The sequence below is a fragment of the Cytobacillus oceanisediminis genome (genome assembly GCF_004366035.1).
In the GTDB taxonomy this organism is placed as follows: Bacteria; Bacillota; Bacilli; order Bacillales; family Cytobacillaceae; genus Cytobacillus; species Cytobacillus oceanisediminis_C.
On the sequence record NZ_SOEE01000004.1, the window covers coordinates 297852 to 355522 of the forward strand.

Here is a 57671-nt window from a genome sequence, read left to right on the forward strand (position 1 = left end):
TATTAAAATAGTTAATGAGATCTTCAGATCAGCGCATACGCTAAAAGGCATGTCAGCTACCATGGGGTATGAAGATCTCGCAAATTTAACCCATCAAATGGAAAATGTCCTTGATGCAATCAGAAATCAGAAAATTAAAGTGAATGCTGAAATTCTGGATGTCGTTTTTCTGGCTGTTGATGATCTGGAAGCAATGGTTCAGTCAATTGCAGAAGGCGGTGACGGCAAAAGGGATGTTTCCGAAGCTGTAGAAAAATTAATGCTGATCGAAAAAGGGGAAAGTCCGGCGCAGTCTGCAGCGAGAGCCGAAACGGCAGCAGCAATTGCAGAACCGCAAGGACTGATCAAGAGTACATATGATGATTTTGAATTGACAGTTATTCAGCAATCGAAGGAGCAGGGCTTTGAATCCTATGAAATATCAATAGCATTGCGGGCAGATTGTCTGCTGAAAGCCGCCAGAGTATACATGGTTTTTGAAGTTCTTGAGAAGAGCGGGGAAGTGATCAAAGCCACACCTTCAGTTGAGCAGCTTGAAGAAGAGCAATTTGATCAGGAATTTTCCGTAACAATTATTACTAAAGATACACCTGAAGATATCCGTCAAAAACTTTTGAAGGTATCGGAAGTGGAAAGGATTGAAGTGCTGCCGCTATCTATGGGGAACTACAGCTCTCAGGAGGCTGTTAAAGAGGCAGAAGCTGTACTGCCTGCCGCAGAAGTGGCCGAAGAGGCTGCTTCAGATATGCCAAAAGAAGAAAAAAAAGCCCCGGCAGCAAAGCAAGTCAGCAATAAAACGATTAGGGTAAATATCGAGAGATTAGATATCCTTATGAATTTGTTTGAAGAACTGGTGATTGATAGGGGACGGCTTGAACAAATATCTAAGGAATTAAACAATCAGGAACTGCATGAAACGGTTGAGCATATGTCAAGGATCTCAGGGGACCTTCAGAATATTATTCTGAATATGCGCATGGTCCCAATAGAAACGGTATTTAATCGTTTCCCAAGAATGGTCAGACAATTGGCAAGAGATTTAAATAAAAAGATCAATCTCCAAATAGTTGGGGCAGAAACCGAACTTGACCGGACTGTTATTGATGAAATTGGCGATCCGCTTGTTCATTTAATCCGAAATGCACTGGACCATGGGGTCGAAACACCGGAAGTCCGCAAAGAAAATGGAAAGAGCGAAGAAGGAAATGTCGTATTAAAGGCATATCACAGCGGCAATCATGTGTTCATTGAAATAGAAGACGATGGTGCAGGCATAAACAAAGATAAGGTTATAAAGAAAGCACTGAAAAACGGCATTATTACAGAGCAAACAGCTTCCACTCTAACGGACAAACAGGCTTATGAACTGATTTTTGCTTCAGGCTTCTCGACTGCTGATAAAATCTCAGATGTTTCCGGACGGGGTGTGGGGCTTGATGTTGTAAAGAATACAATCGAGTCATTGGGAGGATCAGTATCAATAGATTCAAAAGTGGGGCAGGGTTCGATTTTCTCCATACAGCTGCCATTAACTTTATCCATTATTTCAGTCATGCTCGTTGAGATTGAGAAAGAAAAATACGCAATCCCTCTATCGTCTATTATTGAAACTGCTATTATCAGAAAGGAAGACATCTTAAGTGCGCACAATCAAAAGGTGATTGATTTCAGAGGAAAAGTGGTTCCGCTCCTTTCTTTGAAGGAAATTTTTGAGGTGCCATCTGAGAATCTTGAAGAAGAATTCATTTCCGTTGTCATCGTCAGAAAAGGGGAAAAGATGGCAGGGCTTGTTGTAGATTCCTTTATTGGACAGCAGGAAGTGGTTTTAAAATCCCTTGGAAACTACTTAACCAGCGTGTTTGCCATTTCCGGTGCAACAATTTTAGGCGATGGACAGGTCGCACTGATAGTCGACTGTAATGCATTGATTAAATAATTTAATTTTGACGTTTACAAAGGAGTGAACAGGATGACTGAGACGGCAGCCGCAGATTTAAAATTGATTGTATTTCAGCTGAAAGAGAAAGAATATGCAATTCCGGTTAATCAGGTGCGTTCAATAGAAAAGGTTGAGCATATAACCCGGGTCCCACGAACAGCAGGTTTTGTAAAAGGAGTCATCAATTTACGGGGGGTTGTGACGCCAATCATTAGTCTCAGAAGCAGATTTAATCTGGAAGAGGCTGAATATAATGAGCATTCACGAGTAATTATCGCGGTATTGGATGATATGGAAGTTGGGCTGATTGTAGATTCTGCAAATGATGTCATTGATGTGGACCTTGAATCTATTGAACCCCCTCCAGAGGTAATCGGTTCTGAAGAGGCCGATTTTATCAAAGGGGTAACGAAAATCGATAAGCGATTATTTATCCTGATAGATTTGGAAAGAGTCCTGAATCCTGAAGAATTGACAGTCCAGGATGGACAAGGGATAGCAGGATGAATTTTTTAGACAAGAATATCAGCAGCATGAAATTGGATATTCTTAGAGAAATCGGGAATATTGGAGCAGGGCATGCGGCGACTGCGTTATCAACGCTTCTCAATAAAAAAATTGATATGTCTGTACCAGATGTAAAAATTGTTTCATTTGATGAAATGATTGATATGGCTGGAGGAGCAGAAAATGTAGTGGCCGGGGTGTTTCTGAGGATAGAAGGAGACGCCCCAGGCAGCATGTTTTTTGTCCTGCCTCTTGAACAGGCTGAAATCTTCATTCGAGAACTGCCTGGAAACATACCTTTCCGTGCAGATGAATTGCCATATGATGAACTTGCCCTATCTGCACTGCAGGAGCTTGGAAACATTCTCTCAGGTTCTTATTTATCTTCTTTATCGGATTTTACCAAACTATCACTTTTTCCCTCTGTGCCGATGCTAAGCATTGATATGGTGGGAGCAATAATTGGCACGGGGCTGCTGGAAATCTCACAGGTGAGCGATTACGCCATCGTAATTGATACAGCTTTAAATGAAGAAGTTCAAAATACGGATGCTGTAAATGGCCACTTTTTTTTGCTTCCTGACCCTGAATCATTTCAAATCATTTTTAAGGCCTTGGGAGTCCCGGATCATGAATAATCTTCTTCAAGTTGTAAAAGTAGGCATTGCAGATATGAATATTGTTAAAACCCCCAGCTTAATCAGGACATCAGGACTTGGTTCCTGTGTAGGTGTGGTTCTTTATGACCTTAGCGCAGAAATTGCCGGGCTTGCACATATTATGCTGCCTGATTCCTCTCTTGCCAAAGGTGCAGGCTTTAATTCAGCTAAGTATGCTGATACTGCAATCAGGGACTTAGTGAGCCTTCTGGCGAAAAGCGGGGCTAGATCTTCAGGATTAAAAGCGAAAATTGCCGGCGGAGCCCAAATGTTTAAGTACTCCTCCGGAAGTGATTTAATGAGGATTGGTCCTAGGAACGTAGAGGCAGTAAAACAGGAACTTTCATTCTTGAAAATTGCCATTTTAGGTGAAGATGTTGGGGGCCACAGCGGCAGAACAATCGAATTCAACCCTCAATCAGGCGAATTGATGATTCGGACTGTAAACAAAGATCAAGTGATTATTTAAACTCCTGTTTTAAAGTATGTGCAGTTTTTAGAGAATCAGCTTTTTTATTCCGGTTTTAAAAATCTGTAAGTAAAATCCGTAAATTACAAGATTATCACCGCCAGCCATAAAGCTGATTTTTCTCCGGCTTATTTATAAATCTCTCCAATAACTTCTTCGAAGAACACGTCCCCTCTTGATTAGTTAAAAGTGAGCGGTGAAGACTGTAGTTAATATTTTTATAGGAAACATTTTGATATACTAACAATAGTAAATAGAAATGGAAACGTTTGAGGAGGATAGCCATGACAGACCTGATAACAGAAGAAAGCACATACTGGGCTAAATGGGTCGACTCTCGTGATGCTCAAGCGGGAAATTTTCTTGTGAAAAAATATTTGCCTCTTGTAAGCTATCATGTACAGCGGATATCCGCTACCCTGCCGAAGAATGTTTCAAGAGATGATATTCGAAGCCTGGGGCTAATGGGGTTATATGACGCTCTGGAAAAATTTGATCCTGCAAGAGATTTGAAATTTGATACATATGCTTCTTTTCGCATTCGCGGTGCAATTTTGGATGGATTAAGGAAAGAAGATTGGCTTCCGCGAAGTACGAGGGATAAAGCGAAAAAAATAGAAGCTGCCATTGAGAAGCTGGAGCAGCGGCTGATGCGCAATGCAACTGTGCATGAAATTGCTGAAGAAGCAGAGATGCAGGAAGATGAAGTGTATTCTGTTATGAACGAACATTTTTACGCTAACATTCTTTCAATTGATGAACAGCCCGATGCTGAAGAAAAGGATGGCAGTTACTCCATTAAGGATGAAAAAGCAATGATTCCAGAAGAAAAGGTATTAAAGAATGAAATTTTGGAAGAAATGGCTGAAAAAATCTTACAATTAAATGAAAAAGAGCAGCTGGTGCTAAGTTTATTTTATAAAGAAGAATTAACACTGACAGAAATTGGCGAAGTAATGGGCCTATCTACCTCCCGTATTTCTCAAATTCATTCAAAGTCAATTTTTAAGCTTAGGCAGCTGCTGGAAAAAGCAATATAATCTAATGTCATTTCTTTCTGCACAGAAAGGAATCAGCATGGAAAACCAATTTCAAATTTTAGTCGATGGTCAACGTTTAGCTGCATTGATTCAGCCGTCAGATATTAATAAGCTGGATAGAGCCGTCCACCCTGAAGATTTGTACAAACTGCTTGCTGACGAAAAAATCACATTTGGTGTGAGCGAAGAAGTAATCCAGAGAATCTGCAGAGATCCTTTCTCAGTAGAATATCCCATTCTATTAGCAAAAGGAGTTCCTGCAGAAAATGGCAGTGATGCATATCTGTTAAATGAAGTCACTTTTAACCAGCAAACGAGGAGAAAGGGTTTTAATTTTAGAGATGTTCTCCATATTCCGTCTGTTAAACAAGGACAGCTCCTTGCATCTGTTATTCCTTCTACCCCGGGTGCTCCTGGTAAAGATATATTAGGAGAGTCCATACCAGCAAAGAATGGAAAACCTTTAAGAGTCAAAGCAGGAAAGAATGTATTAGTAAATGGCGGCAAATATTATTCGCTATTGGACGGTCAGGTTAGTTTTACACCAGAAAGCATCTCTGTAAATCCGGTGTTTGAAGTGAACGGCGACCTTGACTTAAAAACAGGGAATATAAATTTTGTGGGGAATGTTATGATACGCGGGAATGTTCCTGCCGGTTATGAAATTAAATCTGGAGGAGACATCATTGTTACCGGTCTGGTGGAAGGGTCTTTCCTGCAGGCGGATGGCAATGTCCTTATTTCTGGCGGAATCTCCGGCAGTCATAAGGGTTCGGTTATATCGGGAGGCTCTGTTCAGGCAGCTTATCTAAATCAGGCAAAAGTGAAGGCTGAACAGGACGTAATTATAGCAAAATCAATCCTCCACAGTTATGTTCATGCTGGCGGAGCGATCAGGTCAAGCGGCGCATTGGTCATCGGAGGTAAGCTTCTATCCGGCTCTGATATAGAGATTAAAGAGCTGGGCAATCACCTATTTACTAAAACGGAGCTTTTTGCAGGTATGGTCTCCAATTTGGATAAGGCCGAAAAAGATCTCCTAAACCAATCAGCCAAACTGCAGGAAACAATCAAAAAACTGGATAGTATTGATGAAAGACTGACAGAAATGGCAAGACTTACAGGAAAGCTGTCGGAAGAACAAAGAATCATTATTCTTAAACAAAGGGCCACAAAAGCTCATTTGCAGGTTAAATTGACCAAAATAAATGAAGAGCTTTCCGAACTGGAAAAAGAAAAAGATGAGAAAATGAAAGCTTCGATCGTTATTTATGGGAAAGTCTATCCAAACACTTCTATGCATTTTGGAAAATATTCAAAAGTGATTCGCCAGACAGTCAAATCTTTAAAGTTCCATTTTTCAAAGGGAGAAATAAGAAGTAATCCTTTAGAAGCAGGGAGAGACGATCCTTTATTAAGGAAGTGATCCGGGATGAGTTTAAAATCAATAGAACTGCAGATAGCATTGCCGAGAACGTTTGACGCAGGTAAAATCCAGGAACAGCTTCAGCAGAGGGGACAGACAATCAGCGGGTTTGCTGCCGAGAGTACACGGGAAAATGCTGAGAAGCAGCGGAAGACCGTGATCAAACATGAGCAAAAACAAAATGTCAACCTTGGCAATGATGACAGCGAAAGCCAAAAAGAGGCCGGTGGACATGATCGGAAAGAAAATCAGAAAAAAGAAAGCAATGACAAACAGAACCATCCGTACAAAGGGAAGGTTATTGACTACAGCGGATAGAGGGATATCATGACAGCTTTTCTATTAGCTATTAGCCTGCTGCTGAATATTGTAGCGTTTTTAGCCATTATTTTGCTGTTTCTGCGTCAGAATAAGTTAATGGAAGCAGAGAAAAACCAGGAAAAAGTGCTTGTTGAAATGGAAGACGTCATATCTTCTTACCTTATTCAAATGAAGGAAGAAAACGATGACTTTATTAACAAATTTTCGCAGATAAATGCTAAAAATCAATCATCTGAAAAAGAAAAAAGTATCCGGCTAAATACGGAAAGAAAAAATGCTGAAAATACAGCTGATTCTGATGAGAAATCATTGCGATTTGCCAGAACATCCGTCTACCAGGCATCTAAAGCATACAAAAAGAATTTAAGGGCTTCAGAGGAAGAGATGAATGAACCAGAAGGTTTAGTATCTTTAAAGGAAACTGAATCTCTAACGCAATCAGATAGCAGTCAGAGTGCTAAAGCAGAGAACACCTTATCAATAGAAGATCAAGTGTTTATGATGAAAAAACAGGGACTGAATGTGGAGGATATTGCAAAAAAATTAGGAAAAGGGAAGACAGAAATCGAGTTAATGCTTAAATTTCGTCAAAATCAGCAAGAATAGCTTGATTGTGAAAAACACTTATGCTATATTAACAAATGGTGTTAATACACACGCTTATGGATTTAGCCGGATGGTGCTGTTCAAATGCAGTTGCCGGCTGAAAATGATATGGGCGGAGGAAATAAAAACCATTAGGAGGAAACACAAATGTCAGTAATTTCAATGAAGCAATTGCTTGAAGCTGGTGTACACTTCGGACACCAGACTCGCCGCTGGAACCCTAAGATGAAGAAATATATCTTCACTGAGCGTAACGGCATCTACATCATCGACCTTCAAAAGACTGTTAAGAAGGTAGAAGAAGCTTATAACTTCGTTAAGGAGCTTGCTGGAAACGGCGGTACAATCCTTTTCGTAGGAACTAAGAAACAAGCTCAAGATTCTGTTAAAGAAGAAGCAATCCGTTCTGGTATGTTCTATGTGAACCAGCGCTGGTTGGGCGGAACTTTAACAAACTTTGAAACAATCCAAAAGCGTATTGCGCGTTTAAAGGATATCGAAAGAATGTCTGAAGACGGAACTTTCGAAGTTCTTCCTAAAAAAGAAGTTGTTCAATTGAAGAAAGAGCAAGAGCGCTTAGAGAAGTTCTTAGGCGGAATCAAAGACATGAAGAGCCTTCCAGATGCTCTATTCATTATTGACCCGCGCAAAGAGCGCATTGCTGTTGCAGAAGCACATAAATTAAACATCCCTATCGTTGGTATCGTTGACACTAACTGTGACCCGGATGAAATTGATGTTGTAATTCCTGCAAACGACGATGCTATCCGCGCTGTTAAATTGTTAACAGGCAAAATGGCAGATGCTATCCTTGAAGCTAAACAAGGCGAAGAAGTTACAACTGCTTAATAGAAAAGCGGAGGCGCCTTGGAGCGCTGGAGCTCTACTGCTCTAAGGTGCTTTTTTCTTGATTTAAAAGAAGGTGATAAGAGGGAGCACCCTTTATCACCTTTTTTTAAAGAAAAGGCAATGTTTAGTTTTCTATACAGCTTTAAATGGTAAAGATATTATTACATAACTCATTAAGGAGGATCTCATAATGGCAATTACTGCTCAAATGGTTAAAGAACTTCGTGAAAAAACAGGCGCAGGCATGATGGACTGTAAAAAAGCACTTCAGGAAACTGAAGGTGATATGGAAAAAGCAATCGACTTCCTTCGTGAAAAAGGAATCGCTAAAGCTGCTAAGAAAGGTGACCGTATTGCTGCAGAAGGTCTTACTTCTGTTAAAGTAGACGGAAACGAAGCTGTTATCCTTGAAGTAAACTCTGAAACAGATTTCGTTGCTAAGAACGAAGGGTTCCAAACTCTTGTTAAAGAAATCGCAGAACATTTGCTTTCTGTAAAGCCGGCTTCTGTTGAAGAAGCTGCTGGCCAGACAATGGCAAACGGTGCAACTCTAGAATCTCACATCAACAGTGCGATTGCTAAAATCGGAGAAAAGCTTTCTCTTCGCCGCTTCGAAATCAAAACAAAAACTGACAGCGATGCTTTCGGTGCTTACCTTCACATGGGCGGACGCATTGGTGTGCTAACAGTTCTTGAAGGAACAACTGACGAAGATGCAGCGAAAGATGTTGCAATGCATATTGCTGCCCTAAACCCTAAATATGTATCTCGTGATGAAGTATCACAGGATGAGGTAGAGCGCGAGCGTCAAGTATTGACTCAGCAAGCTCTTAACGAAGGCAAGCCTGAGAATATCGTTGCTAAGATGGTTGAAGGACGCCTTGGCAAATATTTCGAAGATGTGTGCGTAAACGACCAGGCTTTTGTTAAAAACCCTGATCAAAAGGTAGGCAAATTCGTTGAATCTAAAGGCGGAAAAATCCGTGAGTTCGTTCGCTACGAAGTTGGAGAAGGCATTGAAAAGCGTGAAGACAACTTTGCTGAAGAAGTAATGAACCAAGTTAAGAAGTAATTTTTAAATATTAATTAATTCAGCTATGATTCAGGGAACACTTTGTGTTCCCTGTTTTTCAAGAATGAGATAAAATTAAAAAGCAATGGTGAGTTTTTATACTACATATGGAGGTTCTTATGAGCAGCCCTAAATACAAACGCGTGGTCTTGAAATTAAGTGGAGAAGCTTTAGCAGGAGAGCAAGGTTTCGGAATTAATCCTTCAGTGATTAAATCAATTGCTGCACAAGTTAAGGATCTGGCCGCATTAGATGTTGAGGTTGCTGTCGTTGTCGGCGGCGGAAACATCTGGCGCGGAAAGATCGGAGAAGAAATGGGTATGGACAGGGCAAATGCCGACTATATGGGAATGCTTGCTACTGTCATGAACTCATTGGCGCTGCAGGATAGCCTCGAGAATCTCGGTGTGGAGACTAGAGTTCAAACCTCAATAGAGATGAGGCAGGTCGCTGAGCCGTACATCCGCAGAAGAGCCATCCGCCATCTTGAGAAAAAGCGGGTTGTGATCTTTGCTGCAGGAACCGGAAATCCTTACTTCTCTACTGATACAACTGCAGCATTGCGAGCTGCGGAAATTGAAGCAGAAGTAATTCTTATGGCGAAAAACAATGTGGATGGCGTCTATTCAGCTGACCCTCGCATTGATAAAAATGCTAAAAAATATGATGAGCTTTCCTATCTTGATGTTTTGAAAGAAGGATTGGCTGTCATGGATTCTACAGCTTCATCTTTATGCATGGATAACAACATTCCATTAATTGTGTTCTCAATTATGGAAAAAGGCAATATTAACCGCGCCGTAATGGGTGAAACAATCGGAACAATCGTCAGGGGGAAAAAATAATGCCGAAACAAGTTATTGCAGATGCAAAAGAAAGAATGACCAAAGCAATTTCAGCTTACACAAGGGAGCTTGCGAGCATCCGAGCAGGTAAAGCAAATGCTTCATTGCTTGATCGCATTACTGTTGATTACTATGGTGCGCCGACTCCTGTAAATCAGCTAGCCGGGGTGTCTGCTCCAGAAGCGCGCCTTTTAGTCGTTACTCCTTATGACAAATCCATTCTTGGAGAAATTGAAAAAGCCATCCTTAAATCTGATATCGGCTTAAATCCGTCTAATGACGGCAGTGTTATCAGATTGGCTATTCCTCAGCTTACTGAAGAACGCCGCAGAGAGCTCGTGAAGGTTGTCAAAAAAGAATCGGAAGACGCAAAAGTTGCTATCCGCAATGTTCGCCGCGATGCCAATGATGACCTTAAAAAGCTTGAAAAAAATGGAGATATTACAGAAGATGACCTTCGCGGTTTTTCTGATGACATTCAAAAACTTACTGATGATCACATCAGTAAGATTGACGAATTAACAAAAGAAAAAGAGAAAGAAATTCTTGCAGTTTAATGACTCTATACTGAGAACCCTCTATCAATAGGGGGTTCTTTTACTCTTTGGGAGCTGCATAAACAGATTGTGTATTTGCACGCTGACTTCGCTGAAATATGCATAGAAGCCAGTATTCCTATCCTGAATTTAGTTTCTGGTAACATACTTTTTTAGAGATATATTTTTTTATTTTTGGTATGATATTATCATGCGGAAAGAGGCAATATCATAATTTACCATTAGAATAATCTCTAAAAGATACTATGAATGAATATCAGCTATCAATCATCTGGGATAAAGCCCCTGCTGATTGAAGTTTCACTTATCTTTTATCGGAGGATTAACCTATTTTAAAGGAGCAGACTTATGTTTGATAAAATGAAGTTATGGAAGTCCCAAAACAGTTCTTCCGATCTCCGAGAGAGAGTTGAAAAAATAAAAGAATTGCAAATTCCTGAGCATGTGGCCATCATTATGGATGGAAATGGAAGATGGGCAAAAAAAAGAGCTCTTCCAAGAGTTGCCGGCCATCATGAGGGAATGAAGGTTGTCCGAAAAATCACTAGATTTGCAAGCGATATTGGAGTAAAGACCTTAACTCTATATGCATTCTCTACTGAAAATTGGAAAAGGCCAAAAATGGAAGTGGACTTTCTTATGAAACTGCCTGAGGAATTTCTGGGAACTTTCCTGCCAGAGCTGGTAGAAGAGAATGTGCAAGTAAGAATGATTGGTTATTTTGATCACTTGCCTGCTCATACCAGAAATGCAGTTTCCAAAGCGATGGAAGAGACAAAAAATAACACGGGCCTGGTGTTGAACTTTGCACTTAATTATGGAAGCAGAGCCGAAATACTAGAAGCTGTCAAGCATGTCTTAAATGATTGCAAAAGTGGTATAATGGATGAAAATGAATTGAATGAAGAAAAATTCTCATCCTACCTCATGACGGGCGGACTGCAGGATCCTGATCTGCTGATTCGTACAAGTGGTGAAATCAGATTAAGCAATTTTATGCTTTGGCAGCTTGCTTATACAGAATTCTGGTTTACGGATGTATTGTGGCCGGATTTTAATGAAGAGCAAATGCTCGAAGCAATCGAAGTATTCCAAAGCCGCCAAAGGCGTTTTGGGGGAGTACAATAAAGGTGTTGAAAAATTGAATGAAGCAGCGTATTATCACAGCAATTATATTTGGTGCAGTCCTCCTGCCAGTCATTATATATGGAGGCATGCCAATCATCATCCTGGCATACTTGCTGGCATCAATTGCACTTTATGAATTATTGAAAATGAGGAATTTAAGTTTATTCTCGATTCCAGGCATTATTTCTTTACTATTATTGTGGATTTTCCTTTTGCCTAAAGAATTTCAGTCAATCCTGGATGATTTGAATTATACAAAAATTGAGGTAGCTCTTTTTGGGGTACTTCTTTTCCTAACGTATACTGTTGCAGCAAAAAATAAATTTAATTTTGATGATGTGGCTTTTTCGATTATGTCTACTTTATATGTTGGCATTGGGTTTTACTATTTTATGGAGACCCGCTTCGCAGATCAGGGTCTGACATATCTCTTTTTTGCATTATTTCTTATTTGGGCAACAGATTCAGGTGCCTACTTCATAGGGAAAGCAATGGGGAAGAAAAAGCTTTGGCCTGAAATCAGCCCGAATAAGACTGTGGAAGGGTCAATTGGTGGTGTAGTCTGTGCTCTTGCCGTGGCGGCATTATTTATACTCTTCACAGATATTGATGAGTCCATGCTGGGATTATTAGTGATTACAGCAATCTTGTCAGTGTTCGGGCAAATAGGGGATTTAGTGGAATCAGCATTAAAGCGTCATTATAATGTAAAAGACTCTGGAAATATTCTGCCTGGTCATGGCGGGATTCTGGACCGCTTTGACAGCTTATTATTTGTCCTGCCATTGCTCCACTTTTTTCACTTGCTGTAAGCTGATGGCCAAAGAATAGTGCACATTTGAATAATAGATAACTGTCTAGCTCCAGCGCCTGTCCCCTAGTGGTATTAAACCGATATTAGGGGGTGGGCAAGGCGCTTCCGCTTTTCTTATAGGAGGAGACTATGAAACATATCAGTTTAATGGGTGCAACAGGGTCGATTGGGACACAGACCCTTGATATCATTAAGGAACACCCAGAGGAATTTAAGCTAGCAGCCATGTCTGCAGGCAGAAATATAGACCTTGCCCGGAAAATTATCTCTGACTTCCAGCCAGAACTTGTCTCACTATCAGAAAAAAGTTCTGCAGATATTCTTAAAGCTGAGTTTCCCGGCATAACATTTACATATGGACATGAAGGTTTGATAGAAGTAGCTGTTTATCCAAAATCTGAAATACTGGTTAATGCAGTTTTAGGCAGCGTAGGACTTGATTCCACATTGCAGGCGATTGAGGAAAAGAAGACAATCGCCATCGCAAATAAGGAAACCCTTGTGACTGCCGGCCATCTGGTCATGGAAGCAGCAAAGCGAAACGGTGTGATGCTTCTTCCTGTAGACAGTGAACATTCAGCAATTTTTCAATCTCTGCAGGGGGAAAAAGAGAAAAATATTGAAAGGCTCCTTTTGACAGCTTCTGGAGGAAGCTTCAGAGACCGATCCCGCAAGGAATTAGAAAATGTGACAGTTGAAGAGGCGCTTAATCATCCGAATTGGTCAATGGGAGCTAAAATCACCATCGATTCTGCTACTATGATGAATAAGGGGCTTGAAGTAATTGAAGCACATTGGCTTTTCTCCATGGATTACAGTAAAATTGACGTCCTTCTTCATAAAGAAAGCATTATCCATTCCATGGTAGAATTTCATGACAGCAGTGTAATCGCACAGCTAGGCACCCCGGATATGAGAGTACCTATTCAGTATGCTTTAACTTATCCTGACAGGCTCCCGCTCCGAACAGCAAACCGGCTGAATCTTGCTGAAATTGGCAAGCTCCATTTTGCAGAAATGGACTTTGAACGCTTTCGCTGCCTAAAGTTTGCCTATGAAGCAGGAAAAGCTGGCGGATCAATGCCAGCTGTATTAAATGCAGCAAATGAAGCTGCTGTTGCTGCATTCTTAGATGGAAAGATTACTTTCCTGCAAATAGAAGATTTCATAGAAAGAGCACTGGGCAGCCATGACATTATCTCAAATCCAAGTCTTGATGAGATCCAGGCAACAGATTTGGAGACAAGGAAATATGTTAACTCGCTTCTATAAGCTTGCGTTCAAATGGCAGTAATAAATTCAATACACTCACACAGTACATTTGAACAACCTCTAAAAAAAGGTGGTTAAAACTTGAGTACAGTAATAGCCTTTATTGTTATTTTCGGGGCACTGGTATTTTTCCATGAACTGGGACATTTAATATTTGCAAAAAGAGCAGGAATTCTCTGCCGCGAGTTCGCTATTGGATTTGGCCCTAAAGTGTTTTCCTTTAAAAAAGATGAAACAGTTTATACCATTCGTCTATTGCCAATAGGCGGGTTTGTGCGCATGGCCGGTGAAGATCCCGAGATGGTGGAAATAAAACCTGGCTACCGTATCGGCCTGATTCTTGATGACAACGAGGAAGTAAGCAAAATTATTTTAAACAATAAAGATAAATATCCAGATGCAAGAATAGTTGAAGTTGAAGATGCTGATATTGAGCATGCCCTTGAAATAAAAGGGTATGTTGAGGGTGAAGAGGAAGAGTCAATCCAAATTTTTAAAATCAGCCGTTCAGCTGTGCTGGTTGAGGATGGAACAGAGACGCTCATTGCCCCATATGACCGTCAATTTGCATCAAAGACATTGGGCCAGAGAACAATGGCGATATTCGCAGGCCCTATGATGAATTTTGTTCTTGCCTTTATCGTTTTTGTTCTAATAGCCTTATTGCAGGGGATTCCAACTAATGAACCTGCACTGGGCAAACTCACCCCTGATGGTGCAGCTTATGAAGCTGGGCTTAAGGAAGGCGATTTGGTTCAAAGTGTTGATGGAGCAGAAATTTCAAGCTGGTCAGATGTGGTAGAAATCATTAGACAAAACCCAAGTGAAGAATTGGAGTTTTTGGTGGAAAGAAACGGCCAGGAACATACAATACCGGTTACTCCGAAGGTTCAGGATGTTGAAGGCGAAAAGATTGGAATCATTGGTGTATATAGTCCAATGGAGAAATCACCTTTAAAGGCCATAACCTATGGAGCTAAGGAAACCTATTTCTGGACTAAAGAGATTTTTGTCATGCTAGGCAAGCTTGTCACTGGACAATTTTCAATCGATGCATTATCTGGCCCGGTAGGTATTTATGTTTCAACAGATACGGTAGCCAAGTCAGGCATCTATTACTTAATGAAATGGGCAGGCATCCTAAGCATAAATCTGGGAATTATGAACCTGCTTCCAATTCCGGCTCTTGATGGCGGAAGATTAATGTTCTTTGCTGTTGAAGCTGTAAGAGGGAAGCCGATTGACCGCCATAAAGAGGGGATGGTCCACTTTATTGGATTTGCCCTTTTAATGCTATTAATGCTCGTGGTCACTTGGAATGATATTCAGAGATTTTTCCTGTAAAACTTAGCAGAGCTGCATGAAGAAGAAGGGTCTGGTCTTTAGGAAGCTATTAGCTTTTTCTGAAGACCGGGAGACCCTTCTTTTGTTGAGAAAGCAGATTCAATACATATTTTTAATTGAGGTGCAAATAAATGAAACAGAGCATGACGCTTATTCCTACATTAAAAGAAGTCCCTGCAGATGCCGAAACCAGAAGCCATCAATTATTGCTTAGGGCTGGTTTTATCCGCCAGAATGCAAGCGGAATTTATAGCTATATGCCTTTAGCGAAAAAAGTTCTGCAAAAGGTTGAAGCGATTATCAGAGAAGAAATGGATAATGCAGGGGCTGTCGAGCTTCTGATGCCAGCGCTTCAGCAGGCTGAACTATGGCAGGAATCCGGGCGCTGGTATACATACGGACCTGAACTGATGAGAATGAAGGATCGCCATGAGCGAGAATTCGCTCTGGGTGCCACTCATGAAGAAGTGATTACCAGCCTGGTTCGTGATGCCGTAAAATCATATAAGAAATTACCAATGGCTCTTTATCAGATTCAGACAAAGTTCCGAGATGAGAAGCGACCCCGTTTTGGGCTTCTTCGCGGGCGTGAGTTTATCATGAAGGATGCTTATTCATTTCACTCAAATCAAGAAAGCCTTGATGAAATGTATGATAAACTTTTTACAGCTTATTCTAATGTGTTCAGACGCTGCGGCCTGAATTTCAGAGCTGTCATTGCTGACTCGGGTGCAATGGGCGGTAAAGATACACATGAGTTCATGGTTCTTTCGGAAGTAGGAGAAGATACTATCGCTTACTCAGATGCTTCCGAATACGCTGCCAATATTGAAATGGCCCCAGTCCTTGCGCAATACTCAAAGAGAAATGAGGAACCTCAGGAACTGGAAAAGGCAGCAACAGAAAACCAAAAAACAATTGAAGAAGTTTCAACTTTCCTAAACGTGGCTAAAGAGCAGTGCATAAAGACGCTTCTTTTTAAAGCTGATGAAAAATATGTTCTCGTACTTGTCCGCGGCGACCATGAAGTAAATGACATCAAGCTTAAAAATCTGCTTGAAGCCGCTGCCGTGGAGCTTGCTGATGCCGAAGAAACTAAGAACATTCTCGGCTGTGCTGTTGGTTCATTGGGACCTATTGGGGTGAACGATATTGATATCATTGCAGATCATGCAGTGGAAGCCATTGTGCATGGTGTATGCGGTGCAAATGAAGAAGGAATTCACTATGTCAATGCTAACCCAGAACGTGATTTCAACGTAACCCGATATGCAGATCTTCGTTTCATTCAAGAGGGCGACCCTTCACCAGATGGACAAGGAACGATTCAATTTGCCAAAGGAATTGAAGTTGGACATATTTTTAAGCTGGGCACCCGCTACAGTGAGGCGATGGAAGCGACTTATTTAGATGAAAATGGCAGAACGCAGCCAATGATTATGGGCTGCTATGGCATTGGAGTTTCCCGCACTATGGCTGCCGTTGCTGAACAGTTCAACGATGAGAACGGCTTTATCTGGCCGCGCTCACTGGCTCCATTCGACTTGCATCTCATTCCTATTAACATGAAAGACGAAGCTCAGGCTGCGGTTGCTGAGGAATTATATACTATGTTAAAGAGGGATCGCTATGAAGTATTAATGGATGACCGTCAGGAGCGTCCCGGAGTCAAATTTGCAGATTCCGACCTAATCGGTTTGCCAATCCGCATAACTGTTGGCAAAAAAGCTTCAGAAGGCATCGTGGAAGTGAAAGTTAGGAAAACAGCTGAAATGCATGAAATTCACAAAGATCAGCTAGCAGATAAAATCGCTGAAATGATGTCTGCACTATAAGAATATGGGCAGTGTTCCTTTTGATTTAGACGAAAAAACGGGTTCCAAAATGGAATCCGTTTTTTCAATCAATATCTGATTTGATATGTTATAATTAAGTCCGTCTGTCTAATTTCTTAATTGTGATGGAGTTTGCTCTGTGTTAAAACGGTGAAACTTATTTTAATACTCAGTTGATTGTAGGGGAGGGCACTTGACTCCTGCGGGAAGCAAGGGAAGTGAGAGACCCCGCAGGCGAAGACGAGGAGGCTCTCATCTCTCCCCGCGGAAAGCAAGTGCCCCGTGCTGAAATCAACGGACAGAATTCTTAAGCAAAAACAACTATAAATAATAGAAGTTAACAAATAAACCATGTTTATTAGATGGGAGAGAGAAAGATGAGCGAACCTTCTAGATTTCAGCTCTTGCTCCAGCAGATGCAGCTAACTGAAGATGCCTTTGTGCAGCACTTTCATGATGCCCAAATCGAAAGGGTCATAGTCGAAAGGCAGTCACGGAAATGGCATTTTTATTTTGCTTTTCCAAAGATTGTACCTTGCAGTGTATATAGCCGCTTCACAGATCAGCTGGAAAAGACATTTTCCCATATTGCAGAAATTTCCTACAGCATATCTGTGAAAAATCAGGATTTTACTGAACAGCTTGTTCTTGAATACTGGCACAACTGCATCAAAGAAATGGATGGGATGGCGCCCCCGCTCATTAAGCTTCTGAATGAACAGGTTCCTTCTGTTCAGGGAAACAAACTTGTCATCAAGGTCCGAAATGAATTGGAAGGATTGTCTATCAAGAAGAAGTATGCCGGCATTATTTCGGATGTTTTTCAAGTTTTTGGCTTTCCGGCCTTAACAGTTGATACTGAGGTATCTTCTGAAGGATCCAATGAAGAATATGAAAAATTCATGGAGGCCAAACGCAAAGAAGACCAGGAGCGCGGTCTCCAGGCAGCAATCGAGATGCAGAAGAAAGAAGCAGAAGCTGAATCAGCAGATCCTTCAGTACCTCAGGGGCCGCTTACAATCGGTCTTACCATTAAAGACGATGCAGATTACCGCAAATTGATTGATATAGTTGATGAAGAGCGCCGAATAGCCGTTGAAGGCTATGTGTTTGCTGCTGAAACGAGAGAACTCCGCAGCGGCCGGACACTCTTAACTTTCAAAATTACTGATTATACCAGCTCCATTCTTGTAAAAATGTTCTCGCGGGACAAAGAGGATGCTGCTTTATTTCAGCATGTTCAAAAAGGTATGTGGCTAAAAGTCCGAGGCAGCATACAAAACGATACATTTGTACGTGACCTGGTAATGATCGGGAACGATATCAATGAAATTAAACCTATTCAAAGACAGGATACATCACCTGCTGAAGAAAAAAGGGTTGAACTTCATCTTCATACACCGATGAGCCAAATGGATGCAGTTTCATCTGTCAGTGCACTGGTTTCACAGGCGAAAAAGTGGGGACACAAAGCTATTGCCATTACAGACCATGCTGTTGCTCAATCATTCCCTGAAGCCTATGGTGCCGGGAAAAAGAATGATATAAAGATCTTATACGGAATAGAAGCGAACCTTGTGGATGATGGTGTGCCGATTGCCTATAATGATGCGCATCGCAAGCTTACTGAAGATACCTATGTTGTATTTGACGTTGAGACAACAGGCTTATCAGCTGTATATGATACGATCATTGAGCTTGCCGCGGTTAAAATTCATGATGGTGAAATCATTGATCGGTTTGAATCCTTTGCAAACCCTCATCACCCTTTGTCGGCAACAACGATCAATCTGACAGGAATCACCGATGATCTGGTGGAGAATGCACCAGAAGTGGAAGAGGTTCTGAAGAAGTTCCATGAATGGGCAGGAGATGCTATTTTAGTAGCCCATAATGCTTCTTTCGACATGGGGTTCCTAAATGTAGGCTATAAAAAAATGGGTATAGGCAAAGCCCCTAATCCTGTAATAGATACTCTTGAACTCGCACGCTTTTTATATCCGGACATGAAAAATCATCGTCTGAACACGCTTGCCAAAAAGTTCGACGTTGAACTCACCCAGCATCATCGTGCCATATATGACGCGGAAGCTACGGGTTATCTGCTGCTTAAAATGCTTAAGCATGCAGATGGAAAAGGAATCGAATATCATGATCAGTTCAATGATAATATGGGTCAGGGAAATGCCTATCAGCGTGCAAGGCCAGCGCATTGCACCCTGCTTGCACAAACAGAAGAAGGCTTGAAAAATATCTTTAAACTCGTATCTATTTCACATCTTGAATACTTTTACAGAGTGCCCCGCATTCCGAGGTCAGTCCTGCAAAAGCATCGTGCAGGAATTCTGGTTGGATCGGGATGCGACAAAGGCGAAGTTTTTGAAGGCATGATGCAGAAATCTCCAGATGAAGTGGAAGATACAGCGCAATTCTATGATTATCTTGAAGTTCACCCAAAAGCTGTCTATGCACACCTTTTGGAGCTTGAACTTGTAAGAGATGAAAAAGCGCTGGAAGAGATTATCGGCAATATTGTAAAGCTGGGGGATAAACTCGATCTGCCGGTAGTCGCGACCGGCAATGTACACTACCTGAATCCAAATGATAAAATCTATCGAAAAATCCTTGTTAATTCACAGGGAGGCGCAAATCCTCTGAATCGCCATCAGCTCCCGGATGTTCACTTCAGGACTACTAATGAAATGCTTGACGCTTTTTCATTCCTTGGCAAAGACAAAGCGAAGGAAATTGTGGTAGAGAATACGAACAGAATAGCGGATATGATTGAAGAAATTAAGCCGATTAAAGATGATTTGTATACGCCGAAAATTGAAGGCGCAGATGAAGAAATGCGCAGCATGAGTTACGGCATGGCAAGGAAAATCTATGGTGATCCGCTGCCTGAGATCGTTGAAGCCCGACTTGAAAAAGAACTTAAGAGTATTATCGGGCATGGGTTTGCGGTTATCTATCTGATCTCTCATAAGCTTGTAAAAAGATCACTGGATGATGGCTATCTTGTTGGTTCCCGTGGATCAGTCGGCTCCTCTTTTGTTGCGACGATGACCGAAATAACTGAGGTAAATCCGCTGCCTCCTCATTACGTTTGCCCGGAATGCAAGACATCCGAGTTTTTCAATGACGGTTCAGTTGGCTCCGGTTTTGACCTGCCTGATAAAGACTGTCCGAACTGCGGAGCAAAATATAAGAAAGATGGACATGATATCCCGTTCGAAACGTTCCTTGGTTTCAAGGGAGATAAGGTTCCCGATATTGACTTGAACTTTTCGGGGGAATACCAGCCGAGGGCCCATAACTATACAAAGGTGCTATTCGGGGAGGAATATGTATACCGTGCAGGAACAATCGGTACTGTGGCAGACAAAACAGCTTATGGTTACGTCAAAGCATACCAGCAGGATAATAATCTTCAAATCAGGGGTGCCGAAATTGACAGGCTTGCTTCCGGCTGCACAGGGGTAAAGCGGACAACCGGACAGCACCCTGGCGGTATTATTGTTGTGCCGGATTACATGGATATTTATGATTTTTCGCCTATTCAGTTCCCAGCTGACGACCGGACATCTGAATGGAAAACGACTCATTTTGACTTCCATTCAATTCACGATAATCTATTAAAACTCGATATACTGGGGCACGATGACCCAACCGTCATAAGGATGCTTCAGGATCTTAGCGGTGTTGATCCAAAAACGATTCCGACAGATGACCCTGAAGTAATGAAAATTTTTAGCGGGCCGGAATCGCTTGGTGTGACAGAAGAGCAAATCATGTGTAAAACTGGAACACTTGGCATACCGGAATTTGGTACCCGCTTTGTCCGCCAGATGCTTGAAGATACAAAGCCGACCACTTTCTCAGAACTTGTCCAGATTTCGGGTCTTTCTCATGGTACGGATGTTTGGCTCGGAAATGCCCAGGAATTAATCCATAATAAGATTTGTAACTTAAGTGAAGTAATCGGTTGCCGCGATGATATTATGGTTTATTTAATCTATCAGGGGCTTGAGCCTGCTTTTGCTTTTAAAATTATGGAATCGGTTCGTAAGGGTAAAGGCCTGAGCGATGAAATGGAAGCTGAAATGAGAAAGAATGAAGTGCCGGAATGGTATATTGATTCCTGTAAAAAGATTAAATACATGTTCCCTAAAGCTCATGCGGCTGCCTACGTATTAATGGCAGTCCGGATTGCATATTTTAAAGTGCACCATCCGCTTCTTTACTATGCAGCATACTTCACTGTCCGTGCAGAGGACTTTGACGTTGATGCCATGGTTAAAGGGTCCCATGCGATACGTGCGCTCATCGAGGAAATAAATGCAAAGGGACTTGATGCTTCTACGAAAGAAAAAAATCTATTAACCGTAATGGAGCTGGCTTTGGAAATGAACGAAAGGGGCTTTAATTTCCAAAAGGTGGACTTATACCGCTCTAGCGCAAATGAGTTTATCATTGATGGAAATTCTTTGATCCCGCCGTTTAATTCCATTCCTGGATTGGGTACAAACGCAGCTTTTAATATTGTTAAAGCAAGAGAAGAAGGAGAATTCCTATCCAAAGAAGATTTGCAGCAGCGCGGAAAAGTGTCCAAGACAATTATCGAGTATCTGGATAACCACGGCTGCCTGGAATCCCTTCCGGAACAAAATCAGCTTTCCCTATTCTAAAAAAGAGGGCAGCCAAATGTTCCAATCCCTTCTGCTGACAGCTATTCCATTTGCATAAAAAAATTGGTTATGGTATAGTTTTATTGGAAATACTAAGAATAACTCTCGCAAAAGGAAGAGTGGGGCAACCCACTCTTTCGTGTTGTGTACGGTTTTTTCCTGAAGATTGTTTTCGTAAGTTTTGTTGCTTTTTGTATATTAATTGCTGAGTTGATTGTAGCGGAAGAGCGAAAACTCATGCGGGACAGGTGAGATCCGGCAGGCGTGAAGCGCCTAGGCTGCTCACCGCCCGCCCCGAGGTTCGATGAGCAGCCTGAAGCGGAAATCAGCGGACAATATAGATAGATGAAAAACAACAATATATCCGAAAAGTCTTCCTGTATATCAAAATAAAACTTTTGTAAAACAAGAGCTAAGAATCCAGTAAAAAGGAGGGAAATGAATGAGCAAAGTGACTGAAACGGTGGAACAACTGGTCACCCCTATTGTGGATGAACTTAATTTAGAATTAGTCGACATTGAATATGTAAAAGAAGGGAAAGACTGGTTCCTTCGCGTATTTATTGATAAAGAAACTGGTGTTGATATCGAGGAATGCGGAACTGTCAGTGAAAGGCTAAGTGAAAAGCTTGATGCTGAAGATCCGATTCCTTACAACTATTTCTTGGAAGTTTCATCGCCGGGAGCTGAACGCCCTCTAAAGAAAGACAGTGATTTTGTTAAGGCAGTCGGCAAGAATGTTTTCATAAAAACATACGAGCCGATTGATGGAGAAAAGACGTTCGAAGGTGTGTTAACCCAATTTGATGGGGAGACCGTTACGGTTGAAGTGACGATTAAAACAAGGAAGAAAAGGATCGAAATTCCTTATGAGAAGGTAGCGAATGCCCGTTTAGCCGTTGTTTTCTAATGACTGCTGATTGCGGGCTTGCTTATTAAGAAAAGCGGAAGCGCCTTGCCCACCCTCGACAAGCACAAGTCGGGCCTACCGGAAAGGCGTCCTTTGCCTTTTGGGGGAGGACCGGGTTGTGGCCACTTAGGGGGTAGGCGCTGGAGCTAGACAGTTATTGACGTTTAAAAACCAATACTTACTTGTCTTATTAATATAAGCAATTGCTACTCAGAGTTGATCATTTTATAAGAGAATTAAAGGGGGATATAAATCTCATGAGCAGTGAACTTTTGGATGCTCTGACATTGCTTGAGAAAGAAAAAGGCATTTCTCGCGATGTGATTATCGAAGCAATTGAAGCTGCATTGGTGTCAGCCTACCGCAGAAACTTTAACCAAGCACAGAATGTGCGCATTGATTTAAACCTAGGAAACGGAACGATGAGAGTCTTTGCACGCAAAGAGGTAGTGGATGAAGTATTTGATCCGCGTCTTGAGATCTCAGTTGAAGATGCTCAAAAGATCAACCCGAACTACCAGGTGGAAGACGTCGTCGAAATGGAAGTAACTCCTAAGGACTTTGGGCGAATTGCTGCCCAAACGGCCAAACAGGTTGTTACACAGCGTGTCCGTGAAGCGGAGAGAGGCATCATTTATTCTGAATTTATCGACCGTGAAGAAGATATCATGACGGGAATTGTTCAGCGTACAGATCCTAAGTTCATCTATGTGAGCCTTGGAAAGATTGAAGCGATCCTTCCGGCGAACGAACAAATGCCAAATGAGCGTTATCAGCCCCATGACCGCATTAAAGTCTTTATTACAAAAGTAGAAAAGACGACAAAAGGACCACAAATCTTTGTTAGCAGAACGCATCCTGGCCTGCTGAAAAGATTATTTGAAATTGAAGTTCCAGAAATTTATGATGGAACTGTTGAAATCAAATCTGTTGCGCGTGAAGCAGGAGACCGTTCTAAGATCTCCGTACATTCAGACAATGAAGAAGTAGATCCGGTAGGTTCGTGTGTAGGCCCTAAGGGGACACGTGTACAGGCGGTAGTAAATGAGCTTAAGGGCGAAAAAATTGATATTGTAAAGTGGTCTTCAGATCCGGTAGTTTTCGTTGCCAATGCACTTAGTCCTTCAAAGGTGCTTGACGTAATTGTAAATGAAGATGACAAAGCAACAACAGTTGTAGTCCCGGATTATCAGCTATCGCTGGCAATCGGAAAGCGCGGTCAGAATGCAAGACTTGCAGCCAAGCTTACAGGCTGGAAAATTGACATCAAATCAGAAACAGATGCCCGTGAAGCCGGAATCTTTCCGCGGGATGAAACACTGCTGAACTTTGATAATGATGGTTATGAAAACGAAGACTACGAAAATGCGGCAGACTTCGATCTTCAGGATGATCTTTTAGAGGGAAAAGAATAGGGAAGAGGTGAATGATCGTGAACAATCGTAAAAAAGTTCCTTTGCGAAAATGTGTCGCTACCGGTGAAATGAGGCCGAAAAAAGAACTCGTTCGCATCGTTCGCTCCAAAGAAGGGGAAGTATCTGTAGACCCGACCGGAAAAAAATCAGGGCGCGGGGCTTATCTTTCCAAAGAAAAGGAAGCAGTTTTATTAGCAAAGAAAAAGAATATCTTAGCCAATCATTTAGAAGTTTCCATAGGTGATGCTATCTATGAAGAACTCTTGGAGTTAATAGAGAAGGAGAAACGGCAATCCAAATGAACTCAAATCAATGGATGTCATTGCTTGGCTTAGCCAATCGGGCACGGAAAATTACTTCGGGAGAAGAGCTTGCTGTTAAAGAGATCAGAAATGGCAAAGCAAAGCTTGTTTTGCTGTCTGCAGATGCATCCGCAAATACGGCAAAGAAAGTTACAGATAAATGTAAATCATTCGGGGTTCCTTATAAGCTGATTCAAAACCGGGAAATGCTTGGTAAGGCTATAGGGAAAGAAGCCCGCGTTGTTGTGGCAGTGTTAGATGCCGGATTTGCAAAAAAGCTGTTAACGTTGCTCGATTAATACTAGCGGGGGTGAAAGTATGAGTAAAATGCGTGTATATGAATATGCGAAAAAACATAACATTTCAAGCAAGGATGTTATTACAAAATTAAAAGACATGAATATTGAGGTTTCCAATCATATGACTACAATTGAGCCGGCTGCAGTCCAGAAACTTGACGGCATCTTTATCAAGAATGACAGCCAGTCTCAAAAACAGAGCAAACCTCAAAATCAGCAAAAACCGCAAGGAAATCAAAAACCAGCTTCAAATAATAGTGCTGCGAATTCAACAGCTGTTAAAGGCAAGCCCCAGAATAAATCAGGTGAAAGCAGAAACCAGGGGCAGGGCAGCCAATCCGGCAATAACCGGGGCAATAACAACAATAACAACAATAGAAACAATAATAACAACAATAGAAACAATAACAACAACCGAAACAACAACCGAAACAACAATAAGAATAAAAACAACAAAGGCAAACAGCAGCAGCAGACTCATGTGGCCCCAGCTCCTAAAAAGGTGAAGGAGCTTCCTTCAAAAATAACTTTCAGCGAATCACTGACTGTAGCGGAACTGGCAAAGAAGCTGCACCGCGAACCTTCTGAAATCATTAAAAAGCTATTCATGCTGGGTGTTATGGCAACCATTAACCAGGAACTTGATAAAGATGCCATTGAGCTGATTGCAGGTGAATACGGTGTGGAAGTAGAAGAAGAGATACTGGTTGATACAACTGATCTTGAAGTATACTTCTCAGAAGATGAAAATGCCGAACTAGTGGAACGTCCATCTGTTGTAACCATCATGGGACACGTTGACCATGGTAAAACAACATTGCTTGACTCCATCCGCAACACAAAAGTAACAGCAGGAGAAGCAGGCGGAATCACTCAGCATATCGGGGCATATCAAGTTGAAGAAAACGGTAAGAAGATTACTTTCCTGGATACTCCTGGACACGCTGCGTTCACGACTATGCGTGCCCGCGGTGCGAAAATTACCGATATTACAATTCTCGTTGTTGCAGCAGATGACGGTGTAATGCCGCAAACGGTTGAAGCAATCAACCATGCAAAAGCAGCAGAAGTACCAATCATTGTGGCTGTTAACAAAATGGATAAGGAAGCAGCAAATCCTGACCGTGTTATGCAGGAATTGACTGAACATGGCCTAGTTCCAGAGGCATGGGGCGGAGACACAATCTTTGTTCCAATCTCAGCTATTAAAGGCGATGGAATTGATGAACTGCTTGAAATGATTCTTCTTGTAGGTGAAGTGGAAGAATACAAAGCAAATCCTGACCGCAATGCCGTTGGTACAGTTATCGAAGCACAGCTTGACAAAGGACGCGGTTCAGTTGCGACCCTTCTTGTGCAAAATGGTACATTGAAGGTAGGAGATCCAATCGTTGTCGGTAACTCATTTGGCCGTGTCCGTGCAATGGTTAATGATCTTGGCCGCCGGGTGAAAACTGCCGGACCTTCAACACCTGTTGAAATTACAGGTCTTAACGATGTACCTCAAGCTGGTGATCGCTTTGCTGTTCTTGATGATGAAAAGACAGCCCGCCAGATTGGTGAAGCTCGTGCCCAGCAGGCCTTGCAGGCTCAAAGAAACGAAAAAACACGCGTAAGTCTTGATAACTTGTTTGAACATATGAAACAAGGGGAAATGAAAGACTTAAACATCGTTGTAAAAGCGGATGTTCAAGGTTCAGCGGAAGCATTAACTGCTGCTCTTCATAAAATTGATGTAGAAGGTGTTAATGTTCGTATCCTGCATACAGGTGTCGGTGCCATTAACGAGTCTGACATCACTTTAGCTGCGGCTTTCAATGCTATTGTGATCGGATTCAATGTTCGACCTGACAATAATGCGAAACGGGCGGCAGATGCAGAAAATGTAGACATCCGCTTGCACCGCATTATCTACAAAGTAATCGAGGAAATTGAATTGGCCATGCAGGGTATGCTTGATCCTGAGTTCGAAGAAAAAATCATCGGCCAGGCTGAAGTACGCCAGACATTTAAAGTTTCAAAAATCGGTACCATTGCCGGTTCGTATGTCACAGACGGAAAAATCACTCGTGACAGCGGTGTCCGCTTAATCCGCGATGGAGTTGTTATTTTTGAAGGGGAAGTTGATGCTCTCAAGCGATTCAAAGATGACGCTAAAGAAGTAGCCCAAGGCTATGAATGCGGTATTACCATCAAAAACTTCAATGACGTTAAAGAAGGCGACGTTATCGAAGCATATATTATGGAAGAAGTGGAACGTTAATGATAATTGGGCTTGCAGCCTGTGAATGTATCATTTATGACACACATTCTTTGAAAGAAAAACGGGCTGTTTTGCAGCGGATTCTAACCCGGCTGAAGCAAAGATACAATGTATCTGTATCTGAGGTGGACTATCAGGACCTATGGCAACGGACAAAAATTGCCATTGTGGCCGTTTCGTCCACCCAGGTTTCAACGGAACACGAGCTGCAAAATGCGCTGAAGATGATTGATTCGTTCCCGGAAATAGAACGGACAATTACAGATTTAGAGTGGCTTTAAGAAGAGGTGAAATAGAATGAGCCTTAGAGCAAATCGAGTTGGAGAACAAATGAAAAAAGAACTGGGCGAAATCATCGGCAGGAAAATAAAGGACCCGCGGGTTGGATTTGTAACAGTCACCGATGTTCAAGTTACTGGGGATCTCCAGCAGGCAACCGTATTTATCTCAGTTCTGGGTGATGAGGAACAGAGGGAAAATACTCTTCGCGGCCTGGCTAAAGCAAAAGGCTTTATCCGATCTGAAATTGGCCAGCGAATCCGTCTGAGAAAAACGCCGGAAATTCTTTTCGAATTTGATGAATCAATCGACTACGGTAACCGTATAGAATCATTGCTCCATCAAATTCAGGACGAAGGCCGTTCCAAAGATGAGGATCGCTCCAAAGAAGAAGAATAATGGAATGGATAGACATTTTGTCTATCCATTTTTTTCTAATCACAGAGACAAGGTGGTACATAATATGGAAGGAATTTTGCCGCTTTTTAAACCTAAAGGAATGACATCCCATGATTGTGTCTTTAAGCTGCGGAAGATTTTGCGGATGAAAAAAATCGGCCACACTGGCACACTCGATCCAGACGTAACTGGAGTACTCCCAATCTGCCTCGGGAGGGCAACAAAGGTGGCTGAATACATAACAGATGCAGGAAAGTCGTATGAGGGAGAAGTCACAATAGGCTATTCTACGACAACAGAAGATGCATCAGGAGAAGTCGTGGAAAGAAAAGATGTTACAGCACCTATTGCCAGAAATCAGATAATGGAAGTACTTCAAAGTCTGACCGGGGAAATTACTCAGACACCTCCCATGTTTTCAGCAGTAAAAGTGAATGGGAAACGCCTCTATGAATATGCAAGACAGGGAATAGAAGTGGAACGGCCGTCCAGAAAAGTTACTATTTATTCTATCGAACTGCTCGATGACAGAAAAATGTTTGAGGGTGAGAATATTACCTTCCGTTTCCGTGTAGCCTGCAGCAAAGGAACATATATACGTACGCTCGCTGTCATGATTGGAAGTGAACTGGGATACCCTGCCCATATGTCTGAGCTGGTTAGAATCCAGTCTGCCTCATTGACACTCGATGATTGCCTGACTTTTGAAGAAATAGAAGAAAGAGTGGAGAAGGGGACAATGGTCGAGGTTCTTCGTCCTATGGAAGCCGCGCTCTCTCATTTGCCGAAATTTCAAATAAGTGATAAAGTAGCAGAGAAAGTAAAAAATGGGGCTGTATTAACTATCCCTGATCATTTGCATAACACTGAAGGGCCCATTGCTGTGGAAACAGATGCAGGCCTCGTGCTGGCTATCTATGAGCATCATCCACGCAAACCTGGCATGATGAAGCCAGTAAAGGTGTTAAGAAATGATCAATAAGCACTCGTTAGAAAGCTGTGCATTTTTATAGGTCCAGGCTCTGTAGAAAAAGGTGAATCAATAATATGGAAGTTATTCATATAAATCATCCCCATCGAATGGATAGAACTGAATTTCCTGAAATGGCAATAGCACTTGGATACTTTGATGGTGTTCATCTGGGTCACCAGAAAGTCATCCGTGAAGCAAAATCAATAGCTGAACATAAAGGCTTAAAAAGTGCCGTTATGACATTTGACCCGCATCCATCGGTTATTTTGGGGAAAAGCGTTCAGCATGTGGAGTATATTACGCCTCTTGAGGATAAAATTGCTATCATAGCTGATCTGGGCACAGATTATTTGTTTATCATCAATTTTACAAGAGAGTTTGCAAATCTTCTGCCGCAGGAGTTTGTTGATCAATACCTGATTGGTCTTAATGCAAAGCATGTTGTAGCAGGCTTTGATTATTCCTATGGGCGGATGGGGCGCGGTACAATGGAAACTCTATTGTTTCATTCAAGGGATCAATTTGATTATTCGGTCGTTGCAAAGCTTGCAAAAGATGACGAAAAAATCAGCTCTACGCTAATAAGGAAATACATCCGGGAAGGGAAAACAGCTGAGCTTCCCGACCTTTTAGGAAGATATTATAAAACATCAGGAACCGTTATCCATGGCGATAAGAGAGGCCGTACAATCGGCTTTCCTACTGCGAACGTGGATGTTTCGGATGACTGCATCATTCCTCCGCCAGGTGTATATGCTGTGAGATTCTTAGTAGATGGCAACTGGTATGAAGGTGTATGCAATGTTGGCTACAAACCTACCTTCAATAAGGAAAAAGGGGACAGGCCATCGGTTGAAGTCCATATTTTTGATTTCTCTTCAGATATTTATGGCAGAAAAGTTACGGTTGAATGGCATAAACATCTTAGAAGCGAAAGGAAATTTGCTGGCGTTCAGGAATTAATCGCCCAAATTGCGAAGGATAAACAGCAGACTGAGCAATATTTTGAGAAAAACAGGGTTTAGCCTTGCTTTTTGTCATAAAAAGTTGTATTCTAAGTAACGTACCAAATGAACCTTTGCTTGGCAAGTCGAGTCACCGACGCTTGCTCAGTAACAGGGGATTGAAAATTTAGGAGGTGAACCGGATGGCAATCACTAAAGAACGTAAAAATGAGCTAATCAATGAGTTCAAAACTCATGAAAGCGACACTGGATCTCCAGAAGTTCAAATCGCTGTCCTTACTGAAGAAATCAACAATTTGAACGACCATTTACGTACTCACAAGAAAGACCACCATTCACGTCGCGGTCTTTTGAAAATGGTTGGTAAGCGCCGTAACCTATTAACTTACCTTCGCAACAAAGACGTTGCTCGTTACCGTGAGTTAATCAATAAGCTTGGCTTACGTCGATAATCAACAGAAGCGGGATTTTTTCCCGCTTTTTTATTAGCTTTAAAAACTTGAATTTTGTTCCTAATCATGTACATACATAAGTTATTCTTATTTTAGCAAACGGGAAAATTGTGCATACTATAAGATGCCTAATTTTATTATGATTAAAGAGCATTTCATGCTTTTATATAAAAATGAACTGCTGGCAAAGCAGAGCATATCAGTCTATGCTGCTGTCATGGCAGGATTATCTGCAGATAATGCAGGATAAATTACAATTGAACGGACCAGGCAGAATAGACGCCTGTCCTTAAGTGAAAGCAGAGAGGGGTACAAATATGGGACAAGATAAACATGTCTACAGCCTTGAGTGGGCTGGGCGCAAATTGACCGTTGAGATTGGCCAGCTTGCAAAACAGGCTAACGGTGCGGTTTTAGTGCGCTATGGCGATACTGTAGTATTAAGTACTGCTACAGCATCAAAAGAACCGAAAAATCTGGATTTCTTTCCACTGACAGTTAACTATGAAGAACGTTTATATGCTGTTGGTAAGATTCCGGGCGGGTTTATTAAGAGAGAGGGCCGTCCAAGTGAAAAAGCGATTTTGGCCAGCCGCTTGATTGACAGGCCAATCCGTCCATTATTCGCTGACGGTTTCAGAAATGATGTACAGGTTGTAAGCATGGTGATGAGTGTGGATCAAAACTGCTCATCAGAAATGGCTGCAATGTTTGGCTCATCATTAGCCCTTTCTGTGTCGGATATTCCATTCGGCGGACCGATTGCAGGGGTCAGCGTAGGGCGCATCGATGGAGAATTTATCATTAATCCATCTGTGGATCAGGCCGAGAAGAGCGATATCAGCCTGGTTGTAGCCGGAACAAAAGATGCGATTAACATGGTAGAAGCAGGTGCAGATGAAGTGCCTGAAGAAACAATGCTTGAGGCGATTATGTTTGGCCATGAGGAAATCAAACGCCTTATTGCTTTCCAGGAAGAAATTGCGTCTGAAATCGGCAAAGAGAAAATGGAAGTTGTTTTATACCAGGTTGATCAGGACCTTGAGGCTGAAGTTCGCGGCATTTGTGAGAATGATATGATTCAAGCTATCCAGGTGCAGGAGAAGCATGCCCGAGAAGCTGCCATTAAAGCAGTTAAACAAGAAATTACAGCTAAATATGAAGGTGAAGAAGCAGACGAAGACAAGCTGAAGCAAATCAGGCAGATTCTTGATAAAATTGTTAAAGCTGAAGTACGGCGTCTAATCACAGAAGATAAAGTTCGCCCGGATGGACGCGGATTGGATGTTATCCGCCCGCTATCATCAGAGGTAGGCCTTCTGCCGCGCACACATGGTTCCGGTTTATTTACACGCGGACAAACTCAGGCTCTGAGCATATGTACATTAGGAGCTCTTGGAGATGTACAGATTCTTGATGGACTGGGCATTGAAGAAGAAAAGAGATTCATGCACCACTACAATTTCCCTAACTTCAGTGTAGGTGAAACTGGGCCAATCAGAGGGCCAGGTCGCCGCGAAATCGGACATGGTGCTCTTGGAGAACGCGCTCTGGAGCCGATCATTCCATCTGAAAAGGATTTCCCTTATACAATCCGTCTAGTATCTGAAGTATTGGAATCTAATGGTTCAACATCACAGGCAAGTATTTGTGCAAGTACATTGGCCATGATGGATGCCGGTGTGCCTATTAAAGCGCCAGTTGCCGGTATAGCAATGGGACTTATTAAATCAGGCGAACATTATTCAATCCTGACAGACATTCAGGGTATGGAAGACCACCTGGGTGACATGGACTTCAAAGTGGCGGGTACTTCTAAGGGTGTTACTGCCCTGCAAATGGATATTAAAATTGAAGGCTTGTCTCGTGAGATTCTTGAGGAAGCTTTGCAGCAGGCGAAAAAAGGCCGCATGCAGATTCTTGATTCCATGCTGAGCACTATTGGGCAGCCAAGAAAAGAGCTGTCTGAATATGCTCCTAAGATTCTAATGATGTCAATTAACCCTGATAAAATCCGTGATGTTATTGGGCCAAGCGGAAAGCAGATCAATAAGATCATTGAAGAAACAGGCGTTAAGATAGATATCGAACAAGATGGAACAGTATTCATCTCATCTGTAAATGAAGAGATGAATCAAAAAGCGAAGAAGATTATTGAAGATATCGTACGTGAAGTGGAAGTTGGACAAATGTATCTTGGCAAGGTGAAACGAATTGAAAAATTCGGTGCATTTGTTGAAATCTTCTCCGGTAAAGATGGTTTGGTTCACATTTCTGAACTTGCTGAAGAGCGTGTAGGAAAAGTGGAAGATGTTGTATCCATCGGTGACGAACTTCTAGTAAAAGTTACTGAAATCGATAAGCAAGGCCGCGTAAACCTTTCACGCAAAGCCGTATTGCGTGAACAGCGTGAGCAAAAGGAAAAAGCACAGCAATAATACTAACCTCTAATTAGAAGAGAAGCATTTTGCTGGGCTGAATTTCCTAGAAGCCAGGGGAAACCCTGGCTTTTTACATATATGTATATCCATGGGGGCATTTGCCCTATACCTTTGTAATATGCTTCCGTTCTACCTTGTCCCTTTGAATCATACTATGAATTGAAGGAGGCATGAAGAATGAGAAAGTTTATCCATATCGCCATCATGTTTGTTATGGCACTTGCTTTTATCAATAATCCTTTTACTGATCAGTATGTATCTGGCCTCAAACAGGAGACGGGAGCCGTACCTGTTTCCAAGTCTAAGGATTTACTTTATGAAGAAATTACAGCAAAAAAAGATGAATACAGCATTCCTGCACAGGATGCAAAAATAGACCGTGTTTGGAAAGCTATTCCAGGGCTTAACGGAATTGAAGTAGATGTTGAGGCATCTTATAAAAAGATGAAATCAGAGAAGAAGTTCAATGAAGATAAGCTTGTATTTAAACAAATTGAACCGAAGGTGAAGTTAAAGGATCTCCCTCCGTCACCTGTATATAAAGGCCATCCCGAAAAACCGATGGTTAGTTTCATTATCAATGTGGCATGGGGAAATGAATATTTGTCCGGTATGCTTGCAACTTTAAAGGAACATAATGTTTCAGCAAGTTTTTTTCTTGAAGGAAGATGGGTAAAGAATAATCCGGAACTTGCCAGAATGATTATGGATGCAGGACATGAAGTGGGCAACCACTCTTACACTCATCCGGATATGAAAGTAATCTCTTCTGCTAAAACAAGGGAAGAAATCCAAAAGACAAATGATGTGATTGAAGCCACGATGGATGAAAAGCTGAGCAAGCCCATTACATGGTTTGCTCCACCAAGCGGCAGCTATAGAGATGAAACTGTGAAGATTGCTGCTGAGAAGGACCTAGGCACTGTTATGTGGACTGTTGATACAGTGGATTGGAAAAAGCCATCCCCGGATGTGCTGATAAATAGGGTGTTATCAAAGGTCCATAACGGAGCACTGATTCTGATGCATCCTACTGACTCCACCGAAAAATCACTCGATAGACTTATAACGGGGCTTAAACAAAAGAACCTTCAGATTGGAACAGTATCCGAATTGTTAAGTGAGAAGAGAATCCAGAATCGGGAAAATAATAATCAGGATTTTGGAAAAAATAACAATAATAATATAAACTAATGGACGTATGTCTTTGGGTTTCAGAACAGGAGGAATTTACTTGATCAAGAAATATACATGCCAAAACGGAGTAAGAGTCGTACTAGAAAACATTCCAACCGTCCGTTCTGTTGCGATCGGAGTATGGATCGGAACAGGTTCACGAAACGAGATTCCCGAAAATAATGGAATCTCTCATTTCCTCGAGCACATGTTTTTTAAGGGAACGAAAACAAGATCAGCCCGGGAAATTGCCGAGAGCTTTGATAGCATTGGCGGCCAGGTGAACGCATTCACCTCAAAAGAATATACATGTTATTACGCAAAAGTACTCGATACCCATTCTAACTTTGCTCTTGAAGTGCTTTCTGATATGTTTTTTAACTCCACGTTTGTGGATGAGGAACTGAACAAAGAGAAGAATGTTGTTTACGAAGAAATCAAAATGTATGAAGACACGCCTGATGATATCGTACATGATCTTTTGAGTAAGGCAATCTATGAGAACCACTCTCTTGGCTATCCGATCCTTGGAACAGAGGGAACACTAGCCACGTTCAATGGTGAAACATTAAAGCAGTATATGCATGAAACCTACACACCTGAAAATGTTGTGATTTCCATTGCCGGAAATATCGATGAGTCTTTCATCAAAGAAGCAGAAAAATATTTTGGATCCTATGAAGGCGGAAAAAGAGAACGCTCAGAGCAGAAGCCTGAATTTCATTCAAACCATCTTGCCCGTAAAAAGGATACAGAGCAGGCACATCTTTGCTTGGGGTTCGAGGGGCTGCAGGTAGGGCATGAAGATATGTACAATCTGATTGTTTTAAATAATATTTTGGGTGGAAGCATGAGCAGCCGCTTATTCCAGGATGTCAGGGAACAAAAAGGATTGGCATATTCTGTTTTCTCTTATCATTCTGCCTTCCAGGATAGCGGTATAGTGACGCTATATGGCGGAACAGGCGCTAAACAGCTGGACGTACTGTTTGATACCATTCAGGAAACCCTAGCCACTCTTAAAAAAGAAGGCATTACAGATAAAGAGCTGAATAACAGCAAAGAACAGCTAAAAGGAAGCTTGATGCTTAGCCTTGAAAGCACAAACAGCAGAATGAGCCGTAATGGCAAAAACGAACTGCTGCTGGGTCGCCATCGTTCTATGGATGAAATTGTAGAAGAAATCGATGCAGTTTCCATGCAAGGCGTGAACGACATGGCGAATGCCATTTTCACAGACAATTATTCTGTTGCTTTAATCAGCCCGGAGGGAGAACTTCCGAAAAACCTTTAATAAGTTTGTTGTGTCCCGTTGCTAAACCGGAAATTAACATGAGAGAAACAGCCTGTATATTGCAGGCTGTTTTCTTTTGTCCTGGACTTCTAAAACTTCTCCCAGAACGATAAAAATATAGAGAAAGAGAAAAGAGGAGGGCAGAGGATGAGATTAAGTGAGCTGAGCGGAAAGGAAATCGTAGATGTGAAGCGTGCGGAACGGCTGGGGGTGCTTGGGCAGACAGATCTTGAAATAAATGAAAAAAATGGACAGATCCAGGCATTGCTCATTCCGTCATTAAAGTGGTTCGGCTTCAAGCGCCAAGGAGACGAAATTCGGGTTTCATGGCAGCATATAAGAAAGATAGGCAATGACATGATCATTATTGATATTCCGGAAAATGATGATCAGCAGGAATAATCTTGAATGAAGGGCCTCTTAGGTCCTTTTTGTTTTATGAAAATCTCATCTCCTTAGTGTCTAAAAATTTCTTTCCGCGCTGACCCATTTTCTTTTAAGTGGAAAACTCACCTATTGCCCCGTTCATACATAAGATGTTGAAGTAGTTCAATACAAGAATTCCATTATGGTTATTAGATGAAATTGCCGGCCAAAAAAACGCCACATTTCGTTTAAGATAAATCTGCTTGTGCAATTGCTGTCTCGTGCCGCAGCTGTTGTATAGTGGCGTTGCCGGTGCGAGGATATTTTTTACAGGAGTCATGCGGTCATTGGCTTCAAAAATAAATGCTTTCTTAAAAAGAAAGAAAAAAGAAGGTGAGTGTTGCATGCTGACAGGAACCCAAATTGCAGTCATCGGCGGTGATGCAAGGCAGCTCGAAATCATCCGGAAACTGACTGAGCTTGATGCAAAGCTCTCATTAATCGGATTTGAGCAGCTGGATCATGCGTTCTCTGGTGCGGTAAAAGAAAAAATAGATGAAGTGGATTTTTCCCATATAGACGCGATTATCCTGCCTGTTCCCGGCACGGGCCTGGAGGGGCAGATTGAGACAATTTTCTCCAATGAAAAGGTAACTCTTGAAGAGGAAATTCTCTCGCAGACTCCAGCACACTGTACAGTTTATTCCGGCATAACCAACTCGTATTTAACAGGAGTTACTAAGTCGGCAGACCGCCGTCTTGTTCAATTATTTGAACGGGATGATGTAGCCATTTATAATTCAATTCCAACAGTAGAAGGAACCATCATGATGGCGATCCAGCATACTGATTTCACCATTCATGGATCTAATATAGCCGTAATCGGCCTTGGCAGAGTTGGAATGAGTGTGGCAAGAACCTTTCATGCACTGGGTGCAAATGTAAAAGTGGGCGCGAGAAAAAGTGAACACATAGCCCGGATAACGGAAATGGGTCTTACCCCATTCAACCTGAAAGAGATTGAGGATGCTGTAAAAGATGTTGATATATGCATAAATACTGCTCCCCATTTAGTTGTAACAGCGTCCGTCATTTCGAAAATGCCTACACATACGCTTATCATTGACCTGGCTTCAAAGCCCGGCGGAACCGATTTCCGCTATGCGGAAAAACGGGGAGTGAAAGCGCTGCTCGCACCAGGTCTGCCTGGAATCGTTGCTCCGAAAACAGCCGGGCAGATACTGGCGAATGTTCTTTCTCAATTGATTATGGAAGATTTGCAAAAGAGAAAGGGGAATACAATATGAGTTTGAAAGGAAAAAGAATCGGCTTTGGTTTAACAGGATCACATTGCACCTACGATGCAGTGTTTCCGGAAATTGAAAGGCTCGTTCTTGCAGGGGCTGAAGTGCTTCCGGTCGTAACCTTTACGGTAAAGAGCACTGAGACTAGATTCGGGAAAGGGGAAGACTGGGTTCAAAGAATTGAAGATCTGACTGGCAATAAAGTGATCGATTCAATTGTGAAAGCGGAACCGCTGGGACCTAAGATACCTCTCGATTGTATGGTGATTGCCCCGTTAACTGGAAATACCATGAGCAAATTTGCCAATGCCATGACTGATTCGCCCGTCTTAATGGCAGCAAAGGCAACTTTAAGAAACGGCAAACCAGTTGTGCTCGGAATATCCACAAATGATGCATTGGGTTTAAATGGGATAAACTTAATGAGACTAATGGCTACGAAAAATATTTATTTTATTCCATATGGCCAGGATGATCCTGTGAAGAAGCCAAATTCAATGGTGGCAAGAATGACAGCATTATCTGACACAGTGATTCATGCCATGGAAGGCAAGCAGCTGCAGCCTGTTTTAGTGGAAAGATATAAAGACGAAAATTAACCCCCTTTTTTTTCTAGCAAAAATTTTAGTCCTTTAGTGAACGAATATGTTAGAATAAAGGTTATTAAGATAACCAACCTCCAAGCTATGTTTAAAATTATATTAACCTCTTGGAGTAATGATAATATGCTGATAATATAAATGGAAGCCTGCCATCTTCAAAATCAGGCAGGAAAACGGCTGCCAATTGAATTTGGCTGCCGTTCTATTGAATTTTGGGCATATTGTTTTTTCACTAAAAAACTAATTTTGCTAGAAAAATATAATGGTACTGGAAGGGGAAAAGAAATTTGGAACAGAAAAAAGGATTTCATGTCGCGGTAGTTGGAGCAACTGGTGCAGTTGGCCAGCAAATAATTCAAACACTTGAAAATAGAGATTTTCCAATCTCTGAATTAACACTTTTATCATCAGCCCGTTCTGCAGGCTCGAAGGTAACGTTCAATGGCCAGGAGTATACGGTTCAGGAAGCAAATCCAGAGAGCTTTAAAGATGTGGATATTGCATTATTCAGTGCCGGCGGAAGCGTATCTCAGGAACTTGCTCCTCATGCGGTTGAACATGGTGCCATTGTGGTAGACAACACAAGTGCATTCCGTATGGATCCAAATGTGCCTCTTGTCGTACCTGAAGTCAATGAAGACGACCTTCATTCACATAATGGCATTATCGCCAATCCAAACTGTTCTACGATTCAAATGGTTGTTGCACTAAAGCCGGTTAAAGAAAAATACGGTTTGAAAAAAGTGATTGTTTCTACTTACCAGGCTGTTTCAGGTTCAGGAGCAGCTGCAGTTCAAGAGCTGAATGAACAGACAAAAGCCATTATAAATAATGAAGAATATGAGCCTGCAATCCTTCCTGTTAAGAGCGATAAAAAACACTATCAGATTGCTTTCAATGCGATTCCGCAAATTGATAAGTTTCAGGATAATGGCTACACTTTTGAAGAAATGAAAATGATCAATGAGACAAAGAAAATCATGCACATGCCAGAGCTGCAAGTGGCTGCTACATGCGTGCGCCTCCCAGTGGCAACCGGGCACTCAGAGTCCCTTTATTTTGAAGTAGAAACAGACAGCGTTAATGCAAATGAAATAAAGAGCCTTCTTGAAAATGCACCAGGTGTTGTCCTGCAGGATGATCCGGATAATCAGATTTACCCAATGCCTGCTGATTGTGTCGGTAAAAATGATGTGTTTGTCGGCCGTATCCGCAAAGATTTGGATGAGGATAAGGGCTTCCATATGTGGGTGGTTTCTGATAATCTTCTTAAAGGGGCTGCATGGAATTCTGTGCAGATCGCAGAAAGCTTAATTAAACTAGGCATAGTGAAATAGTTAACGTATTCTCTTCATGTTGAGAGGTTAGAGGTGTTTTAATGAATATCATCGTTCAAAAATATGGAGGCACATCAGTTCGCGATGAAAATAGCCGCGAACATGCGCTTAAACACATAAAAAAAGCGCTGGCTGACGGATATAAGGTTGTTGTCGTTGTTTCAGCGATGGGCCGAAAAGGCGATCCTTATGCAACAGATACACTGCTTTCGCTTGTAGAAGGCAATAACAGCAAGATCAGCAAACGCGAAACGGATCTGCTTTTATCCTGCGGTGAAGTCATTTCAAGTGTCGTTTTTTCAAACATGCTGAATGAACAGGGAATCACAGCAGCAGCTCTGACAGGAGCACAGGCAGGATTTAGAACAAATAATGATCATACAAATGCAAAAATTATCGATATGAAATGCGACAGACTATTGAAAGAGCTTGAGAATCAAGATGTCATCGTCGTCGCAGGTTTTCAGGGTTCTTCTAAAACCGGTGATGTCACTACGATCGGAAGGGGCGGCAGTGATACCTCCGCAGCAGCTCTTGGCGCAGCACTAAATGCCGAGTGGATTGATATCTTTACTGATGTGGAAGGCATCATGACTGCTGATCCGCGCATAGCTGAAAATGCACGCCCATTATCAGTTGTCACTTATACGGAAGTCTGTAATATGGCGTATCAGGGTGCTAAGGTGATTCACCCTCGTGCTGTCGAAATTGCCATGCAGGCTAAGATTCCGATCAGAATCCGTTCAACATACTCCGATAGTCTCGGAACACTTGTCACAACTTTGAATAAGAACAGACGCGGAACAGATATTAAAGAGCGCTCGGTAACAGGAATAGCCCACGTATCCAATGTGACTCAAATAAAGGTTCTTGCGAAGAAAGATCAATATGATCTTCAGTCTGAGGTCTTTAAAGCGATGGCAAACCAGGGGATCAGCGTTGACTTTATCAATATATATCCAAATGGCGTCAACTACACGGTTACGGAAGAAATGACTGATAAAGCGATTAGTATTCTAAAGGGCCTGGGTCACGATCCGCTGGTTGAAAGAGAGTGTGCAAAGGTTTCGGTTGTCGGTGCAGGAATGCAGGGTGTTCCTGGCGTGGCTTCACGAATCGTGACGGCATTGTCCGAGCAGGGAATTCGCATCTTGCAATCTGCAGACAGCCATACAACAATATGGGTTCTGGTGAAGCAGGCAGATTTGATAAAGTCTGTTAATGCATTGCACGATGCTTTTCGCCTGGAAGAAGATTTAGCGGAATATGAGAGAACAGACATTTAATCTTAGAAAAATATCATGTTTAAAAAGGGGAAGAAAACCCTTCAGCGGTTAACGACGGATTTGCATCCTATTCGGCAGATCCGCCCGTATCTTCCCGGTCTTTTAAACATCTGCAAGGAGTGTAAACATGATTCTATTTGGCCGAGTATCAACAGCTATGGTAACGCCATTCGATCATAAGGGACATATTGATTTCCCTAAAACAACACAGCTTATCAATCATCTTATTGAAAATGGTACAGATTCATTGGTTATTGCAGGGACTACCGGCGAGTCGCCAACATTGACAAAAGAGGAAAAGCTGGCATTATTTAAACACGCAGTGAAAGTGGCTGACAAACGTGTGCCTGTGATTGCCGGCACTGGAAGCAATAATACGTACGAATCAATTGAATTAACGAAAAAAGCAGAGCAAATTGGTGTAGATGCCATCATGATCGTTGCACCTTATTACAATAAGCCAAATCAGGAAGGGCTTTATCAGCATTTCAAGGCAATTGCAGAAAACACGAGCCTCCCAGTAATGGTTTATAATATTCCGGGACGCTCTTCAGTCAATATTCTCCCTGAAACAATCATCCGCCTTTCGGAAATTCCAAACATTGCGGCAGCTAAAGAAGCAAGCGGAGATCTGAATGCAATGGCAAAAATCATTGCCAATACGGATGATGACTTTATGCTTTATAGCGGTGATGACGGGCTTACTCTTCCATGCATGGCAATTGGGGGAACTGGAATCGTGTCTGTTGCTTCCCATGTAATTGGCAATGAAATGCAGGAAATGATCACAGCTTACCTGAATGGTGAAAATGAAAAGGCTGCAAAAATCCATCAAAAAATTCTTCCGGTCATGGAAGGCCTTTTTGCTGCTCCGAGCCCAGTGCCTGTAAAAACTGCACTGCAGCTTAGAGGGCTTGATGTCGGATCCGTCCGTCTTCCTATGGTTCCGTTAACAGAACAGGAACGCAGCGCAGTTGCTGCCCTATTTAAATAATTCGAGCTTGCCAACCAGTGTTTTCTGGTTGGTTTTTATTTTTGTTAATTCATCATGGAGCTTGCATGAAGCCCAAAATGAAAAGTCTTGAGTTTAAACGGTCACCATAGAGCTCGCATGGAGCCCAAAATCAAGAGCCTTGAGTGGAAATGGTCGGCATGGAGCTTCAAAGCAGCCTAAACCAGGGCTATCTTCTTCAATGAAACTCTGTAAGCTTATGAGAAGCCAAAATATCTTGCCCGCCCCATTAAGCCCTATGTATAAATTTGGTTGTCATGGTTTTATGACTTCAAGTATAATATGAATAACTGATCTTGATCGGCTGAACATGCATGGGAGGATACGTAAATTGAAAAAGAGACAGAATGAAAGCATCAAGCTAGCAGCACTCGGAGGAGTCGGAGAACTTGGGAAGAATATGTATTTGGCAGAAGTGGATGAGGACATATATGTACTCGATGCCGGATTAATGTTCCCTGAAAATGAAATGCTCGGAATTGACATCGTGATACCTGATATTACATATTTAGTTCAAAATAAGGAAAGAGTGAAAGGGATTTTTCTGACACATGGGCATGAGGATCACATTGGCGGTCTGTCTTATGTGCTGACAAAGGTCAATGTTCCAGTTTATGGAACAAAGCTGACTCTGGCGCTGGCCAAAGCCAAAATGAAGGAACAGGAATACAGAGGCAAAGCAAAGTTTATTGAAATTAATTCAGATGCCAAGGTTGAATTTGATTCGGCAGATGTTACTTTTTTCAGGACAGGCCATAGCATACCGGATAGTGTCGGTGTTGCTATCCATACTTCCGAAGGTGCGATTGTGTATACAGGAGATTTCAAATTCGATCAGGCAGCGACTGCCTTATACAAACCTGAAATCGGCAAAATGGCGCGCTTAGGGGAAGAGGGGGTTCTTTGCCTGCTTTCTGACAGTACAGAAGCAGAAAAGCCTGGATACACCAACTCAGAATCGAAAGTGGCCAGAGAGATGACAGCTGCATTCTATGCTGCTAAGGGGAGAGTCATAGCAGCTTCCTTTGCGTCTGACCTAATCCGTATACAGCATATTTTTGATGCGGCCATGGAAACGGGCAGGAAAGTGGCAGTGGTCGGGAAAAGTCTGCAAAAGGTCTTTGATATTGCCATGCAGCTTGGTTATTTGCAGGTAGGAGAAGATGTGATTATACCTGTCGCTGAAATCGGCAAATACAATGATGACCAAATCGTTGTTCTTACCACAGGTACTCAGGGGGAGCCGATTGAAGCGCTTCAAAAAATGGCGAAGCAGTCTCATAGACAGGTGAATATTAAGAAGGGTGATACCGTTTTACTGGCCGCCTCCCCATTAAGAGGAACAGAGGTATTAATTTTTAAAACAATTGATATGCTGTTTAGAGCGGGTGCTGAAGTCATCCCTGGGAAAGGAACTTTTAATACATCCAGCCATGGCAGCCAGGAAGAACTTAAATTTATGATTAATCTGATGAGCCCGAAATTCTTCATTCCGGTTCATGGGGAATACCGTATGCTGAAAGCGCATGCTAAAATTGCCAGGGACTGCGGATTATCAAGCGGACAAATTTTCATCCCTGATAAAGGCGATGTAGCAGAAATTAAGGATGGTGCAATCGTTCCCGGAGGAAAAATCCCTTCAGGAAATGTGCTGATTGATGGAATAGGTGTCGGCGACGTTGGAAATATCGTATTAAGGGACCGAAGACTGCTTTCGCAGGATGGAATCTTATTAGTGGTTGTCACTCTTAATAAAAAGGAAAAGAAAATATCCGCTGGCCCTGAAATCATTACAAGAGGTTTTGTATATGTCAGGGAATCAGAAAAGCTTCTTGAGGAAGCTGTAAAAATAGTCAGGGAAGCGGTAGAGCAAAACCTTGCCAGAGAAGCCTTTGACTGGTCCGGCATTAAGCAGGATATGCGTGACAGCCTGAATCAGTACCTGTATGAAAAAACAAAACGCAGACCAATGATCCTTCCTATTCTGATGGAGGGATAACAAATAAAACACAGCCCGGCATTTAATGCCTGGCTGTGTTTTTTGCCTTCTCTCTTCAGCAATAATGCGCATGAAATAGAATCCCGCGTTCATACTAACAATATATTGCTTGAAGGGAGAAATAAGGATGGAAAATGATATGAAAAATAACCGCAATGAGGGCGGGGAAGGCCAGGAACAGCCGAAAGAGGATAAACCATCTGCCCTTATGGAGAAGATTCAGCAGCTTGGACAGACGAATGTGCCGCAGCTGTCTCAGGATTCAAAAATTCATTGCCTGACCATTGTTGGGCAAGTAGAAGGACATCTTCAGCTTCCGCCACAAAATAAAACAACAAAATATGAACACTTAATTCCTCAAATTGTAGCGATTGAGCAAAACCCAAAAATAGAAGGTCTTTTGGTTATTTTGAATACAGTAGGCGGTGATGTGGAGGCTGGACTGGCAATATCAGAAATGCTGGCATCTTTATCAAAGCCGACCGTCTCCATTGTCCTTGGAGGAGGCCATTCCATTGGTGTGCCTATCGCTGTGTCATCCGATTATTCATTTATTGCAGAGACTGCTACGATGACAATCCACCCTATCAGACTGACTGGCCTGGTAATCGGTGTGCCGCAAACATTTGAGTATATGGATAAAATGCAGGATCGGGTTATTAATTTTGTAACAAAGCATTCAAATATTTCCGAACAGAAATTTAAAGATCTGATGTTTGATAAAGGCAACCTAACCAGGGATATTGGAACAAACGTGGTTGGCAGGGATGCTGTTGAATATGGCCTGATTGATGAAGTAGGAGGGGTAGGGCCTGCGCTGGCAAAGCTGAATGAACTGATTGGTATGAATAAACCTAAAGAAGAAGTGATTGTTCAATGATCCTTTATACAATGATGCCTCAAGAGCTTATTTACCAAAATGAGCAGGATGATTTTGGCAAACAGAAAATTGTGTCTCATGAAGGAATCCCCCTCTTAGTCGAAATGAGTGCAGGACAGGAATGCCGAATCTTAAGAATCATGAGCAGCGACCCCATCCATTATATGGATGAAAGATATACTCCCGGGTCTATGATCACTTTGACGCAGTTAAGCTGAGAAATACATTCAAAAAACAACTTAAATAAGAATCGATATGATATAATAAAATTAACTTTAGAAGCAGCCAAAAAATGGCTGCTTCTTCTTTCATAGCAGACATGGTGTATTACATAATGGATTTTTGATGATGCTGTTAATAAGAATAATGATAAGGTGATAAAATGGCCAAAAGAAAGAAAAGAAAATCTAAAAAGAACGAAACACTGAAACGGACAATGAAATTTGAACTTATTGCACTGATTATACTGGCACTTGCTGTAATATCAATTGCTAAGCTAGGAGCGGTCGGCAAAGCAACAGTGCTTTTTTTCCGTTTCTTTATGGGCGAATGGTACATGCTCAGCCTGATAGGATTAGTCATATTTTCAGGTTACCTGATGTGGAAGAGATCTCTTCCCTATCTATTCCACACTAAATTAATAGGTATTTATCTCATTATCAGCTCCCTGCTGCTGTTAAGCCATGTCACATTATTTCAGCTTCTCTCAAATGGTGGGAAGTTTGATGATCCAAGTGTGATAGCCAATACGTGGGAACTATTCCGGATGGAAGTCCGGGGAGAAACAAGCACAACCGATTTAGGCGGAGGAATGCTAGGGGCTATTTTTTTCGCACTGTTTTATTATCTTTTTGATGAAGCTGGTTCAAAGATTGTGGCCTTTTTATTAATTATTATCGGTTTCGTTCTCATTACAGGAAAAACGTTTGGAGGTGCAGCCGGAAAAATGATGGCCGCACTGCTGAATTTCTGTAAAAAACAATGGGTTGCTTTTATAGATGATATGAAAGAATGGAAACAAAAAAGCAGAGAAAGACGTGAAGAAAGGCAGTCAAGAAGAGAAGAAGAACAGCAGGCTATTCAGCACGAAGAAGAACCTGAGACTGTTATTACCATCAATAATACTGCTGAACCGGTATCTGAACCGTCACCAGAACCGATTATTTCAAGCTTTGCCGAAAGAGCTTATCAGGAAGATCCTCAGGAAGCGGCTTCTAATCAGGAAGCAGCTGAGAGTGAACCGGAGGATGAGAATGCACCGCCAATTACGTTTACTGAAGTGGAAAACAAAGACTATGAGCTGCCGCCAATCAGACTATTGAAATTGCCAAGGCAAACGGATCAAAGCGGTGAGTATGAGCTTATCCATGCGAATGCTGCTAAGCTCGAAAGAACATTTCAGAGCTTTGGGGTTAAAGCGAGAGTGACACAGGTTCATTTAGGACCCGCTGTTACAAAATATGAGGTGCATCCCGATGTTGGGGTGAAGGTAAGCAAAATCGTTAGTCTGAATGATGATTTGGCATTGGCACTGGCAGCCAAGGATATCAGGATAGAAGCACCAATTCCAGGTAAATCCGCCATTGGCATAGAAGTTCCGAACTCTGAAGTGGCCATGGTTTCTCTTAGGGAAGTTATTGAATCCAAGCAAAATGACAAACCGGACTCGAAGCTTCTAATCGGGCTTGGCCGTGATATTACTGGAGAGGCTGTCCTGGCAGAACTCAATAAAATGCCCCATCTTCTTGTTGCCGGTGCAACAGGGAGCGGAAAGAGTGTGTGTATCAACGGAATCATTACCAGCATTTTGATGAGGGCAAAGCCGCATGAAGTAAAATTAATGATGATCGACCCTAAAATGGTGGAATTGAATGTATATAACGGGGTGCCGCATTTGCTGGCGCCGGTTGTGACAAATCCGAAGAAAGCTGCTCAGGCGCTGCAAAAAGTCGTCAGTGAGATGGAAAGGCGCTATGAGCTTTTCTCCCATACTGGAACAAGAAATATCGAAGGCTACAATGAGTATGTAAAAAGGCATAATGCCGAAGAGGAAGCACAGCAGCCCCTTCTTCCGTACATTGTGGTCATAGTGGACGAGCTTGCAGATTTAATGATGGTAGCGTCCTCAGATGTCGAAGATGCCATCACGCGCCTTGCTCAAATGGCAAGGGCAGCAGGCATCCATTTAATTATCGCAACGCAGCGTCCGTCAGTTGACGTTATCACAGGTGTAATCAAAGCAAATATACCATCAAGGATTGCATTTGCGGTTTCATCCATGACGGATTCCAGAACCATTTTGGATATGGGCGGTGCGGAAAAACTTCTGGGAAGAGGAGATATGCTTTTCCTGCCTGTAGGTGCTTCCAAGCCAGTCCGTGTACAGGGTGCCTTCCTTTCTGATGAAGAAGTAGAAGAGATAGTGGATTTTGTCATCGGTCAGCAGAAGGCACAATATCAGGAAGAAATGATTCCGGAGGATATTCCTGAAGCAGCAGGAGAAGTGGATGATGATCTTTATGAAGAAGCTGTTGAATTGATTCTGGAAATGCAGACTGCTTCTGTTTCCATGCTTCAAAGGAGATTCAGGATCGGCTATACCAGGGCTGCAAGGCTGATTGATGAAATGGAAGCAAGGGGCATTGTCGGTCCATATGAAGGCAGCAAGCCAAGAGCTGTGCTGCAGGGCAAGCCTTCGGAAGAAGCCAGCTCCTAAATTTTATAAGAATGACACATTAAAAAATGGCCAGTCTTCGGACGGCCATTTTTTAATGTATTTGAAAGATATATGCCAAAAAAATGCCGGCAATAAAAAAAGGTATGGGAATATGCCATACTACTAAAAACGCTTACATAAAATGAAGAGGTATGGTACTTTCAACTCATCGCAAAATAGGATTTTTTGTCAGGTGCATTTTCAGCCGAAATCTCTAATGTAATCGTTTTCAAAGTAGTATTATACCAGAAAAAAGAAATTGGTACAGAAGGATTCACAAACATTTTGTTCTTTTCACCTTTTTTCGACAAATTAATAAATTTCTATTTCTTTATTGGGTAAAAAGTGTTATAGTATTTTCGATTAGTAGGAATGATTGAACATCAGAGGTCTGATGTCTTGAGAACTGAAGTTGGAGGAACCCTGCATGTCTATTAAGTCAGATAACCGGCATTTATATTTGCAAGTCATCGATCGATTAAAACAAGACATTGAAGATGGAGTTTATAAAGAAAAAGAAAAACTTCCGTCTGAATTTGATCTTGCCAAACAGCTTGGTGTTAGCAGAGCTACACTGAGGGAGGCATTGCGCATTCTTGAAGAAGAAAACGTAATTATCCGCCGTCATGGTGTAGGCACCTTTGTCAATGCAAAGCCGCTTTTCACATCAGGCATCGAACAGCTTAATAGTGTCACAAATATGATTTTGCAGGCAGGGATGAAGCCGGGAACCGTTTTCTTAAGTTCTGTAACTATGGGACCGACTGAAGATGATATCCGCAGATTCTCATGTTCGTTAGACCAGGAGATTGCCGTGATTGAGCGGGTGAGAACTGCAAATGGTGAACCGGTCGTGTATTGTGTGGATAAAGTTCCTGAGAATATTCTACCGGATACATTTTCCCACGAACAAGAGTCGATCCTCAACATGCTTGAAGAAGAGGCAAACCGGAAAATCACCTATGCTGTTGCCCAAATCGAGCCTATTGGCTATCACGAGAAAATTTCACCTATTCTGGAATGTGACCCGGAAACTGCATTGCTGGTATTGAAGCAGATGCATTTCGATGAAGCGGATACACCGATTCTCTATTCGGTCAATTATTTCAGAGCTGATAAGTTCAGTTTCCATGTCCTCAGAAAGAGAATCTAGCTTTTGGGGGATATACGAAAACACAATCATTCATTCCGCTAATGCAAAAACAATTTCTTAGGGGGTACCAACCTTGAAAAAGCGTAAATTCGGATTGGCGCTATCTTTAGTTCTTGCTGCTGGAACGATTCTGGGTGCTTGCGGCAAAAGTGAAGAAAAAGGCGGAGAAACAGCTGGCGGAGACGAAAAAGAAAAAGCATTCTCTGTAGCGATGGTAACAGATGTCGGTGGTGTAGATGATAAATCATTTAACCAATCTGCCTGGGAAGGTTTACAGGCATTTGGTGAAGAAAATGGACTTGAAAAAGGAAAAGGCGGATTTGACTATCTTCAGTCACAATCAGATGCTGACTATTCTACAAACCTTAATACATTAGCTCGTCAAGATTTTGATCTTGTTTTCGGTATCGGATTCCTAATGGAAGGTGCAATCAATGAGATTGCTCAGCAGCAAAAGGATGCTCATTTCGGAATCGTTGACGCGGTTGTTGATCAGCCAAACGTAGCAAGCATCATGTTCAAAGAGCAGGAAGCTGCATTCCTTGCAGGTGTTGCTGCAGCGAAAGCAACTAAAGAAAACAAAATTGGTTTCATCGGCGGAATGGAGATTCCGGTTATTGAGCGTTTCGAGTCTGGATTCCTTGCTGGTGTTCAAGCGGTAAACCCTGATATTAAAGTAGAAGTTCAATATGCTGGAGCATTTGATAAAGCTGAATTAGGTCAGACAATTGCTTCTAAAATGTACTCTTCTGGAGTCGACGTAATCTTCCACGCTGCTGGCGGAACAGGTAACGGTCTTTTCAAGGAAGCTCGTGACCTTAAAAAGAAAGACCCGGAAAGAGAACTTTGGGCAATTGGTGTTGACTCAGACCAGACAGCTGAAGGTGTAGTTGAAATCGATGGCAAAGAGCACAATGTAATCCTTACATCTGCACTTAAGCGTGTAGACAATGCTGTTAAGGACCTTTCTACAAAGGCAAAAGACGGCAGCTTCCCTGGCGGAGAAACGACTACTTACGGATTGGCTGAAGACGGTGTAGGCCTTGCTCCTATCAATCCGGAAGTATCTGCTAAAGCAGAAATCGAAGGTGCAGTTAAAGAATGGCAGGAAAAGATCAAGAATGGTGACGTGACTGTTCCATCTACAAAAGATGAACTGGCTTCTTTCTCAGCTGAATAATTAACTTACAAGGAATAAGCAGGTTGCACTGCGGCCTCTTATTCCTTTTTTAAAATTAAAAGTTTAATTGAAGGACAGAAAGAATTCTGTATTTCACTTAGATTTTTAATGCAATAATTAAATTTTTCTATTCATTAAGATGAGCTTGGCAATTTGGCCAGGTTTTTCTAAGAATTGCCAAGGTCTGACCTCTTACTACTGATTTTTTCCTTATATTTTGAGCAAGGAGTGAAACAAATGGATTATGTTATTGAAATGCTCAACATCCGCAAGGAGTTTCCTGGAATCGTAGCAAATGATAATATCACGCTTCAGCTGAAACCAGGTGAAATTCATGCGCTGCTTGGCGAAAACGGTGCGGGCAAATCAACATTAATGAACGTCCTTTTTGGCTTATATCAGCCTGAAAAGGGTGATATAAAAGTTAAAGGAAAACCGGTGCGCATCACCGATCCAAATATAGCAAATGACTTGGGCATCGGGATGGTTCACCAGCACTTCATGCTAGTAGACCGTTTCACCGTCACTGAAAATATTATTCTAGGAAAAGAAACGACTAAAGGCGGAAAAATAGATATTAAAAAGGCTGAGAAGGAAGTCAGAGAAATTTCCGAGCGATATGGACTTGCTGTAGACCCTCAGGCGAAAATTTCAGATATTTCTGTAGGAATGCAGCAGAGGGTAGAGATTTTAAAGACCCTGTATCGGGGAGCAGAAATCCTTATTTTTGATGAGCCTACAGCAGTTCTTACTCCACAGGAAATTAAAGAGCTCATTCAGATTATGAAAACCTTAATTCAGGAAGGCAAATCTATTATTTTAATCACCCACAAGCTGAAGGAAATAATGGAAGTTTGTGATCGAGTAACGGTAATACGCAAAGGGGTCGGAATCGGTACGGTTAATGTCAGCGAGACGAATCCTAATGAACTTGCCAGTTTAATGGTGGGAAGGGAAGTTACTTTTAAAACGGATAAAACAGAATCGAAGCCGCAGGAACAAGTGCTTGAAATTCAGGATCTAAATGTAAAAGATTCCCGGGGGCTTGGTGTGGTTAATAACCTTAACCTTAATGTACGGGCCGGAGAAATTCTCGGTATTGCCGGTGTAGACGGAAATGGACAGTCTGAGTTAATAGAAGCTATCACAGGTTTGAGGAAGTCTGAAAGCGGTTCAATTAAATTGAATGGCAAAGAAATTATTAATATGCCACCGCGAAAAGTAACGGAGAAGGGCGTTGGGCATATCCCTCAGGACCGTCATAAGCATGGACTTGTACTCGATTTTCCGATTGGAGAGAATATGGTTCTGCAAACCTATTACAAAGCTCCATTCTCTAAAAAAGGTGTTCTGAACTTTAAAGAAATCTACAGCAAAGCAACAAAGCTGATTAAAGAATTCGACGTTAGAACCCCAAGTGAATATACACTTGCAAGGGCACTTTCTGGAGGTAACCAGCAGAAAGCCATTATCGGACGTGAAATTGACCGAAATCCAGATCTCCTGATCGCTGCTCAGCCGACACGCGGATTGGATGTTGGAGCGATTGAATACATTCACAAGCGTCTGATTGAACAGCGTGACCAGGGGAAAGCTGTGCTGCTTATTTCATTCGAATTGGATGAAATCATGAATGTCAGCGACCGTATTGCTGTTATTTATGAAGGTGAAATTGTAGCAGTAGTTGACCCGAAACAAACAACTGAACAAGAATTAGGTTTATTGATGGCCGGTTCTAAACGGAAGGAAGCGGGTGGCGAAAACCATGTCTAATCGCATGAAGAATATTGTCGTGCCTCTAGTTGCCGTTCTGCTTGGCGTATTAGTAGGTACAATCATAATGATAGCAACAGGGTATAATGCCGGATCTGCATTTATTGCCCTCTGGAACGGTGCTTTTGGAGAAATCTACTACACTGGTGAAGTTGTCAGGCAGGTCACTCCTTATATTCTTGCAGGTTTGGCAGTTGCATTTGCTTTCCGTACAGGCTTATTTAACATCGGTGTTGAAGGACAGCTGATCGTCGGATGGCTTGCTGCTGTTTGGGTAGGGGTTGCATTTGAACTTCCAAAGTTCATCCATCTGCCGCTGGCTGTTCTTGCAGCTGCAGCAGCGGGTGCACTATGGGCATTTATTCCAGGATTGCTGAAAGCCAAGTTTAAAGTCCATGAAGTAATTGTCACGATCATGATGAACTATGTGGCATTGCATGTAACGAACTATATAATCCGTACTGTCCTTTCAGAAAAAAGTGACCGTACTGAGATGATTGCAGACTCTGCATCACTGCGTTCCCCATTTCTTGAGGGATTAACTGACTATTCTCGTCTGCACTGGGGAATTTTAATTGCTTTAGCTTGTGTATTTTTAATGTGGTTTCTATTAGAAAAAACATCAAAGGGATACGAATTGCGCTCCGTAGGCTTTAACCAGCATGCATCTGAATATGCAGGCATGAGCGTCAGCAGAAACATTATTCTTTCAATGGTGATCTCAGGAGCATTTGCTGGTCTTGCGGGTGCGATGGAAGCTTTGGGTACATTCGGATACGCAGCCATCAAGGGCGGTTTTACCGGAGTAGGGTTTGATGGTATCGCAGTTGCACTTCTAGGCGGTAACGGTCCAATCGGGATTATCTTTGCAGCATTGCTATTCGGAAGCTTGAAGGTCGGCGCCTTAAATATGCCGCTTGAAGCTGGAGTTCCAAATGAACTGGTGGATATTATCATTGCTCTTATTGTGTTCTTTGTTGCAGCAAGCTATATGATTCGCATCTTTATTGACCGTATCAGCAAAAAGGGGGTGAAGTAAGTGGGCTTAATGGAGATCCTATTAATTATTATTCCATCAACTTTGCTTTGGGCAGCCCCGCTTATTTTCACTGGATTGGGCGGAAACTTTTCAGAAAGCTCCGGTGTTGTAAATATTGGTTTAGAAGGCTTGATGGTAATTGGAGCATTCACTGCCATTGTCTTTAACCTTACTTTCGTAGACGTATTTGGCAGCATGACGCCATGGGTAGCATTACTGGCAGCTATGGTTGTAGGAGCACTTTTATCCATCCTGCATGCTGTTGCTTCTATTACGTTTAGAGCAGACCAGGTAGTCTCAGGCGTCGCCATTAATCTTCTGGCAATTGGAGCTGCACTGTTCCTGGTTAAATTCATTTATGGAAAGGGCCAGACCGATATTATTCAAAAAGGGTTCAGCAAGGTGGATATACCATTTTTGAGCGATATACCTGTATTAGGAAAACTGTTTTTCTCAAACACATACTATACTTCATTTGTAGCGATTGCCGTTGCATTTCTTGCCTGGTTTGTGATGTTTAAAACTCCATTCGGGCTAAGGCTGAGGGCGGTTGGTGAACACCCAATGGCTGCAGATACAATGGGTATTAATGTTACCCGAATGAGATACATTGGGGTATTAATCTCCGGTGCCCTGGCAGGAATTGGCGGCGGTGTGTATGCACAATCTATTTCTTCAGATTTCGGCCATGCAACGATCAGCGGCCAGGGCTTTATGGCATTAGCAGCATTGATCTTTGGTAAATGGCATCCGCTTGGTGTTATGGGGGCGGCTTTATTCTTTGGATTTGCGCAAAGCTTGAGTATCATCGGCTCGAGCCTTCCATTCCTTGAGAATATTCCAAATGTATATCTTCTCATTGCACCATATGTTTTAACGATTCTGGCATTGACTGGTTTCATTGGACGCGCCGATGCTCCAAAAGCATCTGGTACTCCATATGTAAAAGGAAAGCGCTAATCAGCAAAGCCCCATTTCATATAGAAATGGGGCTTTTTATAGTTTTCAGCGCAAATCTTATCCTATTTAAGTTTGTTAATTAGAAAAAGAGCTTAGATCTTTGATTTTGCGTTTTTCCTTGTATCTGGATGATTATGAAACAGAAAAGATTTTTTTCTGTTTAAACTGGATTTTACTGGAATCGGCAGCTTTATTGTTTTATTTGCCATCATTTTCCGACAATAGTGAATCCTTTCCGATTCTATTTTCATTCGGGGATCTATATATGACAGCCGCACCAATTGCCCTTCATAAGATGAATAGCAGCCCCAAAGGTTTTTCGATAATTACAAATGCAGGAATCGATTTTGATTACATTGCTTTTTTTTGCTCATCATTTCATCCGGCGGTATATTTAGCCCTTTGATGCCGATTGGCGATTAATGATGAATATGGACATTCGGCAGGAGACGAGTTATTAAAAGAGCTAGGAGAAATTTTCAGTGAAGCGGTTAATATCTTCGGCGGTCAAGCATTCTGCTATGGAGGGGAAGAATTCGCCTTCTTGATGCTGGAATCGGAAGAAACGAGCCGGAGGCCTTCTTTCAGACCATTTTGTAAAGCTTAATGAAAATAAGCTTACATCTGAAAGTCTCCCCATCAGCATGAGTTTTGGCGTATTGCTGGCGACCTGCAAGGTGAATAAGAGTCTTGAAATTGCTGATCAGTATCTGTTTCAGGCGAAGAATACCGGAAAAAAGTAAATGCGGAATAGTGATGAAAAATCATGATGCTAAACTTAAGTCAGTTTCTGTTAGCTAACCCCTAAAAGGGGTTTTTGTTTTGTTCAATAACCTTCCAAGACAGCCAATAACTTGAATTAAAGAAATAGGGCAAGGTATAGTAAGAATATGATTTAATACAAAGGATATTATAGAAGATAGCAGCAAAGTGTTTACATATAGGTGATATTCCCTATTCTTAATACTGACCGTACTTTGGACTCATCAATCTACCGACAGGAGGAAAAGAAATGGCTGTAATCTCTGAATCCGTAAAAGCCATGAATGGCTATAAGCTTCACGTAGTTAAAACAGAGAAATATAAAACCAATACACTGGTCTGGAAAATGAAAGCCCCGCTTGAAAAGGATACTGTCACATTAAGATCTTTATTGCCGCATGTCCTGCAAAGCAGCAGTTCATCATACCCTGCAACGGGAAAGCTGCGCTCTTATCTTGATGAATTATATGGTGCAACTCTTTTTGTGGATTTGGCGAAAAAGGGAGAGTATCATGTCATTACCATTTCTGTTGAAATTGCGAATGAGAAATTTCTTTCAGACCCAACTCCTCTTTTGAAAAAGGCGTTCCAATTTTTATCGGAGATCCTGACTAAGCCAAATGTGCAAGGCGGAGCTTTTGACCAGGATACGGTTGAAAAAGAAAAAAGGACGCTGAAACAGCGGATTCAATCCGTTTATGATGATAAAATGCGCTATTCCAACTTTCGGCTGGTACAGGAAATGTGCAAGGATGAGCCTTATGCGCTCCATGTGCATGGCGAGAAAGAAGATGTGGATAAAATTACGGCTGAAAGCCTTTATGAATATTATCAGCAGGCAATGGCGCAGGATGAGCTTGAATTATATGTAATAGGTGATGTGGATGAAGCAGATGCCGAATCCTATGCAGGGGAGCTTTTATCTTTAGAGGAAAGAAAACCGCAGACAGCGCCAGCATCTGCAGGAAGAACCGGGGAATCTGTTAACGAAGTCAAAGAAGAACAGGATGTAAAGCAGGGGAAACTAAATATCGGCTACCGGACAAATGTCGTTTACGGAGATCCTGATTATTATGCACTTCAGGTATTCAATGGGATTTTTGGAGGCTTTTCACACTCAAAATTGTTCTTGAATGTCCGCGAAAAAGCCAGTCTTGCATACTATGTAGCCAGCCGCCTTGAAAGCCATAAAGGCTTAATGATGGTTATGTCGGGGATCGATAATAGTAATTATGACCAGGCAGTGAATATTATTAAAGAACAGCTGGAAGCCATGAAAAACGGGGACTTTACGGAACAGGAAATGGAGCAGACCAAAGCAGTCATAAAAAATCAGCTTCTGGAGACTGTTGATACAGCCCGCGGGATCGTCGAGGTCCTTTACCATAATGTTGTGTCAGGCAAAGAAATTACGCTTCAAACCTGGATGGATGAAATGGATAAGGTAACTAAAGAGGAGATTGCCGAAACAGCTAAGAAGGTCAGTCTGGATACAGTGTATTTCCTGACAGGAAAGGAGGCGGGCAAGTAATGGAAAAAATCACTTTTGACCAGCTTCAGGAAGAGCTGTATTATGAAAACCTTGAAAATGGGCTGGATGTATATATTTTGCCGAAAAAGGGATTTAACAAGACCTATGCCACGTTTACAACGAAATATGGTTCGATTGACAATCATTTCCTGCCCCCCGGGAAAGATGAATTTGTAAATGTTCCTGATGGGATTGCCCATTTTTTGGAGCACAAGCTTTTTGAAAAAGAAGACGGCGATGTATTCCAGCAATTCAGCAAGCAGGGAGCATCAGCTAATGCATTTACTTCTTTTACCAGGACGGCTTATTTATTCTCCAGCACGTCGAATGTAGAGTTGAACCTTGAGACACTGATTGATTTTGTGCAGGACCCTTATTTTACAGAAAAGACTGTTGAAAAAGAGAAAGGCATCATCGGCCAGGAAATCACCATGTATGATGATAATCCTGACTGGCGATTATATTTTGGCCTGATCGAAAATATGTATAAAAACCATCCGGTTAAAATCGATATCGCGGGTACGATTGAGTCTATTTCCCATATTACGAAAGATATGCTGTATGAATGCTATGAAACCTTCTACCACCCAAGCAACATGCTGCTATTCATCGTTGGACCCGTAGATCCGGATCAGATTATGTCTCAGGTTCGAACTAATCAAAGCAAGAAGGATTATAAAGAGATTCCGGAAATTAAACGCCAATTCGAAGAAGAGCCTGCTGAAGCGGCCGAAAAGAAAAAGGTTCTTGAGATGAATGTTCAGACCTCAAAGTGCCTTGTTGGAATAAAGAGCAGAAATGCAAATCAGTCCGGTAAAGAAATGCTCAAAAATGAACTGAGTCTGAATGTGCTGCTTGATATCTTATTCGGTAAAAGCTCTGAGCACTACAGCTCATTGTATAATGAAGGGTTGATTGATGACACATTCTCCTTTGATTATACTCAGGAACAGGGCTTTGGATTTGCCATGGTAGGCGGGGACACAAATGATCCTGACCGTTTGGCTGATACATTGCAAAAGATGCTGCTTGATGCAAGGGAAAAGGGAGCTATTTCACAGGAAACACTTGATCGGACAAAAAAGAAGAAAATAGGTGCATTCCTGCGTGCTGTCAATTCACCTGAATATATAGCCAATCAATTTACCCGGTATGCTTTTAATGAGATGGATTTGTTTGATGTCGTGCCGACGCTTGAAAGCATCACACTTGAGGATGTAGAAAATGCGGCTGGTCATTTGATTAGCGAAGAACGATTTACGGTTTGTCAGGTTGTGCCTAAGAAATAAAAAGCTGTTTCAGCAGAGCGCCATAAAAGGCGCTTTGCTTTTTTCGGGAGTGTATAAAATGAGGAAATTCGCGTTAATAACTGGAGCGAGCGGAGGAATCGGCCAGGAAATCAGCATCAAACTGGCAGAGGAAGGCTATTCACTTTATTTGCATTACAATCAAAATAAGCAGAGTATAAACAGTCTGCTGGAACGCCTGCAGGCTTTTGATGGAGAATATATTCCCATCCAGGCAGACCTGTCTGTACAAGGCGGCTATAAAAAAATTTTACCAAATATTTTTTCGCTTGATGCCATTATCCATAATAGCGGGTCAGCACAATACGGACTTCTTACGGAATTGCCGGAAACGGAAACTGAGGCGCTGATGACCCTTCAGGTTACTTCACCGCTTCTGCTAACCAAAGAGCTTCTGCCAAAACTTATTTCAAAGGGCGGCGGGAATGTTGTAGTTATTTCCTCTATATGGGGCCAGACAGGTGCGGCTTGTGAAGTTGCATACTCTGCAGCGAAGGGTGCCCAAATTGCTTTTGCAAAAGCTTTAAGCAAGGAAGTTGCCCTGAGCGGGGTGAGGGTTAATGCGGTTGCCCCAGGTGCCGTCGAGACGTCTATGCTGAATGATTTTACTGAAGAGGAGCTGGATGCCGTAAAAAGCGATATTCCAATGGGCAGGCTTGCCTTGCCTGCTGACATTGCCAACTCCGTTTCCTTCCTTCTTTCAGAAAGGGCATCCTATATTACCGGACAGGTCTTGGCTGTAAATGGCGGCTGGTATACGTAACTGCCTATCGTTCAAAGAAGTTTTCATATTTTTTGGTCCATGTGTATTAGTGCATGCATATTTTATTCAGCCCCTAAGCACAATATAATTGTACAACATTTAAAGGAGGCAATAATTATGTCTGTACTAGATAACTGGCAGCAGTGGAAAGACTTCCTTGGAGATCGTCTTCATCAGGGACAGAACCAGGGGATGAATAAGGATACTGTAAATGACCTTGCTTACCAAATCGGCGATTATTTAGCCAAGCAAGTGGAGCCGAAGAATGACCAGGAAAAAATCCTGGCTGATCTTTGGTCTGTAGCAAGCCCGGATGAGCAGCATGCCATTGCAAATATGATGGTAAAGCTTGTTCAAAACGACGGCTCTCAATAAGAATTTAATGTAAATCAGCGAAAAGAGAGGAGATCCTCTCTTTTCGTTTTCCCCAAAAAGAATTTCCTCCCCAGCCAGACGGGTTTTTCCTTTCATATTGGTAAAAAATCATATATTATAGAATCTAGATGAAAATTCAGGGTAAGTTTAATAAAAATTTACATTAATAAAAGATATACATATACATATAAAATGCGCAAAGAGCCGCGCATCATGCAGGAGGAGGTTTTCCGGTGGAGAAAACAGAATGGTATTTGGAATATGAAATCCAAAAGAATCGTCCCGGTTTGCTTGGTGACATTTCTTCCCTGCTGGGGATGCTTTCCATAAATATCGTTACCATCAATGGTGTGGATGAAGGCCGAAGGGGCTTGCTGATTCTGGCTAAAGACCACGAACAGATTGAACGCTTAAAATCGATTTTAAATACAATGGATACGATTAAAGTGATTAAGCTCCGGGAGCCTAAACTTAGAGACCGTCTTGCCGTGCGCCATGGAAGATACATTCAAAGGGATGCCGACGACAAGAAAACGTTCAGGTTCGTCAGGGACGAGCTTGGGTTATTAGTCGACTTCATGGCGGAATTATTTAAACAGGAAGGGCACAAGCTAATAGGGATCAGGGGAATGCCAAGGGTTGGAAAAACTGAATCCATTGTGGCCTCAAGTGTTTGTGCCAACAAGCGCTGGCTATTTGTTTCATCCACTCTGCTGAAGCAGACGATACGCAACCAGCTGATCGAGGATGAATATAATGAAAACAATTTGTTCATAATAGACGGAAT

52 protein-coding genes (2 of these 52 cut by a window edge) are annotated in these 57671 nt (G+C 42.0%); all 52 read left to right on the top strand.

Going from position 1 to position 57671, the window contains the following annotated elements; translation table 11 throughout:
- Nucleotides 1-1936, top strand: the 3' portion of a protein-coding gene (locus DFO72_RS12290) for a chemotaxis protein CheA (RefSeq protein ID WP_113881963.1). Its footprint begins 101 nt before the window's first position; only the last 1936 of its 2037 coding nucleotides appear in the window; its start codon lies beyond the left edge, outside the window; the stop codon is at nucleotides 1934-1936.
- Nucleotides 1937-1969: 33 nt separating this feature from the next.
- Entirely contained in the window at nucleotides 1970-2446 is a 477-nt protein-coding gene (locus DFO72_RS12295; RefSeq protein ID WP_113881964.1) for a chemotaxis protein CheW, read from the top strand.
- Nucleotides 2443-3084 carry a chemotaxis protein CheC gene (locus tag DFO72_RS12300; RefSeq protein WP_113881965.1) on the top strand — a complete coding sequence of 214 codons (642 nt, stop codon included), beginning with the start codon at nucleotides 2443-2445 and terminating at the stop codon, nucleotides 3082-3084. Before DFO72_RS12295 ends, DFO72_RS12300 begins: the two co-directional genes overlap by 4 nt.
- Nucleotides 3077-3574, top strand: coding sequence for a chemotaxis protein CheD (locus DFO72_RS12305; RefSeq protein ID WP_113881966.1), 498 nt, complete (start codon nucleotides 3077-3079; stop codon nucleotides 3572-3574). The genes DFO72_RS12300 and DFO72_RS12305 overlap by 8 nt, the downstream gene beginning before the upstream one ends.
- A 284-nt stretch (nucleotides 3575-3858) precedes the next feature.
- On the top strand, nucleotides 3859-4614 hold the full coding sequence (locus DFO72_RS12310) for a FliA/WhiG family RNA polymerase sigma factor (RefSeq protein WP_113881967.1): 756 nt from the start codon (nucleotides 3859-3861) through the stop codon (nucleotides 4612-4614).
- Between the two features lie 37 nt (nucleotides 4615-4651).
- The gene (locus DFO72_RS12315; RefSeq protein ID WP_166672471.1) at nucleotides 4652-6040 is read left to right on the top strand and encodes a DUF342 domain-containing protein; all 1389 of its coding nucleotides are present in this window, start codon (nucleotides 4652-4654) and stop codon (nucleotides 6038-6040) included.
- Nucleotides 6041-6046: 6 nt separating this feature from the next.
- Nucleotides 6047-6358 (top strand): hypothetical protein, encoded by a 312-nt coding sequence (locus DFO72_RS12320; RefSeq protein WP_113881969.1) that lies wholly within the window; start codon nucleotides 6047-6049, stop codon nucleotides 6356-6358.
- 9 nt (nucleotides 6359-6367) lie between these two features.
- Nucleotides 6368-6967 (top strand): DUF6115 domain-containing protein, encoded by a 600-nt coding sequence (locus DFO72_RS12325; RefSeq protein WP_113881970.1) that lies wholly within the window; start codon nucleotides 6368-6370, stop codon nucleotides 6965-6967.
- A 147-nt stretch (nucleotides 6968-7114) separates the two neighbouring features.
- Nucleotides 7115-7816: a 30S ribosomal protein S2 gene (gene rpsB / locus DFO72_RS12330; RefSeq protein WP_009330721.1), complete on the top strand. Its 702-nt coding sequence runs from the start codon at nucleotides 7115-7117 to the stop codon at nucleotides 7814-7816.
- Between the two features lie 190 nt (nucleotides 7817-8006).
- Nucleotides 8007-8888 (top strand): translation elongation factor Ts, encoded by an 882-nt coding sequence (gene tsf / locus DFO72_RS12335; protein ID WP_009330719.1) that lies wholly within the window; start codon nucleotides 8007-8009, stop codon nucleotides 8886-8888.
- A gap of 119 nt (nucleotides 8889-9007) precedes the next feature.
- Nucleotides 9008-9733, top strand: a complete 726-nt coding sequence (gene pyrH / locus DFO72_RS12340) for a UMP kinase (RefSeq protein ID WP_113881971.1) — start codon at nucleotides 9008-9010, stop codon at nucleotides 9731-9733.
- Nucleotides 9733-10290, top strand: coding sequence for a ribosome recycling factor (gene frr / locus DFO72_RS12345; protein WP_113881972.1), 558 nt, complete (start codon nucleotides 9733-9735; stop codon nucleotides 10288-10290). Before pyrH ends, frr begins: the two co-directional genes overlap by 1 nt.
- A gap of 348 nt (nucleotides 10291-10638) precedes the next feature.
- Nucleotides 10639-11418: an isoprenyl transferase gene (locus tag DFO72_RS12350; RefSeq protein ID WP_009330713.1), complete on the top strand. Its 780-nt coding sequence runs from the start codon at nucleotides 10639-10641 to the stop codon at nucleotides 11416-11418.
- Between the two features lie 17 nt (nucleotides 11419-11435).
- Nucleotides 11436-12230, top strand: a complete 795-nt coding sequence (locus DFO72_RS12355; RefSeq protein ID WP_113881973.1) for a phosphatidate cytidylyltransferase — start codon at nucleotides 11436-11438, stop codon at nucleotides 12228-12230.
- Between the two features lie 131 nt (nucleotides 12231-12361).
- On the top strand, nucleotides 12362-13504 hold the full coding sequence (locus DFO72_RS12360) for a 1-deoxy-D-xylulose-5-phosphate reductoisomerase (protein ID WP_113881974.1): 1143 nt from the start codon (nucleotides 12362-12364) through the stop codon (nucleotides 13502-13504).
- A gap of 81 nt (nucleotides 13505-13585) precedes the next feature.
- Nucleotides 13586-14848, top strand: coding sequence for an RIP metalloprotease RseP (gene rseP, locus DFO72_RS12365; RefSeq protein WP_113881975.1), 1263 nt, complete (start codon nucleotides 13586-13588; stop codon nucleotides 14846-14848).
- A 131-nt stretch (nucleotides 14849-14979) separates the two neighbouring features.
- Nucleotides 14980-16683 (top strand): proline--tRNA ligase, encoded by a 1704-nt coding sequence (locus DFO72_RS12370; RefSeq protein ID WP_113881976.1) that lies wholly within the window; start codon nucleotides 14980-14982, stop codon nucleotides 16681-16683.
- 377 nt (nucleotides 16684-17060) lie between these two features.
- Nucleotides 17061-21371 (top strand): PolC-type DNA polymerase III, encoded by a 4311-nt coding sequence (locus DFO72_RS12375; RefSeq protein WP_113881977.1) that lies wholly within the window; start codon nucleotides 17061-17063, stop codon nucleotides 21369-21371.
- 442 nt (nucleotides 21372-21813) lie between these two features.
- Complete coding sequence (gene rimP / locus DFO72_RS12380; protein WP_009330707.1) at nucleotides 21814-22281, top strand: ribosome maturation factor RimP; 468 nt, start codon at nucleotides 21814-21816, stop codon at nucleotides 22279-22281.
- A 257-nt stretch (nucleotides 22282-22538) separates the two neighbouring features.
- A complete protein-coding gene (nusA, locus tag DFO72_RS12385; RefSeq protein WP_113881978.1) occupies nucleotides 22539-23696 on the top strand; it encodes a transcription termination factor NusA in 1158 nt (385 codons plus the stop codon).
- 17 nt (nucleotides 23697-23713) lie between these two features.
- Nucleotides 23714-23998: an RNase P modulator RnpM gene (gene rnpM, locus DFO72_RS12390; RefSeq protein WP_113882149.1), complete on the top strand. Its 285-nt coding sequence runs from the start codon at nucleotides 23714-23716 to the stop codon at nucleotides 23996-23998.
- Nucleotides 23995-24297, top strand: coding sequence for a YlxQ family RNA-binding protein (locus tag DFO72_RS12395; RefSeq protein ID WP_009330704.1), 303 nt, complete (start codon nucleotides 23995-23997; stop codon nucleotides 24295-24297). The genes rnpM and DFO72_RS12395 overlap by 4 nt, the downstream gene beginning before the upstream one ends.
- 19 nt (nucleotides 24298-24316) lie before the next feature.
- Nucleotides 24317-26560, top strand: coding sequence for a translation initiation factor IF-2 (infB, locus tag DFO72_RS12400; RefSeq protein WP_113881979.1), 2244 nt, complete (start codon nucleotides 24317-24319; stop codon nucleotides 26558-26560).
- Entirely contained in the window at nucleotides 26560-26841 is a 282-nt protein-coding gene (locus DFO72_RS12405) for a DUF503 domain-containing protein (protein WP_009330702.1), read from the top strand. Before infB ends, DFO72_RS12405 begins: the two co-directional genes overlap by 1 nt.
- Before the next feature lie 16 nt (nucleotides 26842-26857).
- On the top strand, nucleotides 26858-27238 hold the full coding sequence (rbfA, locus tag DFO72_RS12410; RefSeq protein ID WP_113881980.1) for a 30S ribosome-binding factor RbfA: 381 nt from the start codon (nucleotides 26858-26860) through the stop codon (nucleotides 27236-27238).
- Nucleotides 27239-27302: 64 nt separating this feature from the next.
- Entirely contained in the window at nucleotides 27303-28220 is a 918-nt protein-coding gene (truB, locus tag DFO72_RS12415) for a tRNA pseudouridine(55) synthase TruB (RefSeq protein WP_113881981.1), read from the top strand.
- A gap of 65 nt (nucleotides 28221-28285) precedes the next feature.
- Nucleotides 28286-29236 (top strand): bifunctional riboflavin kinase/FAD synthetase, encoded by a 951-nt coding sequence (ribF, locus tag DFO72_RS12420; RefSeq protein ID WP_113881982.1) that lies wholly within the window; start codon nucleotides 28286-28288, stop codon nucleotides 29234-29236.
- 122 nt (nucleotides 29237-29358) lie between these two features.
- Nucleotides 29359-29628 carry a 30S ribosomal protein S15 gene (rpsO, locus tag DFO72_RS12425; protein ID WP_009330698.1) on the top strand — a complete coding sequence of 90 codons (270 nt, stop codon included), beginning with the start codon at nucleotides 29359-29361 and terminating at the stop codon, nucleotides 29626-29628.
- A 317-nt stretch (nucleotides 29629-29945) separates the two neighbouring features.
- Nucleotides 29946-32066 (top strand): polyribonucleotide nucleotidyltransferase, encoded by a 2121-nt coding sequence (pnp, locus tag DFO72_RS12430; RefSeq protein ID WP_113881983.1) that lies wholly within the window; start codon nucleotides 29946-29948, stop codon nucleotides 32064-32066.
- A gap of 180 nt (nucleotides 32067-32246) precedes the next feature.
- Nucleotides 32247-33263 (top strand): polysaccharide deacetylase family protein, encoded by a 1017-nt coding sequence (locus tag DFO72_RS12435; protein ID WP_113881984.1) that lies wholly within the window; start codon nucleotides 32247-32249, stop codon nucleotides 33261-33263.
- 40 nt (nucleotides 33264-33303) lie between these two features.
- The gene (locus DFO72_RS12440) at nucleotides 33304-34539 is read left to right on the top strand and encodes a M16 family metallopeptidase (protein ID WP_113881985.1); all 1236 of its coding nucleotides are present in this window, start codon (nucleotides 33304-33306) and stop codon (nucleotides 34537-34539) included.
- Nucleotides 34540-34686: 147 nt separating this feature from the next.
- On the top strand, nucleotides 34687-34941 hold the full coding sequence (locus DFO72_RS12445; protein ID WP_113881986.1) for a YlmC/YmxH family sporulation protein: 255 nt from the start codon (nucleotides 34687-34689) through the stop codon (nucleotides 34939-34941).
- A 368-nt stretch (nucleotides 34942-35309) separates the two neighbouring features.
- Nucleotides 35310-36212 (top strand): dipicolinic acid synthetase subunit A, encoded by a 903-nt coding sequence (dpaA, locus tag DFO72_RS12450; RefSeq protein WP_113882150.1) that lies wholly within the window; start codon nucleotides 35310-35312, stop codon nucleotides 36210-36212.
- On the top strand, nucleotides 36209-36808 hold the full coding sequence (dpaB, locus tag DFO72_RS12455) for a dipicolinate synthase subunit B (protein ID WP_113881987.1): 600 nt from the start codon (nucleotides 36209-36211) through the stop codon (nucleotides 36806-36808). The genes dpaA and dpaB overlap by 4 nt, the downstream gene beginning before the upstream one ends.
- A 290-nt stretch (nucleotides 36809-37098) precedes the next feature.
- A complete protein-coding gene (gene asd / locus DFO72_RS12460) occupies nucleotides 37099-38148 on the top strand; it encodes an aspartate-semialdehyde dehydrogenase (protein ID WP_113881989.1) in 1050 nt (349 codons plus the stop codon).
- A 41-nt stretch (nucleotides 38149-38189) separates the two neighbouring features.
- Nucleotides 38190-39434: an aspartate kinase gene (gene dapG, locus DFO72_RS12465; RefSeq protein ID WP_113881990.1), complete on the top strand. Its 1245-nt coding sequence runs from the start codon at nucleotides 38190-38192 to the stop codon at nucleotides 39432-39434.
- A 127-nt stretch (nucleotides 39435-39561) separates the two neighbouring features.
- Nucleotides 39562-40428, top strand: coding sequence for a 4-hydroxy-tetrahydrodipicolinate synthase (gene dapA, locus DFO72_RS12470; RefSeq protein ID WP_113881991.1), 867 nt, complete (start codon nucleotides 39562-39564; stop codon nucleotides 40426-40428).
- Between the two features lie 349 nt (nucleotides 40429-40777).
- Entirely contained in the window at nucleotides 40778-42445 is a 1668-nt protein-coding gene (locus tag DFO72_RS12475) for a ribonuclease J (protein WP_113881992.1), read from the top strand.
- 127 nt (nucleotides 42446-42572) lie between these two features.
- Nucleotides 42573-43325 carry a ClpP family protease gene (locus DFO72_RS12480; RefSeq protein ID WP_395858164.1) on the top strand — a complete coding sequence of 251 codons (753 nt, stop codon included), beginning with the start codon at nucleotides 42573-42575 and terminating at the stop codon, nucleotides 43323-43325.
- The gene (locus DFO72_RS12485) at nucleotides 43322-43543 is read left to right on the top strand and encodes a YlzJ-like family protein (protein WP_113881993.1); all 222 of its coding nucleotides are present in this window, start codon (nucleotides 43322-43324) and stop codon (nucleotides 43541-43543) included. Before DFO72_RS12480 ends, DFO72_RS12485 begins: the two co-directional genes overlap by 4 nt.
- Nucleotides 43544-43707: 164 nt before the next feature.
- Entirely contained in the window at nucleotides 43708-46041 is a 2334-nt protein-coding gene (locus DFO72_RS12490) for a DNA translocase FtsK (RefSeq protein WP_113881994.1), read from the top strand.
- A gap of 427 nt (nucleotides 46042-46468) precedes the next feature.
- Entirely contained in the window at nucleotides 46469-47194 is a 726-nt protein-coding gene (locus DFO72_RS12495; RefSeq protein ID WP_113881995.1) for a GntR family transcriptional regulator, read from the top strand.
- A 73-nt stretch (nucleotides 47195-47267) separates the two neighbouring features.
- The gene (locus tag DFO72_RS12500; RefSeq protein ID WP_113881996.1) at nucleotides 47268-48374 is read left to right on the top strand and encodes a BMP family lipoprotein; all 1107 of its coding nucleotides are present in this window, start codon (nucleotides 47268-47270) and stop codon (nucleotides 48372-48374) included.
- Between the two features lie 237 nt (nucleotides 48375-48611).
- Nucleotides 48612-50147, top strand: a complete 1536-nt coding sequence (locus tag DFO72_RS12505; RefSeq protein ID WP_113881997.1) for an ABC transporter ATP-binding protein — start codon at nucleotides 48612-48614, stop codon at nucleotides 50145-50147.
- Complete coding sequence (locus DFO72_RS12510) at nucleotides 50140-51186, top strand: ABC transporter permease (protein ID WP_113881998.1); 1047 nt, start codon at nucleotides 50140-50142, stop codon at nucleotides 51184-51186. The genes DFO72_RS12505 and DFO72_RS12510 overlap by 8 nt, the downstream gene beginning before the upstream one ends.
- Nucleotides 51187-52146 carry an ABC transporter permease gene (locus DFO72_RS12515; protein ID WP_113881999.1) on the top strand — a complete coding sequence of 320 codons (960 nt, stop codon included), beginning with the start codon at nucleotides 51187-51189 and terminating at the stop codon, nucleotides 52144-52146.
- Nucleotides 52147-52558: 412 nt separating this feature from the next.
- Entirely contained in the window at nucleotides 52559-52753 is a 195-nt protein-coding gene (locus DFO72_RS30685) for a diguanylate cyclase domain-containing protein (protein ID WP_113882001.1), read from the top strand.
- A 405-nt stretch (nucleotides 52754-53158) separates the two neighbouring features.
- The gene (gene yfmF / locus DFO72_RS12525; RefSeq protein WP_113882002.1) at nucleotides 53159-54439 is read left to right on the top strand and encodes an EF-P 5-aminopentanol modification-associated protein YfmF; all 1281 of its coding nucleotides are present in this window, start codon (nucleotides 53159-53161) and stop codon (nucleotides 54437-54439) included.
- A complete protein-coding gene (yfmH, locus tag DFO72_RS12530; RefSeq protein ID WP_113882003.1) occupies nucleotides 54439-55728 on the top strand; it encodes an EF-P 5-aminopentanol modification-associated protein YfmH in 1290 nt (429 codons plus the stop codon). The genes yfmF and yfmH overlap by 1 nt, the downstream gene beginning before the upstream one ends.
- Before the next feature lie 58 nt (nucleotides 55729-55786).
- Complete coding sequence (gene ymfI / locus DFO72_RS12535) at nucleotides 55787-56509, top strand: elongation factor P 5-aminopentanone reductase (RefSeq protein WP_113882004.1); 723 nt, start codon at nucleotides 55787-55789, stop codon at nucleotides 56507-56509.
- Nucleotides 56510-56626: 117 nt separating this feature from the next.
- On the top strand, nucleotides 56627-56884 hold the full coding sequence (locus tag DFO72_RS12540; protein ID WP_113882005.1) for a DUF3243 domain-containing protein: 258 nt from the start codon (nucleotides 56627-56629) through the stop codon (nucleotides 56882-56884).
- 233 nt (nucleotides 56885-57117) lie between these two features.
- A protein-coding gene (locus DFO72_RS12545; RefSeq protein WP_009330674.1) for a YmfK family protein crosses the window boundary here: on the top strand, nucleotides 57118-57671 show its 5' portion. 238 nt of this gene lie beyond the right edge of the window; the window shows 554 of its 792 coding nt (coding positions 1-554); it begins with the start codon at nucleotides 57118-57120; the stop codon falls past the right edge of the window.

Coding starts and splice junctions, on each gene's coding strand:
- yfmH (WP_113882003.1), top strand. CDS start 54,439: ATGGAAAAAATCACTTTTGACCAGCTTCAGGAAGAGCTGTATTATGAA.
- DFO72_RS12505 (WP_113881997.1), top strand. CDS start 48,612: ATGGATTATGTTATTGAAATGCTCAACATCCGCAAGGAGTTTCCTGGA.
- DFO72_RS12375 (WP_113881977.1), top strand. CDS start 17,061: ATGAGCGAACCTTCTAGATTTCAGCTCTTGCTCCAGCAGATGCAGCTA.
- ymfI (WP_113882004.1), top strand. CDS start 55,787: ATGAGGAAATTCGCGTTAATAACTGGAGCGAGCGGAGGAATCGGCCAG.
- frr (WP_113881972.1), top strand. CDS start 9,733: ATGCCGAAACAAGTTATTGCAGATGCAAAAGAAAGAATGACCAAAGCA.
- yfmF (WP_113882002.1), top strand. CDS start 53,159: ATGGCTGTAATCTCTGAATCCGTAAAAGCCATGAATGGCTATAAGCTT.
- DFO72_RS12355 (WP_113881973.1), top strand. CDS start 11,436: ATGAAGCAGCGTATTATCACAGCAATTATATTTGGTGCAGTCCTCCTG.
- rpsO (WP_009330698.1), top strand. CDS start 29,359: ATGGCAATCACTAAAGAACGTAAAAATGAGCTAATCAATGAGTTCAAA.
- DFO72_RS12540 (WP_113882005.1), top strand. CDS start 56,627: ATGTCTGTACTAGATAACTGGCAGCAGTGGAAAGACTTCCTTGGAGAT.
- rpsB (WP_009330721.1), top strand. CDS start 7,115: ATGTCAGTAATTTCAATGAAGCAATTGCTTGAAGCTGGTGTACACTTC.
- DFO72_RS12300 (WP_113881965.1), top strand. CDS start 2,443: ATGAATTTTTTAGACAAGAATATCAGCAGCATGAAATTGGATATTCTT.
- DFO72_RS12320 (WP_113881969.1), top strand. CDS start 6,047: ATGAGTTTAAAATCAATAGAACTGCAGATAGCATTGCCGAGAACGTTT.
- dpaA (WP_113882150.1), top strand. CDS start 35,310: ATGCTGACAGGAACCCAAATTGCAGTCATCGGCGGTGATGCAAGGCAG.
- DFO72_RS12315 (WP_166672471.1), top strand. CDS start 4,652: ATGGAAAACCAATTTCAAATTTTAGTCGATGGTCAACGTTTAGCTGCA.
- pyrH (WP_113881971.1), top strand. CDS start 9,008: ATGAGCAGCCCTAAATACAAACGCGTGGTCTTGAAATTAAGTGGAGAA.
- tsf (WP_009330719.1), top strand. CDS start 8,007: ATGGCAATTACTGCTCAAATGGTTAAAGAACTTCGTGAAAAAACAGGC.
- DFO72_RS12495 (WP_113881995.1), top strand. CDS start 46,469: ATGTCTATTAAGTCAGATAACCGGCATTTATATTTGCAAGTCATCGAT.
- DFO72_RS12295 (WP_113881964.1), top strand. CDS start 1,970: ATGACTGAGACGGCAGCCGCAGATTTAAAATTGATTGTATTTCAGCTG.
- ribF (WP_113881982.1), top strand. CDS start 28,286: ATGGAAGTTATTCATATAAATCATCCCCATCGAATGGATAGAACTGAA.
- DFO72_RS12310 (WP_113881967.1), top strand. CDS start 3,859: ATGACAGACCTGATAACAGAAGAAAGCACATACTGGGCTAAATGGGTC.
- DFO72_RS12485 (WP_113881993.1), top strand. CDS start 43,322: ATGATCCTTTATACAATGATGCCTCAAGAGCTTATTTACCAAAATGAG.
- rbfA (WP_113881980.1), top strand. CDS start 26,858: ATGAGCCTTAGAGCAAATCGAGTTGGAGAACAAATGAAAAAAGAACTG.
- DFO72_RS12405 (WP_009330702.1), top strand. CDS start 26,560: ATGATAATTGGGCTTGCAGCCTGTGAATGTATCATTTATGACACACAT.
- DFO72_RS12480 (WP_395858164.1), top strand. CDS start 42,573: ATGGAAAATGATATGAAAAATAACCGCAATGAGGGCGGGGAAGGCCAG.
- DFO72_RS12395 (WP_009330704.1), top strand. CDS start 23,995: ATGAACTCAAATCAATGGATGTCATTGCTTGGCTTAGCCAATCGGGCA.
- DFO72_RS12350 (WP_009330713.1), top strand. CDS start 10,639: ATGTTTGATAAAATGAAGTTATGGAAGTCCCAAAACAGTTCTTCCGAT.
- dapG (WP_113881990.1), top strand. CDS start 38,190: ATGAATATCATCGTTCAAAAATATGGAGGCACATCAGTTCGCGATGAA.
- DFO72_RS12435 (WP_113881984.1), top strand. CDS start 32,247: ATGAGAAAGTTTATCCATATCGCCATCATGTTTGTTATGGCACTTGCT.
- DFO72_RS12490 (WP_113881994.1), top strand. CDS start 43,708: ATGGCCAAAAGAAAGAAAAGAAAATCTAAAAAGAACGAAACACTGAAA.
- truB (WP_113881981.1), top strand. CDS start 27,303: ATGGAAGGAATTTTGCCGCTTTTTAAACCTAAAGGAATGACATCCCAT.
- dpaB (WP_113881987.1), top strand. CDS start 36,209: ATGAGTTTGAAAGGAAAAAGAATCGGCTTTGGTTTAACAGGATCACAT.
- DFO72_RS12305 (WP_113881966.1), top strand. CDS start 3,077: ATGAATAATCTTCTTCAAGTTGTAAAAGTAGGCATTGCAGATATGAAT.
- DFO72_RS12445 (WP_113881986.1), top strand. CDS start 34,687: ATGAGATTAAGTGAGCTGAGCGGAAAGGAAATCGTAGATGTGAAGCGT.
- pnp (WP_113881983.1), top strand. CDS start 29,946: ATGGGACAAGATAAACATGTCTACAGCCTTGAGTGGGCTGGGCGCAAA.
- DFO72_RS12370 (WP_113881976.1), top strand. CDS start 14,980: ATGAAACAGAGCATGACGCTTATTCCTACATTAAAAGAAGTCCCTGCA.
- dapA (WP_113881991.1), top strand. CDS start 39,562: ATGATTCTATTTGGCCGAGTATCAACAGCTATGGTAACGCCATTCGAT.
- infB (WP_113881979.1), top strand. CDS start 24,317: ATGAGTAAAATGCGTGTATATGAATATGCGAAAAAACATAACATTTCA.
- DFO72_RS12510 (WP_113881998.1), top strand. CDS start 50,140: ATGTCTAATCGCATGAAGAATATTGTCGTGCCTCTAGTTGCCGTTCTG.
- rimP (WP_009330707.1), top strand. CDS start 21,814: ATGAGCAAAGTGACTGAAACGGTGGAACAACTGGTCACCCCTATTGTG.
- nusA (WP_113881978.1), top strand. CDS start 22,539: ATGAGCAGTGAACTTTTGGATGCTCTGACATTGCTTGAGAAAGAAAAA.
- DFO72_RS12360 (WP_113881974.1), top strand. CDS start 12,362: ATGAAACATATCAGTTTAATGGGTGCAACAGGGTCGATTGGGACACAG.
- DFO72_RS12325 (WP_113881970.1), top strand. CDS start 6,368: ATGACAGCTTTTCTATTAGCTATTAGCCTGCTGCTGAATATTGTAGCG.